The organism is Bradyrhizobium sp. (genome assembly GCF_030654605.1).
GTDB lineage: Bacteria > Pseudomonadota > Alphaproteobacteria > Rhizobiales > Xanthobacteraceae > Bradyrhizobium.
In genome coordinates this window covers 1-55143 of the sequence record NZ_JAURXB010000258.1, presented here as the reverse complement: position 1 = coordinate 55143, position 55143 = coordinate 1, and the positions used below count along the sequence as shown (strand labels likewise).

Below are 55143 nucleotides of genomic sequence, written 5' to 3'. Positions count from 1 at the left end.
CGTGGACGCGGCCGACCTTCATCACCCGGCACAGCGCGCGAAACCGCCGCAGCGCGGTCAGCGCCCTGGCGACGGCATCCGGCGCCAGCAGCCCGGTGCTCTGGACCTCGCGGCCGAGGCCGCACAGCGCCTTCTCGTTGAATATGGTGATCAGGCTGCGCGCCATCTTTTGATAGACGACGAGGCGCACCGAATTCGAGCCGATGTCGATGACCGCGACGCTGGATGCGCGTTTGCGCGGCCGCTTCACCACGTCGCCCCCTCAGGGCGACTGATGACGCTCGGAACGGCGCGTGAGGCGGCGCGGCGAAGATTCCTTGAGAGACTTTCCACGGCCAGACAGACTCGGATTCGTCATGAAGTAATCGTGCAGATTGAAGGGCTCCTCGCCCTTCGCGGCCTTCATACGCGTTGACGATCCATCCGGCAACAACTGCCAGCTCTGCTCGGTATCCTTCAGGTTCGCGACCATGATTTGTTCGAGAACCTGCTGATGCACCGTGGGATTTTGCAGCGGACAGAGGATCTCGACACGGCGATCGAGGTTGCGCGGCATCATGTCGGCGGAGGAGATATACACAGTAGCTTTTGCGCTGGGCAGGCCCTGTCCCATCCCGAAGCAGTAGATTCGGCCATGCTCGAGGAAGCGGCCGATGATCGACTTGACGCGGATGTTCTCCGAAAACCCGGGAATGCCGGGCCGCAGGCAGCAAATTCCGCGCACGATCAGCTCGATCGAGACGCCGGCCTGCGACGCTTCATAAAGCGCGTCGATGATGTCGGGGTCGACCAGCGAATTCATCTTCAGCCAGATGGCTCCCGGCTTGCCGTGACGGGCGAAGTTGGTCTCGCCGCGGATATGTTCGAGCATGCGCTCGCGCAAGGTCAGCGGCGACACCGCCATCTTTTCGATGTCGATCGGCTCCGCATAGCCGGTGATGTAGTTGAACACCCGCGCGGCGTCACGCCCGATGATCGGGTCGGACGTGAAGTAGGAGAGATCCGTATAGATGCGGGCGGTGACCGGATGATAGTTGCCGGTGCCGGTGTGGACATAGGTGGTGAGGCTGCCGCCCTCGCGTCGCACGACCAGCGACAGCTTGGCGTGGGTTTTCAGCTCGATGAATCCGTACACCACCTGTACGCCGGCGCGCTCGAGATCGCGCGCCCAGCGGATATTGGCTTCCTCGTCGAACCGCGCCTTGAGTTCCACCAGCGCGGTCACCGTTTTTCCGGCCTCTGCAGCCTCCACCAGCGCCCGCACGATCGGCGAGTTGTTCGAGGTGCGATAGAGCGTCTGCTTGATCGCGACGACGTCGGGGTCGCGGGCCGCCTGCTGCAGGAACTGGACGACGACGTCGAAGGATTCGTAAGGGTGGTGAACGATGAGGTCCTTCTTCCGGATCGCCGCGAAAATGTCGCCGCCGTGATCGCGCACGCGTTCGGGATGGCGCGGGACGTAGGGTGCGAATTCGAGATCGGGCCGGTCGAGCCTTGTCAGTTGCGACAGCTCGTTCATCGCCAGCACGCCGTCGACCAGCAAGACCTCGTCATCGGCGGTGGAGAGTGCGCGCTGCACGAAGGCGCGCAGCTCTTCCGGCATCTTGGCTTCGATCTCGAGCCGGATCACCGATCCTCGGCGCCGGCGTTTCAGCGCGGTTTCGAACAGCCGAACCAGATCTTCCGCCTCTTCCTCGATTTCGAGTTCGGAATCGCGGATGATTCGGAAGGCGCCCTGGCCCTTGACGGTGTAGCCGGGAAACAGCCGGCCGATGAACAGGCCGGTGGCTTGCTCCAGCGTGATCAGCCGCATCGCGCCATCCTTGCCCGCGGGCATCCGGATGAAGCGATCGATCTTGCCGGGCATGCGGATCAGCGCATTCATCGGCTTGCCGTCGGAGACCCGCGCCAGTTGCAGCGCAACGGTAAATCCGAGACTCGGGATGAACGGGAAGGGATGCGCCGGGTCGATCGCGAGCGGCGTCAGCAGCGGGAAAATGTTGTGGAGGAAATGATCCTCGATCCAGGCCCGCTCTGTTTTGGTGACGTCGCGACCGTCGACCAGAACGATGCCGACCTCGGCCAGAATGCCGCGCAAGTCGCGCCAGATCGCCTGCTGATCGCCCGCCAGCCGGGAAACCGTCTCGTTGATCTGGACCAGCTGCTCGGACGGGGTCAGGCCGTCGGGACTGCGCTCGGTGATGCCCTCGCGCACCTGGGCCTTGATGCCGGCGACGCGGACCATGAAGAATTCATCAAGGTTATTGGCTGAAATCGACAGGAATCGCACCCGCTCCAGCGCGGGATGGCCGGGATTGACCGATTCCTCCAGGACCCGGCGGTTGAAGTTCAGCCAGGAGAGCTCGCGATTGATGAAGCGTTCGGGGCTGGAAGCCATTGCCGGCCCGGCTTCGGGCTCAGCCTCTTTCTCTTTAATAACAACGGCTTGTGCGGATTCAATCAAGGTTCGGTCCTATCCTGCGCAATGCTTGCGCCATTCCCGGCAAATGCGCGGCAAAGCATGTGTTATCGCGATGACGTTTCAATGACATTGATGTTCCCAGCCTCGGCGCCGTCAAGGTGGCGCAGGGTCTCAGGAGTCGTCCAGAGGATCAGGCAAGGGATCAGGCAAGGGATCAGGCGTTGCGGAACAATTCCGCCGCCAGCGCCCGCGTCACCGGGCGGCCCAGCCGCAGGGCTTCGGTGTCCAGCAGTTCGACAGTCTGACGCACGGCCGCATAGGACCGCTCGATCCGGGAGGCGAGATAGCTCACCACGGTCTCGTCGATCGTGAGCTGCCGGTCCGCGCAGGATTTGACGATCAAGGCGCGAAACAGCTGGTCGTCGGGTGGCAGCAACGTCACCGCCGGAACCGCGCGCAGACGCGAGCGCAGATCGCGCAATTCGACCTCGAATGCCGACGGTGGGTCGCGCGCGGTGATCAGCACGAACGCCTCTTCCTCGCGCGCCAGATTCATCAGGTGGAACAAGGCCCGTTCGTCGACATCCCCGGGCCTCAGATCTTCGACCACCAGCGCCCCCGTCGCCAGCGCGCCGGGGACGGCGGCCGCGGTCAGCGCATGCGCCGAAATCGAGCGTGCGCCGGCTTGCTCTGCCCAGATCGCGGCGAGGTGGCTCTTGCCGCAGCCCTCCGGGCCCACCAGCAGCATCACGCGGTTGGGCCATTCCGGCCAGCTGTCGATCAGCGCCAGGCCCGCTTCATTGGCCGGACCTTCGAGAAAATTGTCGCGCGTCAGGCTCTCGGCGTGCGGCAGCGCGAATGCAAGCTGGCGGGGAACGCGGGCGGCCACGCAAATCTCTCTAGGTTATTTCGACGGTACTCATGTGTCGCACCCACTCCACGAGATAGAGCGATACGGAAACCAGTGTAAAGACCGTGACGAAACCCATCAGGATCAGATCGTAGGGGGTCGGATTGAAGCCGAAACCCAGCGAGCCAAGCACCAGTGCCGCGAACGCCACCTGCATCACCGTATTGAGCTTCGACACCATCAACGGTTTCATCGGGATCGGCTTGCCGACCAACCATGACACGATCACGGCGGCGACGATCATGATATCGCGCGAGACCACGAGGATGACGATCCAGCCCGGTACCGCGCCCCAGGTTCCAAGCGCGATGTAGATCGAGACCAGCAGGGCCTTGTCGGCCAGCGGATCGAGCAGGGCGCCGAGTTCGCTCGCCATGTTGAAGCGCTTGGCCAGGAAACCATCGATGGCGTCGCTGACGCCCGCAACGATGAAGATCGCAAAGGCGATCGCCATCTGGTTCGACGCAATCGCCCAGACGATGACCGGCACCAGGAGGATGCGGCCCAGCGTAATGATGTTCGGAATACTCAACTCGGTCGCTTCCCGGCTACCGGCCTGATTTCGCAAATGATCCAGCCCTTGGCAGCCCAGACCGGTTGCTGTCTACATAGTACACCCGGAGGCCGCTTGCGAGCCATTGCACGATGACGGAATCCGACGTAACCAGCCGCCTTCATCTGGATTAGGCCATGATCGACCGCAAAAACGGGCTCACTTACGCGGATTCGGGCGTCGACATCGATGCGGGCAATCGCCTGGTCGATCTGATCAAGCCGATGGTTCGCGCCACCGCCAGGGCGGGCGCCGACGCCGAAATCGGCGGGTTCGGCGGCTTGTTCGATCTCAAGGCCGCGGGCTTCAAGGATCCGGTCCTGGTGGCCGCCACTGACGGCGTCGGCACCAAGGTCAAAATCGCCATCGAGACCGGCCTGCATGGCGGTATCGGCGTCGATCTGGTGGCGATGTCGGTCAACGACCTCGTGGTCCAGGGCGCCGAACCGCTGTTCTTTCTCGACTATTTCGCCTGCGGCAAGCTCGACCCCGAGGCCACCGCTTCGATCGTGGCCGGCATCGCCGAAGGTTGCCGGGAGTCCGGCTGCGCCCTGATCGGCGGCGAGACCGCGGAAATGCCGGGGCTCTACAAGGATGGCGACTACGATCTGGCCGGTTTTGCAGTCGGTGCCGCCGAACGGGGCACGCTGCTGCCGCGGGGCGATATCGCGGCCGGCGACGCCGTGATCGGGCTCGCCTCGTCGGGGGTGCATTCCAACGGGTTTTCCCTGGTCCGCAAGATCGTCGAGCTGTCGGGCCTCGGATTCGAGGCGCAGGCGCCGTTTTCGCCGGTCATGACGCTGGGCGGCGCGCTGCTGACGCCGACCCGGCTCTATGTCCGGTCCTGCCTGCGCGCGATTCGCGAAACCGGCGCGGTCAAGGGCCTCGCCCACATCACCGGCGGCGGCTTCACCGACAATATTCCCCGCGTGCTGCCGAAACATCTCGGTGTCGGCATCGATCTGGCGCGCCTGCCGGTGCTGCCGGTGTTCAAGTGGCTGGCGCAGCAGGGCGGCATCGCCGAACTCGAACTGCTGCGCACCTTCAACTGCGGCATCGGCATGATCGCCATCGTCAGGCCCGACGCGACAGAGGAAGTCACCGCCATTCTCACCGAAGCCGGCGAGGGCGTGGCGCTGCTCGGCGAGGTGATCCCGGCCGAGGGCGAACATCGCGTGGTCTATAATGGTCACCTCGATCTCTCATGGTAAGATCTTGCATGGTAAGGTCATGAAGCGCCGGGTCGCCATCCTGATTTCCGGGCGCGGGTCGAACATGGCCGCCTTGATCGAAGCTGCCCGGGCAGAGGATTTTCCTGCCGAGATCGCGGTGGTGATTTCCAACCGCGCCGACGCCGGCGGGCTCGAACGGGCGAAGGCCGGCGGCATTCCGACCGTTACGATCGTAAGCAAGCCGTTCGGCAAGGACCGCGCGGCGTTCGAGGCGGTGCTGCAGGCGGCGCTGGACCAGCACCGCGTCGAACTGATTTGCCTTGGCGGTTTCATGCGGCTGTTCACGGCCGAATTCGTGCAGCGCTGGCATGGCCGGATGCTCAATATCCATCCTTCGCTGCTGCCGTCGTTCCCGGGCCTCGATCCGCACGGCCAGGCGCTGCGCGCCGGCGTGAAGATTTCCGGCGCCACCGTGCATTTCGTCATTCCGGAAACCGATGCCGGCCCGATCGTGATGCAGGGGGCGGTTGCGGTGGCGGACGACGACACCGCGGAGACGCTGGCGGCGCGAATTCTCGCAATCGAACACCGCATCTATCCCGATGCGCTGCGGCTGCTCGCCAGCGGCCGGGCGCGCCTCGAAGGCGACATCTGCAAGACGTCGGCAAACGCGGACCCCGACGGTACGCTGATTTCGCCCACGGCTGGATAATTCAGCACCTCCGGTGCTACGAGTTCATTGCTTTGTGCCGCCGATATCGGGAGCTCCCATGATTACCTTGTTCGGTTCCGGTCCCAATTTCGGACTTCCCGACGCCAGCCCTTTCGTCACCAAAGCCGAAACCCTGTTGCGGATTTCGAAGCTGCCGTTTCAGAAAGCGCCGATGAGTTTCTCAAAGGCACCCAAGGGCAAGATTCCCTATATCGACGATGACGGCGAATTGCTCGGCGATTCCACCCTGATCCGCTGGCACCTCGAAAAGAAGTACAAGGTCGATTTCGACCAGGGCCTGACGAGCGAGCAACGCGCGATCGCCTGGGCATTCGAGAAGATGACCGAAGACAACCTGTACTGGGCCATGGTCCATGCCCGCTGGATGGATGACGCCAACTTCCAGAGGGGGCCGCGGGAGTTCTTCAAGGCCGCGCCCGCGATCATCCGTCCGCTGGTCGTCGCGATCGTCCGGCGCAAGGTCAAGAAATCCCTGCACGGCCACGGCATGGGACGGCACAGCGCGACGGAGATCGCCGAACTGGGATCGCGTTCGCTGCAGGCCATCGCCGACTACCTCGGAAGCAAGCCGTTCTTCATGGGCAATGAGCCGACCGGAGCGGACGCCACCATTTTTGCGTTCGTCATCAGTTCGATGTGCCCGTTATTCGAGTCGCCGCTGCAGCAGGCGGCCGCGAGCCACGACAATCTGAGGCGTTATGTCGGTCGGATGGCCGCGCGATTCTATCCGGAGCTCGGCGACATCGCCGGCTGCAAGGCTTCAGTTTGAAAGGCCTCAGCTTGAAAGGCTTCAGCTTGAAAGGCTTGGGCTTGAAGGGAAAGCAGAGATGGCAAAGATCGCGATAGTCGGCTGTGGCGCCATGGGATCGGTCTATGCCGCGCTGATGGTCGATGCAGGCCATGAGGTCCACGCCGTCACGCTGTGGCCCGATCACGCCGAGGCGATGGCCTCCAAAGGCCTGCGCTGTGAGGGCGCCAGCGGCGACCGCACAGTGCCGATTCATGCCTCGACAACGACCGACGGTATCGGGCCGTGCGACCTCGTCATCATCGCCACCAAGGCCTTCGACGTGGAGGCGGCGGCGCGGTCCTGTCTTCCGTTGCTGGGTCCAGAGACGATCGTGCAAACCATACAGAACGGTCTGGGTTCGCCGGAGATCGCCGCGCCTATCCTCGGCGCCGATCGTATCGCCGTCGGCGTGGTCGGGGGATTCGGGGCGTCGATACGGGCACCCGGCCATGCCCACCACAACGGCATGGAGATGATCCGCTTCGGCGCCTTTGCCGGCTTGCCGAAACAGCTGCTGCAAGCCTCGGGAAAAATCTGGGAGTCGGCCGGCTTCAAGGTCGCGCTGTTCGACGACATCAAGCAGATGGTCTGGGAAAAGCTGATCATGAATGTCGCGTTTTCCGGTAGCTCCTGCATCACCGGACTGACCATCGGGCAAATCCTCGACGACGCCGACGCCTGGAGCGTGGCGCGTGGCTGCGCCGAGGAGGCGGTCGCCGTAGCAAAAGCTTCCAGTGTCCGGCTCGACGTCGGCGATCCCATCGAGCACATCAAGAAGCTCGGCGGCAAGATTCCCGACGCGCGGCCGTCGATGCTGCTGGACTACAATGCGGGCCGCCGCTGCGAGGTGGATGCCATCAATGGCGCGATCCCGCGGCTCGGCAAGCCGCTCGGGGTGGCAACGCCGGTCAACGACACGGTGGTCGGCCTGATCCGGGCGCGCGAGCGCCGGATGCTCGCAGGCTGAAACGTCTTCGAGCGGCAAATAAAATCCCCCGGCGCGAGCCGGGGGTGCATCATGATTGCTTGCGCAGATCGTGACGAAGTCTATGAGACCTTCAGGTTTTCCGCGGAGCTCTTGCCGCGATTTTCCACGAGGTCATATTCGACAACCTGATTTTCGTTGAGGGTTGAGAGCCCGGCGCGCTCGACCGCCGAGATATGGACGAACACGTCCTTATCGCCGGCATTCGGCTTGATGAACCCATAACCCTTGGTCGGGTTGAACCACTTGACGGTGCCTTTCTGCATCGCCTGTCTCCTGCTCTAGACATAAAAAAGACGCGGCCACGCTTTTCGCGTGCCACGCCACAAACGGGCTTCCGGAAGTCTGCTGAATTTCCGAGTCTTGAACTTCATCGTCGCGAAACGCACAGTCGAACGGCCTAGATCCGATTGTGCCTGATATTGCAACACGAAATTGTCGCGTTAGCAAGCCTCTGGCACGGCTCAGGAAATCTGGTCGGAGTAAGGGATTGCCGCTGGCCAGCTGTGGCAGCGGAACAACAACGCCCGGCAATCGGCGGCTGCCGGGCAGCCTGACCGATTGACGCTCCCGGTGAACTCAGCGCAAATCGGCTTGGGCCAATGGGGATTTAGGGATTTTTCTCGAACTGGCGCTCTTATTCTGGATTGGACTTCATGCGCTGCCCATCGCCCTGGCGAGCAAATAAGACGGGGCCCGGCCGCCATCGTGTGCGGCTAGTGGCGATGGCCTTGCTCCTTGCCGTTGCCGCTGTGTCCCCGGCGCAGGCCCAGTCACCCAGCCCAACGCCAACCCCGACACCGACCCCGACACCTTCACCGACCCCCAGCCCGACCCCGACGGTGATCAATTCGAATTTCTCGGCCGGCTCGACCGTCACCAACCTCGGCAGCAATTTTCTGGAACGCCTCGGCAACCGGGCGACGTCCGGTTTCGGCAAGGCGATGCGCAGCAATCCCGGCGGCGGCGGCGCTTCCGAGAGCACGGAAGCGCCCCGGTTTCGCAGCTGGGCAGAGGGTTACGGATTGACCGCCACGACCGGTCCGCTGGGTTACTTTGTCGGCGATCGCCGCCGCACCTATGGCGGCGTCGTCGGAGTAGGGGCGCGCGTCGCGTCCGGCGTCAATGTCGGATTCTCCGTCGATCAGAGTCACACCGCCATCGACATTCCCCTGGCATTGCAGTCGGCAACGCTCGATCTCACCCAGTTCGGGTTCAATGCCTCGGTCGACAAGGGGCCGTGGACCTGGGCCATCGCGCTGGTCCACGGTTTCGGCAAGGTCAATTCAAGCCGCGACACCGGGGTCGGCTTCGCAACCGCCGGCTATAACGCCCGCCTCGGTGGCGCCCTGACCGAACTCAGCTATTACTGGAGTTCCGACCAGAGCCGCATCGTGCCGAAGGCCGCGTTCGAATATGTCCGCGCCTCCACCGGATCGCTGCAGGAGACCGGCGGCCTCGATCCGGTGATGGCGACAGGCGCCACGGCGGAGCGCGCGCGGCTGCTGATCGGGGCGGAAGTCGGACGCTACTGGATTTTCGATCAGAAGATTTTCGACGTCTCGGCCTATGGCAAGTTCGTCGACAATGTCGCGCAGAATTTCAACTCGGTCACGGTCAGCCTCGGCGCCCAGAGCGTCGTCGTGCAGGGGATCGGCGAGAGCCGCTATGGTGCCGACGCCGGCGCCTCCGCTTCGCTCAGCCTGAGCAACACCGCGCGCCTCTACCTCAATTATGACGCCAAGTATCGCGCGGCGATGCGGTCGCACCAGGGCACGCTCGGCCTCGAGCTCAAATGGTAGCGGCGCAGTTTACAGCGCGCGTCCCCCGCGCCTGATTGCCCGGTCAGGCGGGCCCCGCAGCGACGTATCCCTGAAGCCCGAAATTCGCGCGCGATGCCGCCATCAGCGGCACGAGGTCATCAGGGTGAATGAAGTCGTCCTTGAAGCAGGGATAGGTTTTCGGGTCGAATATCTTCTTCAGCCAGTCGATGACGATCTTGTGGCGGTCGGAGTTGCGAAACTCCTTGTGGTAGGTGAGCCAGAGATCGGCGTGGTGGCGGACGCCGAGATCGACGGGGACCAGGTCCGCTCCCAGTGCTACGGACGATGTCGGCAGGAAACCCATTCCTGCGCCTCGCTCCACGGCATAGAGAACGCCGATGCTCGAATTGGTCTTGATCCCGACAATGCCTTCCAGCGACGTCAGTCCCAGCACCCTTGCATAGGCGGAATCGTCGACCTGCGGCGCATGCTGGATCACCAGCCGGTGGTTCCTGATGTCGGCAAGCGTGGGAACGCCGTGCAGCTTGCGGTATCCTTCCGAAACGAAACCATAGATGTGAAGCCGGCCGAGCTTGGTGACGATCAGATCGGGGTTGGTCGGCCGCTCGAGCTGGATGGCGATGTCGGCCTCCAGCCGGGCGACGTCCGCCTGCTCCATCGCGCAGCGAAGGTCGACGGTGATCTTGCGGTAGGTTTTCTGGAAGTCGATCAGCCTCGGAAGGATCCAGAAATTGCCGGGGCCCTCGGTGACGGCGACGCGGACCGTGCCGGCGGTATCGTCCGTCTGCGCCGCGCGCCGGAAAATGTTGAAGGCGTGACGTTCCATTTCCATCACGTCGCCGATCATCGCCGCGCCCTCGGAGCTCAGCGTCAGGCCGCTCTGGTCGCGCAGGAATAATTTGCAGCCGATCGACTCTTCGAGCCGGTCGATCCGGCGCATCAGCGTGGTGCTGGTGAGGCCAAGTCCCTCTGCCGCATTGCGAAAGCTCTTGTATCTCGCGCAGGCCAGAAACGATCGAAGATCATCCCAGGACGCATCCAGAACTTGGTCATTCCGGTGCTGCGTCACCGCAGCACCCCGGTGCAATAGTTGCTGCATACCCCAAATCCCTGCCCGGTATGGTGCTCACCCAGAGGCAGGAGCGACGATAGATGCGCGACCCGATTATGGAAAGGGCCACTTTGGCCGCAAAGCGCGATTTCGATCTGCTGCCCAGGAGCGCGGAGATCGCGGTGCAAACCGCGCTGCGTTCCGAGCTTGGGGCGCTTGCCCACATGGCAAATCGGCTGGTCCCGGGAGTTCAGATTACGGAACCTGACCTCGAGCGATATTACACCTTCGATCCCGGCAGCATTCTTACATTTAGTCGAAAAGGCAAACTGCTTGGAGCGGTGGCATTTCTCTATCTCAACAGCCGCGGCCACGATGCGCTCATTCTCAACGACATGAGTCTGACGCACCCGGACATTGGACTGCTCGCCGGCTCCTCCGAGCCGGTGTCCGCGATCTATGTCTGGGCGATCGCCGGGCAGGGCAGGGCGATGGCCGGACTGGGCAACGTATCGACGCATCTTTCCCAGCCGCGGCTGGCGCCGGCCGATCTTTACGCCCAACCCTCGAGTGCGGACGGGCGCAATCTGATGATCGCGATCGGCTTCGAACCGATCCCGAGCCACCAGCACGAACTCTGGCGCTACCAGCGCCCCTGGAACCGTGTCCCGTTGAACGCGCCAACAACCCAACCGGTGAGGAGCTTTGCAGATGCACGGCACTAACATTCCAGCTGCCATCAAGACGCCATCGCGCTCGATCACGGTTCGCATCGCGCGCGACCCCAACGACCTGATGCTGGTGACCGCGATCCGCTCCGCAGTTTACCTCGCCGAACAGGATTGCCCGATCGAGGAGGAATTCGACGGCAACGATCTGGTAGCAGCGCACTTCCTCGGATTTGTCGGAACCGAGCCGGCCGGCTGCCTGCGGGTGCGGTTTTTCGGCGAGTTCGCCAAGGTCGAGCGTCTTGCCGTACGCCACCAGTTCCGGCGCTCGCGCGTGTCATTCAAGCTGGTGCAGGCCAGCGTCGACTACGTCAAGCGCAAGGGATTCAAGAAGATCTACGGCCAGGCGCAGGACCGGCTGGTCGACTTCTGGGCACATTTCGGCGCCAAGCCGCTCGGCCACAACCGCAAGATCACCTTTTCCGATTTTTCCTATACCGAGATGGTGCTCGACATCGAGCCCGGCGCCGACGCCATCACGCTCGACAGCGATCCCTACGTGATCATCCGGCCGGAGGGCGACTGGGACAGGCCCGGCGTTCTCGACATTTCAGCGGGGCGCGCCGTGACCTCGCCGCTGCGCACGGTGTGAGTTTCGATGATGAGCCATCCCAAACTGGCGGTCTCGATCCACGACGATCCACCGATCCTGGTCTGCGCGGATCTGCAGACCGAGTATCTCACCGAAGGCCGCCGTCACGTCATCGCCGATGCCGAGGCGATCACGGCGCGTTGCCGCGAATTGATGACGCTGTGGCGCGGCAACCTCTGGCCGATCATCCACCTGAAGCGAATTGCCCAGGCCGCGTGGTTCAATCCGGCATCGAACCTGACGGACTGGATCGCCGAGTTGAAGCCGAGGCCCGGAGAGCTTGCGTTCGAGCATCCGCTGCCGTCGGCCTACAGCTCGTCGCGGTTCGCCGAATACATGGCGAACATGAAATGCATGCGCTGCGTGGTGTCGGGTTTCTCCCTCGATGAAACCATTCTGTCGACCGTGGTCGACGGGTTTCACCGCAGCCACCGCTATCAGGTGGTCAGCGACGCCGTGGCCTGCCGGCGCCAGGGGATCGGCGACGCGGCTTCCTACAAGCTGGCGGTCGTCAATGTGGTCGGCAATTTCGCCGGCATCGTCGACAGCGCCGAGCTGATCGAAGCCAATGCGGTGATTTCGGTGTGACGGTTGCGATGGGACTGCGGCCGAAAGAAGGCTCGATAGGGCAGGTGGCGCTTGAGCGGAAAGCGGACTGGAATACTGGCTCGGAATTGATCTCCTCAGGGTGATGAGAACTCGTCACGATCTTGATGACCCGATGCGGCGCGCCCGCACGCCTCGCCACTGCCGTAGCAGGCATGAAGTTCAAATTCTTCCGCCATTTCGAATGCAGGCATCGATCCTTCCGAAATTGGCACCCGACCTGTCTCGTCCGGCGCCACCGTGGCCCGCCGCCATGGCCTGTGCTCTGCATTTCGAATAAATTGCCCCCACGCTCTGTGACGTGTTCGGCTTCGTCTGAGCCGGCGCCGGCTGCGTGGTGAGAGCAGGCGGCCTTGCCCGGGCTGGACCGGATTCGACGCCGGGCGATTCTTTTTTTCGTTTCTTGACAATCACGCGTTCGCAGGAATTGTTGGTCGACAGTTCGTAACCTTCCTTACAGGTAATCTTCACGCAGAAGTCACCGTCGATCTTGAATCCCCGTTCGCAAATCAATGGACATATTCGCGTCGTCTGATCGCGCAGTGATTGCAGCGCGTCGAGGCTGGCGACCCTGGTATCGAATCTGGTGTTGGCGTTCTTGTTATAGAGGGCAAGCGCCCGTTGATCCGGGGCGCTCCATTCGCCCGTTGCGGAGGCTGTGCTGCAACCCACCTTTCGCAGCTGGGCTTGCAGGGACTTGACCAAGTCCGGATTCAAACTCGGCGCTCCGGCCCCATCGGCGGCCTGACCGGGCAGTGCAAGCGCGGCCAATTCCGTCGGTTTTTCATCGAGCCGCCGCGCGGCCTTTGCTTCCTCGGCAGCAGCCAGTTTTGCCGCCGCGGCTCTGGCCTGTTCCGCAGCTTTCGCTGCAGCCTCGGCCCGAATACGGGCATCCTCGGCGGCCTTGGCTTCGGCGAGGAGCCTTTCTCTCTCCGACGCCAGTTTTTGCCTCATGGTCTTGGCCTCGGCCGCGACGCGGGCATTCTCGGCGGCGATCCTGGCATCCTCGGCGGTCCTGGCCGCTTTTTCCAACCTGGCCCGTTCGGCTTCGGCGGCTTTCTCGTTCTCCAGCTTGCTTCTCCTTTCGGCTGTGAGCCGCCCTTCTTCCACGGACTTTTCCTTTGCTCGCTGCGCTTCGGCGAGCTTTGCCTGTTCCAGCGCTTTTCTTTTCTCCGCTGCAATTCGCGTTTCCTCTGCAGCCCTGGCGTCGGAAGCCGCTTTTGCCTCGGCGCTCGCCCTGGCGCTCTCCGCCTCAAGCCGCGCCTGCTCCTCCTGCAACCGGCGCGCCTTCTCGACGGCGGCAAGGCGTGACTGTTCAGCAACAAGCTTGTTGCGCTGCGCGCCCGCGAGTTTTGCATACAGGCCGTCCGGATAAGTGGCGATGAAAGAGTCCCAGGCTTCCCGCGTACCCACGCGCTCAGCCAGTTCATAGTCGCCGCGGACCGCCTGAGCTGGGTCTCGCTGAACAGCGGGGGGCGGGACGAGTGCAAAATCCTCGCCGCCGAGCGAGCCATAGATGAACGGCTCCTGCTTGTTGTTCGTGACCTTCAACACTTCGTCGCGGGTAAAGCCGAACGCCTTGCGCAAGTCCAAGCCCGGCTTCGGAAGGTGTTTGACCAGCGCCGCGGTGAAGGGGCTGTTCCTGCCGTCGCCATCGAGCGCAGTCGAGCCAGCCTTCGCGGCATACGCAATCAGGGTGTTGGGGCTTCCGGGTTCGACCTTGGCCAACCCGCGCCCAATGTTGCGTGAAGCGACGGTCCGCCGCATGCTCTTGGCAAAAGGGTTGTCGCGGCAAGCGTCGAGAATGATGAGCCGAAGTTTTTTGGCAGGCTCGATGACGGACAGAAGACGCTCGAGCGGAATGGCCTCATCGAACGCGTCGATGTCGCGCTCGAGCACCGCGTCGCTGGGAACCAGGTAGTTCGTCCCGTCGATTTCGATTCCGTGGCCGGCAAAATAGATGATGGCGACGTCGGCATCCCGCACCGTATCCGAAAAATCGCGAAGCGCGCGGCGCATCTCGCTGGCTTTGAGGTCGCGTTTAAACTCCACCACGTCGAAGCCGGCCGCCTTGAACGTCCCGGACATCGCCTCTGAGTCGTTGGCTGGATTGGAAAGCTTCGGAGCGCTTTGATAGGCCGAATTCCCGATCACCAGCGCAACCCGCTTGTCGGCGAGGGCGGGAAACGCGGTCGCAAACAAGCTGGCGAGCATGATTACCAGCCACGTTCCGCGACGGATCAACTTCGCGGAGCTCTTTTCGCGGTACGCGATATGGGTGATGACGGGCATCAGCATGTCGGCTTTCGATTGCACCAGATCTGAGCCGCATCGGGTGTCATTCTTCTTATTGCACGCTGATAGCATCCGGGTAGCGCACCCATACATTTCCGATAGCCGCCTGCACCAGCCGCGATATCGGCGCGCCTTAGCGCGCCCTGAGGAGCAGGCATCGGCGAATCGGAAGGTCTTTGCTTCGGCGCAATGGATGCCGGCACCGGCGCGTCCTTGCGTTTCGCCCTCTGGCGGGTCGTTCGCTCGCACGAATTGTCGTCAGCGAGTTCGTAACCTTCCTTGCAAACGATTTTCACACATGCATCGCCGTCGCGACGGTATCCGTAATCACAAACGACTGGACACACTCTGCCGGTCCTCTTGCGAACCAGCTCCAGTGCATCAACGCTTGCTACCTCGACGTCAACCATCCCGCCGACGCTCGCGTTGAACGATCGCAGCGACTTTTTCGCCGAGGCATTCCAATCGTCACTGATCGGACCGCTCCCGCAGCCGACCCGGCGCAGCTCCGTCTGCAGGAGCCTTACGACATTTTCGCCCGTACGCATACTTGCGTCCGAATCGCCGGCAGGGTTCAAGGCAGCCAGCGGCCCGATCGGTTTTCCGTCCGGCAATCCTTGCCTGAGCGCCTCGGCTGAATTTGCCTTTGTCCGGGCTTCCTCGACCCGAACCTCGGCGTCGACCCGGGACCGTTCCGCAACGGCCACTCTCGTCTCCTGCAGTGCTTTTTGTCGCTCGGCGGCCAGCGCTTCGCGCGCCGCCGTTGCTTCTGCAATTGCCTTCTCATTGGCCTGGGCATCGGCCCTTATGCGAGCAATTTCGGCGGCCTTTGCCTCGACCAGCGCCTTTGCCTTTTCCAGGGCAAGCCGCTCTTGCGCGGCTTCGGCTTCGGCCGCGGCGCGGGCTTTCTCTGCCGCGATTCGGGCATCGACCGCAGCCCTGGCTTCTCTTTCCATCCTGTGTCGCTCGAGCTCGGCCGCCTTTTCGCGATCGAGTTGCTTTTTCTTTTCGGCAGCGACCCGCGCCTCCTCGAGCGTTTGCTCCTTCGCTCGCTCGGCTTCTGCGAGCTTGGTGTCCTCCAGCGCTTTTCTCTTCTCGGCGGCGATGCGCGCTTCCTCCGCCGCTCTGGCGTCGGCTGTCGCTTTAGCCTGGGCGCTTGCCCTGGCGCCTTCGGCCCTGAGCCTGGCCCGCTCCGCTTCCAGAAAGCGCGCCTTCTCTACCGCGGCGAGCCGCGTCTTCTCTGCAAACAATTTGTTGCGCTGCGCTTGCGCGAGCTTCGCATAGAATCCATCGGGGTACGTTGAAATGAAGGAATCCCAGGCCTCTTCCGTGCCGATCCGCTCGGCCAGTTCGTAGTCACCCTTGATCGACGCCGATGCGTCCGGCGCAGGCCTGTCACGGCTCGGTGAAGCGGGCACGAGTGCAAAGTCATCGCCGCCCAGCGAGCCGTAGATGAACGGCTCCTGCTTGTTGTTTGTTACCTTCAATACGTCGTCGCGAATAAAGCCAAACGCCTTGCGCAGGTCGAGCCCGGGACTCGGAAGATGTTTGACCAGCGATGAGGTGAATGGGCTGTTCCTGCTGTCGCCGTCAAGCGCGGTCGAGCCGCCTTTCGCCGCGAATGCAATCAGGGTATTGGGGCTGTCAGGTTCAACCTTGGCCAGCCCGCGACCGATACCGCGCGAAGCCACGGTGCGCCGCATGACCTTGGCGAAGGGGTTGTCGCGGCAGGCGTCGAGAATGACGAGCCGAAGTTTTTTCGCCGGCTGGATGACGGACAGCAGGCGCTCGAGCGGGACAGCCTCGTCGAAGGCGTCGATGTCACGCTCGAGCATCGCATCCGTGGGCACCAGATAATTTGTTCCGTCGATTTCGATTCCGTGGCCGGCAAAATAGATGATGGCGACATCGGCATTCCGTGCCGTATCCGAGAAATCGCGCAGCGCACGGCGCATCTCGTTGGCCTTGAGATCCCGCTTGTGTTCGACCACGTCGAACCCGGCCCCCTTCAACATCCCCGAGATCGCCTCGGAATCGTTGGCGGGATTGGAAAGCCTGGGAGCGCTTTGATAGGCTGAATTCCCGATCACCAGCGCCACCCGCTTCTCGGCGAGGGCCGGGGAGCCGAAGGCCAGACTGGCCCAAAAAAGAAATAGAAATACCCCCAATTGGCGCATAGGTGTCCACCGTGAGCCTGAGCACAAAGCGTATCATCAAACGGCACTTTTTCAAAAATTTCAGGTCTCGTTCGTGACCGGCATCACAGTAGCGAGCGGAAGCACCAAATCGAGGTCGCCTGGGCAGCGAAGGCGCCTTGGTCCCGGCATCAAGCGCGGGTCAGGCCACTACACATCGAAAGTCCGACTAGGCGCGATCGACCCGAATAACGCGCCCCTTTTCGATCGCCAGCGCCAGTCGGCCCTGCTTCAGCGACAACGCCGCTTCGCCGAACAATTCGCGGCGCCAGCCGTGCAGGGCGGGTACGTCGGCGTTATCGTCCGCGGCGATGTCTTCGAGATCGCCGACCGTGGCAATGATCTTGCTGGCAACGGCGTGGCGTTCCGAGGTCATGCGCAGCAGCACCTTCAACAGCTCGACGATCGCCGCACCATTTGAATTGCCGCGCGGCTTTTCGATCTTCGGCAGCGAAGCCGGATCGCGCGCCAGGCCGCGCTGCACGGCGGCCACGATGTCGGCGCCCCATTTCGAGCGGTCGAAGCCCTTCGGCAGCGAGCGCAGATTGGCCAGGCGTTCGAGACTGGTCGGCGCATGGGTGGCGATATCGCCGACTGCGTCGTCCTTCAGCACGCGGCTGCGCGGCACGTCGCGGCTCTGCGCTTCCTGTTCGCGCCAGGCTGCGACCTCCATCAGCACCGCCAGCTCCTTCGGCTTGCGCACCCGCGTCTTCAGCCGCTCCCAGGCACGTTCGGGGTGGAAGTCGTAGGTCTTCGGCGAGGTCAGGACCTCCATTTCCTCGCTCACCCATTCGCTGCGGCCGCGCTTCTTGAGGTCGGCGTCGAGGGCCGCGAACACCTCGCGCAAATGGGTGACGTCGGAGACCGCGTAGTGCATCTGCTCGGCGGAGAGCGGCCGGCGCGACCAGTCGGTGAAACGGTGGGTCTTGTCCGGCCGATGCCCGCAGATGCGCTCGACCAATTGGTCGTAGGCGATGGAATCGCCATAGCCGAGCACCATGGCCGCCACCTGGGTGTCGAAGATCGGGTGCGGAATGGTGCCGGACTGGTGCCAGACGATCTCGATATCCTGCCGGGCGGCATGGAAGACCTTCAGGACCTTCTCGTCAGCCATAAGATCGAAGAACGGCTTGAGGTCGAGCCCCTGGGCCAGCGTATCGATCACCACCGCTTCCTCGGCGCTCGCCATCTGGACCACGCAGAGCAGGGGATAGTAGGTGGTCTCCCGCAGGAACTCGGTATCGACGGTGATGACCGGGTGTTTCGCGAGCCGGGCGCATACCGCGGCAAGGTCGGAGGTGGTGGCAATCAGATCCATGAACGGTCCATAACGCTTTTGAGACGCGTTCGGCCGAAAGCGCTGATATGTCAAGGGTCTTGCGGCGAATTCATGCCTTGCATTTTGGCCCGGCCGGGATTTTTCGGCAGGGACTCAGGGCCGCCGGGACACGCCTGCGGGCGGCCGCCAAGGTCAAATGCAACCGTCCGGGAATGGATCCGTCAGTAGTCGCTGACACGTCGCGGGCGCCGCCGCTGCGAGGGAGTGGCCAGCACGATGATGCAGAGCGCCAGCATCGCTAGTCCCATGAACTCGAATACCAATACGTCAAACACGATAGTTCCCCCAGCCAGGCCGTTAGACTTGTAGGGAACCCGTTGACTGATTGTTAATTTGTGGAACCGCAGGCCCAGTTGCGCGATCGGATGGTGCATGCGCTTTTAAAAAACTGGGTTAACGGCGAAGGCTTTCATGTCCCGCAAAACGTCTGCAGCACGCATTGGTGCGGCTCCGGCGGATCGGCGTAGCCCGCAAACGCCGGCTGGTCCTGATACGGCCTTGCCAACACCGTCAGCATTTCCTCGAACGGCGCGAAATCGTCGCGGTTCACTGCGGCTTCGATCATCGCTTCTATCAGGTGATTCCTTGGAATGAAGGCGGGATTGACCAACCGCATCGCAGCCTGCCGCTCGGCGGGGGTCTGCGGCTCCCCGGAAATCCGTTGCCGCCAGCGTCCGGCCCATTCGTCATAGGCTGATGGATCGGCGAACAATTGCCGGACTTCGGTATCGCCGTCCGGATCGAGCGCGGCGTCGCTCAGGCGCCGGAAGGTCAGGGTGAAGTCGGCCTGGTTCTTCGCCATCCCGTCCAGCAGGTCCTGCACCAGCGCCTCGTCGCCGTCGCGGGCCGTGAACAGGCCGATCTTCTGGCGCAGGCCGGTCTGATAGGCCGACGTGAACCGCTCCGCGAACTCGCCGAGGATAGCCTGGGCGTCTTCGATGGCCTTGTCCTTGTCGTCCGACAACAGCGGCAGCAGGCATTCCGCCAGCCGGGTCAGGTTCCAGAGCGCGATCCGCGGCTGGTTGGCATAGGCGTAGCGGCCTTGTTCGTCGATCGAGCTGAACACTTTTGCGGGGTCGTAGTGATCCATGAAGGCGCAGGGGCCGTAGTCGATGGTCTCGCCCGCAACAGAGGAATTGTCGGTGTTCATGACGCCGTGGATGAATCCGACCAGCAGCCAGCGCGCCACCAGATCGGCCTGCCGCGCGATCACGGCTTCGAGCAGCGCGCGGTAGGGCCGCTCGGCCTCTGCGGCCTGCGGGTAGTGCCTGGCGATGACGTGATCGGCCAGCCGCCGCACGCCCTCGGTGTCGCTGCGCGCCGCGAAATACTGGAAGGTGCCGACGCGAATGTGGCTGGAGGCTATGCGGGTCAGCACGGCGCCGGGCAACGGCATCTCGCGCATCACGTTCTCTCCCGTGATCACGGCGGCGAGCGATCGCGTGGTGGGAATGCCGAGTGCCGCCATCGCCTCGCTGACGATGTATTCGCGCAGCACTGGGCCGAGCGCGGCGCGGCCGTCGCCCCGGCGCGAAAACGGCGTCGGGCCGCTTCCCTTGAGCTGGATGTCGCGGCGCACACCTTCGGCATCGATGACTTCACCGAGCAAAATCGCGCGGCCGTCGCCGAGCTGAGGCACGAAATGGCCGAACTGGTGGCCGGCATAGGCCATCGCGATCGGGTCGGCGCCTTCGGGCACCCGCTTGCCGGCCAGGATCTCGGCTCCCTCGGGGCTGTCGAGCAGGTCAGGATCGAGGCCGAGATGCACCGCCAGCGGCCGGTTCAGCTTGATCAGGCGCGGGGCGGCGACCGGGGTCGGCACCACCCGGGCAAAGAAGCTCGCCGGCAGCGCCGTATAGGTGTTCTGGAAGGGGAAATGGACCGTCATGGGCTTCAAGATAGGCGCGCGAGGGGAATAGACAATCGTCCTCGCGCCATTGCCCGCGGATGGTTCGGTTTTTTGTCTGCTTTTCCGCTCCCGACGCCGGTTTCGGCGGCCAAAATCGACCCCGCATTCGGTTGCCGCGCCTGACCGCGTCGGGTAAACCCTGACCCTCCTCGGACGGGGCTTTTGGCCTCGATTCGACCTCTCCGACATCTGTTTTTGGGAATACCATGCATCGCTACCGGTCACATACATGCGGCGCGCTCCGTGAGGGCGAAATCGACCAGACGGTTCGGCTGTCGGGCTGGTGCCATCGTATCCGCGACCATGGCGGCTTGCTGTTCATCGATCTGCGCGACCATTACGGGCTCACCCAATGCGTGGTCGATCCGGATTCCGCGGCCTTCAAGGACGCCGAAAGGCTGCGCGCGGAGTGGGTGGTGCGGATCGACGGCAAGGTCCGCCGCCGGCCCGCAGGCACCGACAACCCGGATTTGCCGACCGGCATGGTCGAGCTTTATGTCAGCGAGATCGAGGTGCTGGGTCCGGCCGCCGAATTGCCGCTGCCCGTGTTCGGCGAGCAGGAATATCCTGAGGACATAAGGCTTAAGTACCGTTTCCTCGACCTTCGCCGCGACAAGCTGCACCAGAACATCATGACCCGCGGCGCGATCGTCGATTCCATGCGCAAGCGGATGAAGGAGCAGGGCTTCTTCGAATTCCAGACCCCGATCCTGACCGCTTCGTCGCCGGAAGGCGCGCGCGACTTCCTCGTGCCGTCGCGGATTCATCCGGGCAAGTTCTACGCGCTGCCGCAGGCGCCGCAGCAGTACAAGCAGCTGCTGATGATGTCGGGCTTCGACCGCTACTTCCAGATCGCGCCGTGTTTTCGCGATGAGGACCCGCGCGCCGACCGCTTGCCGGGCGAGTTCTATCAGCTCGACGTCGAAATGAGCTTTGTGACGCAGGACGACGTGTTTGCTGCAATGGAGCCGGTTGTTACGGGCGTGTTCGAGGAGTTCGCCAAGGGCAAGCCGGTGACAAAGGCATGGCCGCGGATCCCGTTCGCGGAGGCCTTGCGCAAATACGGCAGCGACAAGCCGGATCTGCGCAATCCGATTGTGATGCAGGACGTCTCCCAACACTTCCGCGGCTCCGGCTTCAAGGTGTTCGCGCGGATGCTGGAAGACCCCAAGAACCAGGTCTGGGGCATTCCCGGCACCGGCGGCGGCTCACGCGCGTTCTGCGACCGGATGAACTCCTGGGCGCAGGGCGAGGGCCAGCCCGGTCTCGGCTACATCATGTGGCGCGAGGGCGGCGAGGGCGCCGGTCCACTCGCCAACAACATCGGCCCGGAACGGACCGCCGCGATCCGCGATGCCCTGGGCCTGAAGGAAGGCGATGCCGCCTTCTTCGTCGCCGGCGACCCGGAAAAATTCTGGAAGTTTTCGGGGCTCGCGCGAACAAGACTCGGCGAGGAATTGAACCTGATCGACAAGGATCGGTTCGAACTCGCCTGGATCGTCGACTTCCCGATGTACGAATACGACGAGACAGAGAAAAAAATCGACTTCTCGCACAACCCGTTCTCGATGCCGCAGGGCGGCCTCGAGGCGCTGCAGACCCAGGATCCGCTGACCATCAAGGCGTTCCAGTACGACATCACCTGCAACGGCTACGAGATCGCCTCCGGCGGCATCCGCAACCACCGGCCCGAGGCGATGGTGAAGGCGTTCGAGATCGCCGGCTACGGCGAGAGCGACGTGGTCGAGCGTTTCGGCGGCATGTACCGCGCGTTCCAGTATGGCGCGCCGCCGCATGGCGGCATGGCGGCCGGCGTCGACCGCATCGTCATGCTGCTCTGCGGCACCACCAATTTGCGCGAAATCTCGCTGTTCCCGATGAATCAGCGGGCCGAAGACCTGCTGATGGGAGCGCCGTCGGACGTGGCGCCGAAGCAATTGCGCGAATTGCACATCCGGCTCAATCTGCCGGACAAAAACTAGCTCACCTCCGATCACCGAAGTCTGAATTCGGGGTCAAGGAAAGCCGCCGGGGGAAACCAATGTCGTCCCATTCTGAAGATCTGCAATCCGCGGCGCTGGCTTACCACCGGCTGCCGCGGCCGGGCAAACTCGAGATCCAGGCGATCAAGCCGCTCGCCAACCAGCGCGACCTCGCGCTGGCCTATTCGCCGGGCGTGGCGGCGGCCTGCATGGCCATTGCAGCCGATCCGGCAGAAGCCGCATCCCTGACCATCCGCGCCAATCTGGTCGCCGTCGTGTCCAACGGCACTGCGGTGCTAGGCCTCGGCAATATCGGTCCGCTGGCGTCGAAGCCCGTCATGGAAGGCAAGGCGGTGCTGTTCAAGAAATTTGCCGGCATCGACGTGTTCGACATCGAAATCGCCGCCGACACCGTCGAGCGTGTGGTCGAGACCGTGGCCGCGCTCGAGCCGACCTTCGGCGGCATCAATCTGGAGGACATCAAGGGGCCGGAGTGCTTCGAGATCGAGGCGCAGCTCAAGGCGCGCATGAAGATCCCGGTATTCCACGACGACCAGCACGGTACCGCCATCATCGTCGCCGCTGCGATCACCAATGCATTGCTGCTCAACGGCAAGAAGCTGGCTGACGTCAAGATCGTCGCCTCCGGCGCCGGCGCAGCTGCCATCGCTTGCCTCAATCTGCTGGTCTCGATGGGCGCGCAGCGCAAGAATATCTGGGTCTGCGACATCGACGGCGTGGTGCATGAAGGCCGCAACACGCTGATGGACCGCTGGAAGTCGGTCTATGCGCAGAAGACCGACAAGCGCGTGCTGGCGGAAGTGATCGGCGGCGCCGATATTTTTCTGGGGCTGTCGGCGCCCAACGTGCTGAAGCCTGACATGGTCAAGGCGATGGCGGACAAGCCGCTGGTGATGGCGCTGGCCAACCCAACCCCCGAAATCATGCCGGACGAGGCCCGCAAGGCGCGCCCCGATGCGATGATCTGCACCGGGCGCTCCGACTTTCCCAACCAGGTCAATAACGTCCTGTGCTTTCCCTTCATCTTCCGCGGCGCGCTCGACGTCGGCGCCACCGCGATCAACGAGGAGATGAAGAAGGCCGCGGTCGATGCCATCGCGCAGCTGGCACGCGATCCGCCGTCGGATGCAGTGGCCCCCGGTTTTGACAGCGGCGAAGCGCAGGGGTTCGGACCCGGCTCGCTGATCCCAAGTCCGTTCGACCCGCGGCTGATCCTGCGCATTGCGCCGGCGGTGGCGAAGGCGGCGATGGAGTCGGGCGTGGCCTCGCGACCGATCGCCGACTTCGACGACTACAGCGCACAGCTCGAGCGCTTCGCGTTCCGTTCCGGCCTCGTCATGAAGCCGATGTTCGCCAAGGCCAAGACCCAGCCGGTCCGCGTGATCTATGCCGAAGGCGAGGACGAGCGCGTGCTGCACGCGACCCAGGTCGTGCTGGAGGAGAAGCTGGCGCGGCCGATCCTGGTCGGACGTCCGTCGGTGGTCGAGGCGCGGATCAAGCGGTTCGGCCTGTCCATCAAGGCCGGTCAGGATTTCGACCTCGTCAATCCCGAGGACGATCCGCGTTACCGGTCCTATGTACAGTCCTATATCGATGCCGCCGGCCGGCACGGCGTGACTCCCGATGCGGCGCGCACGGTGGTGCGCACCAACGCGACCGTGATCGCCGCTCTCGCTGTGATGCGCGGCGAAGCCGACGCCATGATCTGCGGCGTCGAAGGCCGTTACATGAGCCATCTGCGCCATGTCCGCGAGATCGTCGGCTTCATGCCCGGTGTCAGCGACTTCGCCGCACTGGCGCTGATGATCACCAGCAAGGGCGCCTATTTCATCGCCGACACCCAGGTGAGGCCGAACCCGAGCGCCGAGGAGCTCGCGGAGGTGGCGGCGCTGGCGGCGATCCATGTGCAGCGCTTCAACATCAAGCCCAAGGTCGCCTTCGTCTCGCATTCCGATTTCGGCAGCTACGACACCGATTCCTCACGCAAGATGCGCCGCGCCACGGCGCTTCTGAAGCAGAACCATCCGGAAATCGAGGCCGACGGCGAAATGCAGGGCGACACCGCGCTATCCGAAACCGCGCGAAAACTGATCCTGCCGCATTCGAAGCTGGAAGGCGTCGCCAATATCCTGATCATGCCGAACCTCGATACCGCCAACGTCGCCTATCAGATGATCAAGGTGTTGGCCGACGCGCTTCCGGTGGGCCCGATCCTGATCGGTCCGTCGCGCCCGGCGCATATTCTCACCCCTTCGGTGACCGCGCGCGGCATTCTCAACATGACCGCGGTCGCCGCCGTCGAAGCCCAGGAACGTGCCGGCCGCCAGCAACCGAGCCTGTTCGGGTAGACCCTGCCGAAAACAAGCCGGCTCCGTTGGCGGTCGACGGGTTGCGGAATTGATTTGAGCGTTTGAAAAGCCACGGCGGAGCGCCCATAATCGCTCAGCCGGCGCGACTTCGGTATTTGCAGCATTCAACGAGGCCAATCATGCCAGCGTTTGTTACTTTCGGGCGAATCCTGTTCGCCGTGCTCTTTATCTATTCGGGAGTAGCCAAGCTTTTCGGCATCCAGGCCACATCGGATGCCATCGCTGCCAAGGTCGTGGCGACGTTGCCGGCGCTGATCGCGCCCTATGTGACGCAACTCGAAGGCATCACGGGGATGCCGATGCCGCAGATGCTCGCCATCGCGGTCGGAGCCTTCGAGGTGATCGCCGGCTTGATGATCGCGCTCAATTTCGGCGCGCGGTTCTTTGCCATTCTGCTGATCTTCTTTGTCGGCGCGGCGACCTTCTATTTTCATGACTTCTGGAATCAAGCGTCGCCATCGGATGGCAAGATGCTGGTCGAGGCGCTGAAAAACCTGTCGATCATCGGCGCGCTGTTCATCATCGCCGGCTACGGCCGCTCGTCGCAGACGCCGGAGCCGGCCTATGGCGATGTCTGAGCAACCCGCCGCCACGGCGTGACGCTGACGCCGTCGGCCGGGTCGAGCATTCGCGCTTCGCCGGCAGTCAGGCCATGTGCGGCCAGCACCTCTTGCGGTGAGCGTGCGGGCACGCCGGGGAAGCACGGCTCGCCGCCCGGCAGCTTCACCCGCGGCGCCAGCGACAGCCAGAACGTGTCGTAGCGGTCCATGAACATCTCGAAGACAACAGGCCCGCCGATCACGGCGATGGTGCCTGCGCGGACGCCAGCGTATTCGCAGGCGGCCTCGAACGAGGCTCCGGCGGGATTCCACAAGGTGGCCTTGGGATTGGAAGGATCGGGCGCGAGCGCGCCGGTCGACCGGGTCACGATGATCCGCTTTCGCTTCGGTGAGTTCGGCTGATCCTCGTAAGAATTACGACCGTGCACGATCAGATCGGCCCGATCGAGTGCGGCGTTGAAGAACCGCTTGTCGCCCTCGAATTTCAGTTCGTTCGGCATCACGCCGTCGGCGTTCGCCAGCATGCCGTCGGCGGACACGATGACGTAGCCATCGATGCGCAGTTCCGACATCCGCGTGGTCTCGCGCTGTCAGTGCTATTCCGAAATCGTCTGCACCACGCTGTTCAGCGGGCGGCTGCTGACGGTCGGGAGCTTCATGTCCTTGATGACGCTCTCGTCGAACTCCGCGATGGTCATCACCGGCGCCTTGGCCCTCATATGCACGACCTTGTAGCCGCCGGCCTTCAATTTGCGCAGCAGCTCGGGCAGGGCTTCCCCGGTGTGCTTCTGGAAGTCGTGCATCAGGACGATGCCCTTGCCCATTTTGTCGACCTTCCTCATCACGTTGTCGATGATGGTCTGGGCCTTGCTCGCCTTGAAGTCGAAGGAGTCGAGGTCGGTGGAGAAAATCCCGATGTTGCGCTCGCCGAGATAGGTGACCATTTCGGGCGGATGCTGCAGGGCCGGGAAGCGGAAGAACGGCGCGGGCGCGGCGCCGAGCGCCCATTTCACGGCGCTGAAACCCTTTTCGATTTCTTCCTTGCGCTGGGGCTCGGTCAGCTTCTTGTTGTTGAGGTTGGCGTGCGACCAGGTGTGCGAACCGACCGTGTGTCCGGCGGCGGCCACCTGCTTCAGGATCTCGGGATAATAGGACGCGTGTTTGCCGATCGGAAAAAAGACCGCCTTGGTGCATTCCTCCGCCAGGGTCTTCAGCACCGAAGGCGTATTGACCGGCCACGGGCCGTCGTCGAATGTCAGCACCACTTCCTTGTCGCGCAGGAAATCCAGCTGCTTGAAATGCTCGAAACCGAAACCGGGGCCGCCGGTGGTGTCGATTTCCACGATGCGGCCGATGCCCAGCGCGTCGGGATTGGCGCAAGCGGCCTTCGCCGGCGCCGGGGCAGGAGCGGGTGCTGCGGCGGGAGCAGGGGCTGGCGCTTGCGGAGCCGCACCCTTGGCGGCGGGGGCCTGCGACCATGCGGCGCCCGTTGCACACAGCGCAACCGCGCCCGCAAAGATCAAACCTGCCGCAATACGCATCTGATTTCCCTCAAAAACTGATCCCGTGCCCCGGGGCTCGTTGCACCAGCCCGGGCCATTTCCTGCCGTGATCATACTAGCCTAATTGGACCGGCGCCGCCACGGCAACGGCTTTTATCCAAAGCCTAAGATAGGTCGCCGATACGCCTCATTCGGCCGCGTCAGGAGTCCGCGAGCGCCCGGGCGATGGCGGTTTTGACGCGGGTATCCGATGGGGCGACGGACTCGGGAAAGACCTCCACGATATAGCCGTCGCGCCCGATCAGATACTTGTGGAAGTTCCAGCGTGGAACTTCCCTGGGGCGGGCTTCGGCGGCCCATTTGTAGAACGGATGCGCATTCGGGCCCTTCACGATGGCCTTGGCCGCGATCGGGAAGGTGGCGCCATGCTGCTGCGCGGTATTTGCGATCTCGGCCGCGCCGCCGGGCTCCTGCCCGCCGAAATCATTGGAGGGGACGCCCAGGATCATCAGGCCCCGGCTGTGAAACTCCGTCCAAAGCTCCTGCAACCCGGCATATTGCGGGGTGTAGCCGCACAACGACGCCGTGTTGACCACCAGAAGCGGCCGGCCGGCATGATCGGCGAGCCGGATATCGCCGCCCGCGAGCGCTGGAAACGAAAAGGCATAGGCCGTGATCCGGCTGACCGCGGCCTGCGCCAGGGCGCTTGATGTCGAGGCCGGGGCTGCGATCGCGGCGAGCGCGGCCGTGAGGATGGTCCTGCGGTCGATCATGGTCACACCTCCCGGGGCCGTTCTCCCGCAGATTTTGCCTCGGGCGACGATAGCGCAACCCACGAGCGGCCGCATTCAACACCCCGTTATGGCCGGGCCGGGCACCAGGGCAGCGGCAGCAGCGGCAGGTATTGCCGGTTCCATTCGCAGATCGATTGCGGGCCGCTGCGCTTGGTGGCGTATTTGACTGCCTCGGCCTGGCCGACGGCGATATGGAGTACGAACAGCGTCGCGCCGACGGGATAGGCCCATTTGTGAAAGCGCAAATCGCTCAGCGGCTCCAGCAGAACAGCGAAGGCGAGGATAATCAGCGGATCGGTGAAGATGAAATATTCGGATTTCAATCCACGGCGCACGGTCAGCGTGTCGATTCCGATCGCTGCCAGCAGCAGCATCAGGGCCTGGACCGCGGCCAGCTTTTCGTCGCGCCGCCACGCATAGATGATGAGCGGGACGATCAACCATGGCAGAAACATCGCCGGCCGCGGGGACGGATGCAGCACGAACGTATAGCGCGCCAGCACCGATCCGATGCCATCGAGCAGCGACAGGATTCCCCATGGGCCGGAGGCAATCGCGGCGCTGGTTGTGCTTGCATCGGCAAACGACAGCATTTTCTCCAGCGGATTGACGACGGCGATGACATTGCTGGTGTTGTATTCCAGGTTTAGCGCGAGCAGGGCAATCGATGCGCCGGCGGCCATGGTGAACATCGACGCCAGCGTTTCGGCGGCGCTGACGCGCCAGATCCTGGCATAAGCGACCATGCAGCCGCCGGTCAGGACCAGCAGCGCGGCCTGATAGATGCCGAAGCGGCCGAGCAGCAAGGGGCGGAACTGGGCGGCATCCAGCAAGGCGCGGTCAAACCCGGTGGCGATGATCGGCCACGCCGTCGCCACAGCGGCAATGGCGGCGCCGGCCGCGGCGGCCATTGCCAGCCAGCGCCATGGCGAATGGCGCCAGAACGCCACGCTGGTGCCGGTGGCGCTGCCGAACGGCAGGATCACGATGGGCAGCGCGCCGATCAGCAGGATCGCCTGCACCTTGTTCTCGAGGCCGAGCACGCATAGTGCGGCGGCTGCCGCCACCGCCAGCGGACGGGCGAGGCTGGCGCGGCGGCCGACCACGATCAGGATCAGAGCCGCGAAAATGACAGGGCAGGCCGCCACCATCTCGCTGCGCAAGATACGCGAATGCACGGCGACGCCGCCGGAAAATGCGAAGGCGAAGATCGCCATCATCGCGATCCGCCAGTCGCGCACCACGTGGCGGACCAGGCCGGCGAAAACCAGCACGCAGCCGGTCGCGGTCAACAGGACCAGCACGCGTCCGGCGCGGACCGCGCTGGTCATCGCCGCGTCGAAGCCGGCTGCATCCGATGCCGCTGGAATGGCGGACAGCGTCCAGGCGTCGAGCAGGCCGAGCCCGTGCAGCAGCCTGAACCAGTATTGCACCGACAGAATGCTGATATAGGCGGTGTGATCGAAGAACCGCTGCGGCTTGCCGTCGTTGAGGACAAGCGCGTTGTAGACCACCATGAAATCCATGTCGGCATTGCGCCAGTAGACCAGCGCATAGCCGAGCAGAAAAAACGACGCCGCCATACCGGCGACGACGGCCGCCAATCCCCATCGCCAGCCGAGGAAATTGAGCCGGTCAAAGGCGTCAGCCGAAACGATCGGCGGCGCGGTTGTGCGGGCCGGGGTGGGAAGCTCGTTCATGCCTCCAGTCTCTTAGCTCAGCCGCGACCGCGAAGCGATGGCGCCGAACGGCGGGATCGCCCGAGATCGCCTTACCGCAGCGAAACGATGAAATCGGTGCCTTCGCCGGTTTCGCCGCCCTGGTTGATGCCCTGGTCGGACACCACGATCGAGCCACCGGTGCTGAGCGCCTCGGCGATGCGCGCCGTGGCTTCCGGCGGAATCGTGATGCGGTCCAGCGCCTCGGCCGGGCTGTTCGGCGCCGGCAACGGCTGCTTCACTTCGGCCGGCACGACGCCTGCGATCCTGCGCCGCCGCGACGCACGTTCTTCGTCCTCATTCTTCTGCGCGTTGCGCGCCGCGACCGGCAGCGAAACCACCGACCAGCGCAGCGCATTGGCGTCGTCCTTGTCGACCTCCGCCGTGAACACATGCGTGCCAAGCAGGCGGTCGCTCGGGGCGATGGTCACGGGTACATCGAACAGCGGTTTGAAATTCTCGCGCACGTAGAGCTTGCCGTCCTTGCGGCTGATCAGCACCGCGATCCGGCCGGCCGGCTTCGGCGGTTCGGGTTTGGCGACCACGGGCTTCTCGGCGTTCGGCAGGCGGGTTTGGTCTTTCTTCACATCCGAAGCGGCATCGGTTGTCGCGGTGACACTGTCGTCGGGCCTGGTGTCGGGCTTTTCGGTCGTCTTGATTGCGTCTGGCGTGGCCGCCTCTGGCGCGGCTTCATCGGCTTTCGCCTCGACCTTCGTAACCTCGGGCTTTGCGCTTTCGGTTGCCTCGGACTTTACAGTTTCGCCGGTGGCCTGCGCTGATGCAGAGGGGGCATCCGACTTCGCTTCAGTGTCGGCAGCTTTGGTTTCAGCGCTCGCTGTTTCCGTCGGTTTGGTCTCGGTGGGCTGGGCGTCGGATGAAGCGATCTGATCCGGCCTGGACGCGGCCGGCTCAGCATCGGTCGCTGCGGCTTCGGATTTTGCTTCAGCTCTCTCGGGCTGTGGCGGGTTGGCCGCGGATGGCGAAGCATCGGACATCGTGACCGAAGCGTTGGTGGCGCCGCTGGCGTCCGCGGTGCGGGTACCGGCGCCGTGGCCGACTGACGACCGGAGTTCGAGGCTCGCCTCTGCAACCGTGGCCTTGACCGTGGTACCGGCATCCGCCGCCTTGTCGGCCTTTGGGGCCGGCGGCGCATCCGGATTCGGCTCGAGCGCAGCAGACGGCGGCTGCGGGACGATCTTCTGGGCGGCGAGCAGGGGATGCGCAAACCTGGCCGGGGTGATTTCGCCTGGCGTGACGACGACCCGCGCGCCCATCTTGGTCCAGTTCCATATCCGGGCGGCGAACGCCATCGGCATGCGGATGCAGCCGTGCGATGCCGGGTAGCCCGGCAGCACGCCGGCATGCATCGCGATGCCCGACCAGGTGATCCGCTGCATGAACGGCATCGGCGCGCCGCTATAGATGTTGGAATGGTGCAGCTTGTGCTTTTGAATGATGCTGAAGACGCCCATCGGCGTCGGATGGCCCTTCATGCCCGTGGAGATCGGCGTTTCCGCGAAAAATCCGTTGGCGTCGTAGACCTTCAGGGTTTGCCGCTCGATCGAGATCGCGATGATCACAGCACCTTGCGGTTTGACGGAATCCTTTGGCGCCTCGACCTTCTTGGCCTGTCGAGGACGAGCCCGTTGCGGCCGCGGTTGCGGCGGCGCCTGCCGGCTTTGGAAAAAGCCCGACTCGTAATCCGAGTAATACCGGGCAGCCTCGACAGGGGAAGCCAGGCAGATGGCTCCAGCCGCCGTCAAAACCCCAATCTGCCAAAACCGTTTGGTCGCAAAATCAGCCAAAAAAATCCGGTTCCCGTCCACGCGTAATATCCTCGAATCCAGCCTTTGAATGCTTAGTTGTCGCAGAGGCGCAACACGTTCACCAGCACAGGCCCGGTGAAGCCCGCGAGTTTGCCGGCAAGCGTAGCAAAAAAGCCTCACATTCGGTTAAACGCGCCGCGGTCGTCAGTTACCGCCAAACCTTACCGAGCAGCGTCAGCACACCTACATGGGTGAAAACCGCCACGGAGATATCCATGACATTCCAAGCCTTCAGGCCGTACGACGTCAAATGGGGGCTTTGGGCCTTGCTGGCACTTCTATGCGTGTCGTTGTGGCCCGCCGTGCCGGCCCACGCTGCCGACGAACCGGACCTGATCTTCCGCCGCTCGACCGTGTTCAAGTGGCTCAGCCCCAACGACAAGTTGGCGACCTATGGCCTCGACGACCCCGAAGTCGAGGGCGTGGCCTGCCATTTCACCGTACCGGAGAGGGGCGGCTACAAGGGCTGGCTCGGGCTGGCCGAGGAAGTCTCTGATATTTCATTGGCATGCCGCCAGATTGGCCCAATTCGCTTCAAGGCCAAATCGGAGCAGGGCGAGGATATGTTCCGGCAGCGGCGCTCGCTGTTCTTCAAGAAGATGCAGATCGTCCGCGGTTGCGACGCCAAGCGCAACGTGCTGGTCTATATGGTGTATTCGGACAGGCTGATCGAAGGCTCGCCGAAGAACTCAACCTCATCGGTGCCGATCATGCCGTGGGGAGCCGCCGACGCGGTGGTTCAGAGGTGCGGCGAGTTCATTCACTGAGCGGAGCCGGATCCGCTTCTACGGCTTGGCAGGGCCAGGGCGCGCACCAGGCCGCACCCATGGCGCGGAGCCGGCCTTGGGGTCGCGGCATCCTATCAGCTGGACGAGTTTCTGTGGCGTCGAGATGTTGCCGCTGTCGCCGCATTGCTGTGACATCGCGCCGCAATTTACCGAACGTTTCAGACTGGCGGTATTGGGAGCTTGGATCCGCCGTTCGGAGGTACCGTCAGTCCGGGCCAGGCGTTCGATCATCGGCCGGCCGGGGTTGCGCGTCGGGGTTTTGTTGCCAACATCGATGTTGCCCACGACTCTATCCTTTGCCTAATGTCAGGTCACAACGCGCAACCACTGCGAAAGGTTGCATGTCGCTGCCGTGAGTCGGCCGCCGCGAGACTTCGGTTCAAGGGTGCCGCGCCGCCCAAGGCCTTCTCCACCAGAGAAAGATTAAAATCCCGCCCGGGGATTCGAACCCCATCGTTTTTGTCGACGTCTGACGTTGAGAGATCCCTGGTGGAGAAAGTCCGATGCGAGCCCTCAGCTATATGATCGTCCTCGTGCTGGTCCTGACCGGGCCCTCGCTGGCGGGCTCGGCCGATCGCGACGTGCCGGGGGTCGGCACCTTCGTTTATTGCGGAGCGCCGATCATGACCCCGGCGCCCGAACTGATGGCCGAACTCAGCCAGTGAACGAGTGACCCAGCGGACAACGGGGCAGGGGAGCCATCAGGGCTCTCGCGTAGGCCTGCTCTGCCAACCCCATCGACTGAATTAATTGAAGTTTTCCGACAATTGTTTCGTCGCATGACCGGCGACGAAACAATTCTCCCGGGTGACGAAACCATTTCCCGCTTTTGGCGCAGACATCCGGAAACAACGAAAAGTTATCTGTTTCCCAACGACGACGGCGCAGCGCCGGCAGGCCAAAAGCGGAGACAGCCAAATGCGGACCCTCAGTTTCATCCTTGCCTTCGCCTTCGTGCTCGCGGGCCCCTCGATGGCCGGTTCGTCTGAAAATGCCATTCCGGGTGTCGGCACTTTCGCCTATAACGGCCCGCCGATCGCTTCTCCTGCCCAGGCCATCGTCATTGCAGCCCGCTGAGGCGCTGCCGAGCCAGACAAAGAAAGTTGCCGGTAAGGCCATCATGCTTCTTCGTATCAGTTCAGTCGCGATCGTCGCTTCCGCCCTTCTCGCCGGTGCGGCGCAGGCCCAGGTACAAGCACCTCAGGTAGCGCAGCTCCAGGCGCCGCAGCTTCAAGCACCGCAGCCTCACGTTTCGCAGCCTCAATTTCAGCGGGTCCGCTCGCTGTTGAAGATGCCCGATCCGCGCGGTGAGTTCGTGCGGCTGTGTGCTCCCCATATGGTGGGCCGCTGGGCGCATCCGGAATCGGTATGCAGCTGCCTGCACGACTACGCCGCCGCGACCGTCGAAGACATTGACCTTCGCGAAGCGCTGCTGCGCGGTATCAGCGAGACCGGCGTGCCGACCATCGAGACCGAATGGGTGCCACCGTCGAAACAATCCCAGATCGGCGCAACCTTCACCAAGATTGCGAAGCCGACACTGCAATGCATGTTCGAGCCCGTGGAACTGGCAGCCGCAAGCCCCCAGAAATAGCAAGCGTTCCGAAATAGCGTGTCAACGCCCGCCGATTGTTCGGCCGCCGCGCGCTCGACACCGCGGCAACTCCTGATCTAACCGTTGCGGATGGCGATTGCAGCTACGGCGCATCCTGATGCGTTGCCTGGCGCTGGTGGCGATCACACGGAGGAATTCCCATGCGAGTCCTGGTCGTCGTTCTCTTGAGCATGTTGACGTTGGCAGTATCCCCGGCCGCCGCTGACGATGCGGCGAAGCTGGCGGCCAACGAGAAAACGGTGCTGGAATTCTACGAGGCGGGGCTCAACCGCAAGGATTTCGACGCCGCCGCTAAATTCTTCGGATCGCGCTACGTCCAGCACAATCCGACGGCGCCCGACGGGATCGAGGGTTTCAAGGCATTCCTGAATTTCCTGCGTGAAAAATTTCCCGACTCCCGCAGCGAGATCAAGCGGAGCTTCGCCGAGGGAGATTATGTCATCCTGCACGTCCATAGCGTGCGCGAGAAGGGAACCCGTGGCCGCGCCATCGTCGATATCTTCAAGCTCGAGGACGGCAAGATCGTCGAGCACTGGGACGTCGTGCAGGATGTTCCGGAAAAGGCCGCCAACAGCAACGGCATGTTCTAGCGAGGCGTTTCCGAAGTTGGAATCTCATAGGCATCCCGTTCGGACCTCATCCTGAGGAGCATCGCGCAAGCGATGCGTCTCGAAGGATGGCCGCAGGCGATGGCCGTGCAAGCCGCCATCCTTCGAGACGCCCGGCTTCGCCGTGCTCCTCAGGATGAGGTCCGGAGTGGTTGAACCGATAAGAAATAACGGCGCCAACTATCGCTTCTTCGTGCCCAGCCGCGGAATGCATTTTCGCACCGCGACGATTCCGGTTGCCGTCATCTGGGAGCCGGATACTTCCTTGATCTGGCCGGCGGGGCAGGAGCCGTCATCGACCAGGATGCGCTGGCCCAGCCGCAGATTGACGATGTCCCGCTCGCGCGCCACTTGCTCCGCCATCGCTGTCGGCGTGAGCGCGCACAGCGCCAAACAAGCGGCCAATCCAGTCCAGCAACACCTGACGTGCGAGAGTTTCATGCCGCGCTAATTCCGTCTCACTTGGTCTGGATCTTCAGTCCGCCCGGGCCGACATTGATCTGCACGCCCTCCGGCTCCTTCTTGGCCTGGTAGAGGCTGTAACCGAGCACACCTACCGCGACGATCAGCGCGCCGATGATCAGGAACATGAGGTTGCGGTTGCCGGACATCCGGGATCTCCATGGGAGCGCATATCAGTGCACTCTATTGATGCAGTTACGATTCTGAAAGCGATCAAAAACGTCAGCACATCGGGACAAAGTATGGTTTGATCGCCCCGGTTCCACCGAAGCGCTCCTCCAGGGAATGGCAATGCAATCCAATACAAGCGATACCAAGCAACGAATCCTCGACGCCGTCGATGCCGGTTTTGACGCGCAGCTGGCGACCACCAGGGACTTTGTCGCGATTCCCTCCACCCGCGGCGCGGAAGGGCCGTGCCAGGACATGATCGGCGATCTGCTGCGCCAGCGCGGCTATGAGGTCGACGACTGGCATATCGACGTCGACGACCTGAAGGATTTGCGCGGCTTCGGTCCGATCGAGCATGATTTTTCCAGGGCGCGCACCGTGGTCGGAACTTACCGTCCCCAGAGCAACGCCGGAAAGTCACTGATCCTGCAGGGGCATTGCGACGTGGTGCCGACCGGCCCGCTCGACATGTGGGACACGCCGCCGTTTTCGCCTGTCGTGAGGGACGGCAGGATGTATGGCCGCGGCGCCTGCGACATGAAGTCCGGCACCATCGGCGCGCTCTACGCGCTCGACGCCATCAAGGCCGCCGGGCTGAAGCCGACCGCGCGGATTCACTTTCAGTCCGTGATCGAGGAAGAGAGCACCGGCGTTGGCGCGCTCTCCACCTTGCAGCGTGGCTATCGCGCCGATGCCTGTTTCATTCCCGAGCCGACCTCAGGCCGGATGGTGCGCTCGCAGGTCGGCGTGATCTGGTTTCGCCTGCGGGTGCGCGGCGTTCCGGTGCATGTCGCCGAGGCGGGCTCCGGCTCCAACGCCATCACCGCAGCCTATCATCTGATCCACGCGCTGGAAAAGCTCGAGGTCGAATGGAACGAGCGCGCCAAGGCCGATCATCATTTCAAGGCGGTGACGCATCCGATCAACTTCAACCCCGGCATCATCAAGGGCGGCGACTGGGCCTCCAGCGTGCCCGCTTGGTGCGACGTCGATTGCCGGATCGCGATCCTGCCGGGCTGGTCGGTGGCCGATTGCCAGAACGAGATTCTGGCCTGCGTCTCGGCGGCGGCGCGCGATCATCGCTTCCTCTCCAACAACCCGCCCAGTGTGGAATGGTCCGGCTTCCTGTCGGAAGGCTATGAGCTGAAGGAATCCGCCGAAGCGGAAGCCGCCTTCGGCAAGGCGTTCACGGCGGTCTATGGCGGCGCGGTGCAGGATCTCGTGTTCACCGCGCTCACCGACACGCGGTTCTACGGGCTGAACTACAACATCCCGAGCCTGTGCTTCGGAGCGAGTGGCGCTGCGATGCACGGCTTCAACGAATATGTCGACCTCGACTCCTTGAGGAAATCAACCAAGGCCACCGCGCTGTTCATCGCGGAATGGTGCGGGGTGGAGAAGGTCTGACATTCGTGTCCCGGTCGCGCTGTTCCGCAGAACCGGCACCCGGTGGCCCACGAGGATGGACCCTGGATCAGCAGCGCACCGGACGATGCTTCGCATCGCCGGGAGAGCGCTGCGCAGCGTCCGGGGAACGGCCGGTGCGCAGGATGGCTGGAATGAAGCGGTACCCCTCATGTTTCGCGCGAGCGGGGCGGGTCATCATACGATCAGGTCGACGATGAGAAGCAGCACACTGGAAACGAAGCCTGCAAACGGTACCCAACGCGGACAAATGAAGATTCCCGGCGGCGGGGCTTCATTCCTGCTTTTGATCCGGATCAGCGCGAGGTTCACGATCGAGAAAATCACGAGCGTGAACCCCGCCGTCAGGTCGGCGAGGCCTGCGAGCGGAACGGCCAGCGCAAGCATGAGAATGGCTGCAACGCCGATCGCCGTCGCCAGAAGAGGTGTGTGCGTCACCGGGTTCAGCCGTGTAAGGGCCTTCGGAAGGTTGCCCTGATCGGCCAGGCCATAGATCACCCGGGCAATCATGATCATATGGACGATGATGCCGTTCAGCGTCGCCACGATGGCGATGGCGCCCATGGTGACGAGCGGCAGGCCCGTGAGGCGCTCGAAGACCAGCGCAAGCGGCGCCGGGGAGCGGGCGAGCTCTTGCGGAGGCACCGCCGTCACCGCGATCCACACAACCACTCCGTAAATGAACGCGGTGATGCCCAGCGTCAGGAACAGTGCGCGCGGCAGGGTGCGGCTCGGTTCCTTCATTTCTTCCGCAACGTTGACGAGATGCTCGAAACCGAGGAAGGCAAACACCGCTATGAGCGACGTTCCGGCTATTCCGATCCAGGCCGTGGTATCGCCAGCGGAAGGCCAAATCTCCGGAAGGCGGCTGAAGACATCGGTCCCGTGACCCAGGCCGGCAACGATGATCAGCGCGAGGCCGCCCACTTCGATGAGCGTCATGATCCCGGCGAATGTGACCGATTGAACCGTAGCGAGACATGCCACGATCCCCATGGCAAGAACGACCCCGGAAATGATCCACGGCGCGGGGATGGGCAGAAAAACCGCAACATAACCCGCGCTGCCGACGCTGATCGTCGCGGCAGAGATGATTGCCGTCGTGACCACGAGAAGTCCGACGCCGAGGCTGAGCCAATCGAGCCGGAACGCGGCATGCACATAAGCCGCCTCGCTGGCGCTCACGGGCATGCGCGTTCCCAACTCGGCAAACGATGCCGCGCTGAAGGCCATGACGAGCGCCGCACCCACGAAGGCAAGCGGCGCGTGCATGCCGCTGCGGCCCGCGGCGAGGCCGACAAGGACGTAGATGCCGGCCCCGATGGTGACGCCGAGACCATAGAGCACCGCGTGCGTCAGCGTGAGCGAGCGAACGAGGCGCGCCGACGCATTCGGCGTAGCTACAGGCTGGACAGACATCTACGTTCTCCTCGGTCGGTCCAGCCGGGCAGCTGATGGAAGATGGCAGCTGCGACGCTCGTCTTTCCACTACATTCTCAAGCGCGAGCGTATTTGATTCGCGTCAGGGAACTCATCCTCATGAGCCAACTCACGGAAGGGCCAAAGGCACGCGGGACGCTGCTGGCAACCATCGTCGAGGCTGCTACGGCACGGATGCCCAGCCTCATGCGACCCGTGCTCGGCTTCCGCCGCACCTACCTGCCGCTGCTGATGGTCTATTTTGCCTACGGCGCCCTCGGCATCATCGACGTGAGCCGCGACATGTGGATCAAGGAGCGTCTGGTTCTCACCCCGGCCGAGCTTGCCGGAATAGGAGTCTGGCTCAGTCTGCCGTGGACGGTGAAAATGGTGTTCGGCCAGCTGGTCGACAGCGTTCCGATCTTCGGCTCGCAGCGTCGCTCCTACATCCTGATCGGGGCCGCCTTTACCGCCTGCGGATTGTTCACGCTGGCCGGCGCGGCCGGCGGATGGATCGTGTTCGCCCGGACCGACAGCCTTTACATCCTCGGTGCGATGCTGATCGTGGTCGGTACCGTGATCCAGGACGTCGTTGCGGACGCGATGTCCACCGAGGTCGTCTCCCGCGTGGACCTGGCCGGGAACGCCCGTCCGGAGGACGAGATCCGAACCGAATTGGGCATGGTGCAGGTCCTGGGTCGCCTTGCGCTCGGTATCGGAATTCTTGCGGTGGCGGGACTCTCCGGATGGCTCGCCCAGTTCTTCGCCCGGGAAACGGTGTTCCTCTTCGGCCTCGTCATTCCCGGCATCTCGGCTTTGGGCGTTCTGCTGATCCGGCAGGAATCGAGCGAGCGACGGCCGCTCGACTGGCGCATCCTCGGCGGCGGCATCGCCTTTGGGCTCATCGTCCTTGCTGTCGCGCTCGGTGGTGTGCCATTCGGGCAGGAACTGGTCTTCGTGCTCTCGATGCTGGTCATTTGCACGATGTTGTTCTTCGTGACCCGCGAACTCGACGCGAAGACCAGGCGCGCCATTCTGTTCGCGAGCATCATCATCTTCGCGTTCCGCGCCACGCCATCCGTTGGAGACGGCTATTTCTGGTGGACGCTCGACGTGCTCAAGTTCGACGAGGCCTTCTATGGAAGCCTTCGCCAAACCTCGGCCGTCATCGCCATTGTCGCGATGTGGACGTTCAGCAAGCAATTGACGGAATATTCCGTGACCAAGGTGCTATTCTGGCTTGCCGTCGCCGGAGCAGTCCTGTCGCTGCCCAATATCAGCCTGTTCTACGGTCTTCATCACTGGACGGAGGAGACATTCGGGTTCGGCGCCCGGACGATCGCGGTCATTGACGCCGCCGCGGCCTCGCCCTTCGCGCAACTCAGCATGATCCCACTGCTCACGCTGATCGCGTTCTACGCGCCGGCGGGCCATCGTGCGACCTGGTTCGCTCTCATGGCCTCGTTGATGAATCTGGCGCTCGTCGCAGGTCAACTGCAGACGAAGTATCTGAACGAAGTTTTCGTCGTCCAGCGTGGGGAGTATTCGGATCTGGGTCCGTTGTTGATTATCGCGACCGTGCTTGGCTTCATCCTCCCGATTGGCGCGATCCTCTTGTTTGGCCGGCGCGCGTGATCAATCCGCCACGGAGCGGCGTGTTCACGAGCCTGGCAGCGCCGGCCACAGCGCCTTGACGATCGCATCAAGTCCATCGGTCAGCGCCGCCGGTCCCGGCTGCAAGATCAGCGGCGATTTTATTTCGACGATGCGGTCGTTACGCACGGCCGGAATTTCGCTCCAGCCCGGCCGCTGCCTGATCCTGTCGATAACGACCTTCTTTCCGCACCACGACGCCAGGATGACGTCCGGCGCCGCCGCGCGCACGACGTCCGGCAGGATGATGCGATCCTTCGCCGCCTGTTGAAACCGCAATTTCGGCAGCGCGTCTTCGCCGCCCGCGATCTCGATCAGTTCAGAGACCCAGCCGATGCCGCTGATCAGCGGATCGTCCCATTCCTCGAAATAGACGTTTGGTTTTTTCCCGGGCCGGGGAGTGGCTGCGATCGCGGCGAGACGTTGCTCGTAGCCTGCGGCGAGTTGATCGGCGCGCCCGGCCGCACCCACCAGCGCGCCGAGGGTGCGGATCATCGCGAGGATGCCGGCGATGTCGCGCTGGTTGAAGACGTGGATGGCGACGCCGGCGCGGACCAGGTCGGCGACGATGTCGGCCTGCAAATCCGAGAAAGCCAATACGAGGTCGGGCTCGAGCGCGAGGATTTTGGGAATGTCCGCCGAGATGAAGGCCGACACCCGCGGCTTCTCGCGCCGGACCCGCGGCGGCCGCACGGCGTAGCCGGAGACGCCGACGATGCGGTCCTGTTCGCCGAGCAGATACAGCGTCTCGACGGTCTCTTCGGTGAGGCAGACGATCCGGCGGGGAGGGAACTGTTGCATGGAGGGCGATATGCCGAATTGCCGGCGCGTTGTCACGGCCATTACCTTGGAGGTCATTGCCTGACTTACCTGGCTCATCCATGCTCGCAGGCAATGCTTGAAGAAAAATCGGGAGCACCCATGACGCCGCTTGAAAAACTGAACTCGATGAAGATGCCGTTCGCGGAATTGAAGGGCGTGGTCTTCACCGAAGCCGAAAAAGACCGCGTGGTGGCGCGGATGCTGGTGCGTCCCGATCTGTGCACGCTGCGTCACACCATTCACGGCGGCGCGGTGATGGCGTTGGCGGATTCGGTCGGGGCGGCGGCGACCGTGCTCAACCTGCCCGAGGATGCCAAAGGCACCACCACGATCGAGAGCAAGACCAATTTCATCGGCGGCGCCAAAGAAGGAATGGTTGTCGTTGCGACCGCGACGCCGGTCCATCGGGGCCGCCGCACCCAGGTCTGGCAGACCCGGCTGGAAACCGAGGACGGCAAGCTGGTCGCGGTGGTGACTCAGACGCAGCTGGTTCTATGAAACCTATTGAACAGCAGTTCATTCGTTAACGAATTACCACGTTTGTTAACGCCCCATTCGCGACATTCTGCCGATATTTCAGGCTGATAGCAGGCTTGAATTCCATGCTGCGATGCACAATATTGAGGGTCTAGGGATTCGACGCCTCCTCGAGGGCTATCCAAGAGGAGTTATGAAGTGAGACACGAAGACATTACGCGTTCGACCCCTGCCAGGGGCAGCGTCCGGACGTTGCGTCAGCAGGAAGAACTGCCGCTGCTGCGCGACCACCTGCTGCGGCTTGATCCGACAAGCCGCCATGACCGTTTCCACGGCTTCATGGATGACAGCTTCATCGAGCGCTATGCCGCCAAATGCGCCGAAGACGGTACCGTCATCATCGCCTACATCGAGGATGGCGTGGTGCGGGGCGCGGCGGAACTGCATCCGCCGGATCAATCGCCGGATTCGCTGCCCGAGATCGCCTTCAGCGTTGAAGCGCGGGTGCGCCGGCAGGGCGTCGGCAGCATCCTGTTCAAGAAGCTGATCGCGGAGGCGCGATCGCAGGGCTACCGCGCCTTGCGGATCACCACGGGCGCGCAGAATCAGGCGATGCGGGCGCTGGCCCACAAGTTCGGCGCGAATCTGACGTTCCGCCACGGCGAATCCACCGGGACGATCGACCTAAAGCCGCAAGCGCAGCCGCAATCCGCGAGGGCCGCAATGGCGACGCCGGTCGACGCCGCACGCGCCATGGCCAGCGTCAACCGCGCCTACTGGAAGATGCTGCTGCGGGTGTATGGCTGGGGCCGGGCGGCCTGATCGACCATCGAGCGCAAAAAACCCTTCGCCGATCTCCGATCTGCGAAGGGTTAATACTGGGTAATGATGTTCAGAGTAACGTCAGGTGCCGGTGCGCTTGTCGTTGCCGAATTTCCGGACGACGCGGCGCTCCACCACGATCGAGCGCTGCGCACCCTGTTCGCCGGCGATGACGCGAGTGATCGAACGTCCCAGCACCGGACGCGCCGCCTTCTTCACCTCGGCCTGAACGGCTTCGATCGGCAGCCCCATCAGCGATGCCGCGATCTCCGCCTGCGCGTCCAGATCGTCGGTGATGCCGACAGCGGCGAAAATCGCCTCTTCCAGCGTCGGCGGGTCGCGCCGCACGCGCCTCGTGCCGTATTTGGTGTTCCAGTCTTCACTCATGGGGGCCTCGCATATCGGTGCCAGATACCTAGGTGCCCTTATGTTGCATTGCAATATGAAATTGGCATGGCAAACCAGCCATGCGTTTACAATTTCTCCAGCCTGGCCTGCAGGTAACCACGATCATCGGTTGCCTCCCGCCGTTACGGGACTGAATCGGCCGCGCCGGAAAAATCCACCGGCTGCTGCGGCCAGCGTTTCAGCGCAGCGTGGCCGGCATCGGTCAGCACATAGATGCCGCGCTCGGCGCGATCGAACCAGCCATAGACGTTGTTCAGCAGGATTTTCGGCGCATCCGGGATGTCAGGCTTGAGGTCGCGCACCCGCCGCGGCCCCTTCGACAGCGCCGAGGCGCAGGCCAGCGCCTGCTGGCGATAGGCTGTCATGATCGGTGAGCGCGTACTGCCGCCGAGCGCCGGATCGCCCTTGCGTCGGCGGTGCTCGGCGACAAGCCGGGAGCGCTTCTTCGGATTGCGGCGCGGGCTGGTCTCGGGCGGCTTGACCAGGACCTCGACGTCGCCGGTAGCGGTGACCGCGAGCATGCCGAAGCCGAGCCGGCGGCACAGATTGCGGTAACGCGCGTCGCTCTCGCGGCCCTTGCCGCGCGCCGACATCCGGGCCGCAAGCCAGACCTCGTCGGCGGCGGCGGCGCGGTCGACCGCCTGCAGGACCAGCTCGAGATTGAAGGTAAGTTTCAATTCGCCGATCACCACGATCGGCGGTTCGTCGCCGTTCAGCGCCACCAGGTCGCAGCCGGCGATCTCGCCTTTCACCGTGAAGCCGAGGTTCTCGAGGAAGCGTTTGACGGGCAGATAGAGCGCGGTTTCCAAGGGGACTCCAGTGTGGGCAAGGGGACTCCAGCGTGGGCTTGCGGTGTCGCCCGCGCGACTCAATGGCGCCAGTTTAGCCTGAATTGCGTTCCGGGGATTTGATCAAAGGGCCGGGGAGCGGCTAGCATGGCGCCGGGACAAGGCAGTCAACGTCGGATGGCTGGCCCGCGAATCCAGGGGAGGCGCGGGTTGCGCTGCGTTTCGCCGAGGCCGGAGCGGCTATGCTGCAGGGACTCTACAAGGTCGAGATGAAGACCGTGCACGGCGCGCGCCGCGGCGTGCTCTATTGCTTTGACGGCAAGATGCTGGGCGGCAATTCAGCCTTCATTCGTCGGCACCTATCAGGAATCCGGCGGCGAGGTGACGGTCGAAATCTCGGCGATGCGCCACTACGACGATCCGAATTTCCAGCCGCTGTTCAAGACCGACACGATCACGCTCGCGCTGAAGGGCAGGCAGCAGGGCGAGCGGCATTTGTCGCGCGGGCGGGTGCAACTCTTGATCACGCCGCAGCGCTGGTTCGCGCGGTTGTTCGAAGCGCGGGGCGTGCAGCTTGCCGAAATGTCGCCGGATGTCTTGATCGCTTCGTCGTTCTTGCCGGGCAAGCCGCCGCGCGATCCGGCCGACCGGATTATTGCAGCTACCGCGCGCGACCTTGGCGCAACGCTGATCACCCGCGATCGAGTGTTACTCGACTATGGCCGGCAGGGCCATCTCAGCGTCGTGGAATGCTAAACCCGCCCGCTTACCGGGAGCAACGCGCCGGTGACGGCGCTGGCGGCGTCGCTGACGAGAAACAGGATCACGTCGGCGAGTTCCTGCGGCGTCACCCATTTGGTGAAATCCGCTTTCGGCATGCTGGCGCGATTGGCCGATGTGTCGATGATTGACGGCAGCACGGCGTTGACCGTGATCTTGCCTTTCCACTCGGCGGCGAGCGCCTCGGTGAGGCGATGCACGCCGGCCTTGGACGCGGCATAGGCGCCCATGCCGGCGCCGGCCTGCAGCGCGCCGATCGCGCCGATATTGACGATCCGCGCCGAAGCCGAGGCAACCAAATGCGGGATCGCGGCGCGCGACGCATTCAGCGCGGTAAGTACGTTGAGCGCATACATGTGTTGCCAGGTCCGGGGATCGCCCTCGGCGACCGCCTCGAACGCAAATCCGCCGGCGATATTGATCAGCGCATCGAGCTTGCCGAAATGCGCCACGACGGCGTCGATAGCCTTGCCGGTCTCGGTGGCATCGGACAGATCGACGCCGCCGAGTTCGATCCGGTTGGCCGTCGCCGAAAGCTGCGATGCCGCGTGGTCGAGGCCCGCCACCCGCGCGCCACGCGCAAGGGCTGCTTCCGCAACCACGCTGCCGAGCGCACCCGAGGCGCCGGTCACGATAACGACTTTTCCGTCCATGGAGGGTCTCCGGTGAGGGGCAGGCTGGATTCACACTATATTCGGGCGAACTCGCTTGACAGTACTCTCGTGATTTCGAGCTGGCGCCCAGGCGCAGTCTGCGTGCCACGGTCTTGCCCCGTAGTGTTACGGTGGCCGATCGGTAAAATTTGTCGGAGTTCTGTAAGCGGACCGCAGAAATATCGCGCTAGCTTTCGCTGGTCCAATCACTGGGCAGGGGCCTTCACGATGGGAAATCTACCCGACCACGGTTTACCGCTTGTTCAGCTTAAGGAGCAACGGCGGGATCTGATTGTCGCGCTGCAAAATCGCAACGGCCCGATCAACAGCTGGGAGTTGATGCAGATCGCAGCGGTTCAGCAAGCTATCTCGGCCTTCGAGGACGTTATCGCCGACCTCGACGCCGAAGCGGAAATGGAAGCCGCCGCCTAGCTGAAAAGCCCGTGAAGATGCCGGACCGGCATTCGACGGCCATATCGCGCGTCATGATTCGAGGTAGCGCGCCTTGAGTTCAGCGCGCTCCGCCGCGCCGAGGCGCAATCCCTCGCTGAAATAATTTTCGAGCGTGCCGTAGTCGGCGCCGATCGCCTCGAAGGCGGCGGCAAGGAAGGAAGCTTCCACCGAGGCCAGCACCTGCTTGACCTCCTCGGGGAGGTCGTTGCTGCTGGCGGAGGGGTCGCGCCGGTAGAAGCGGTTGGTGAGCAGGTAATCCTCCGATATCAGGTCGTCAGGCACATCAAGCGCATGCAGGATCAGCGCGCAGGCGAACCCGGTGCGATCCTTGCCGGCGGTGCAGTGAATCACCAGCGGCGCGTGGTCCCCGACCAGATGGGTGAACAGCGCGCGAAAGGCCGGTGTGTTCTGACGCACATAGTTGCGATAGGAATCGCGCATCACCTCCAGGGCGTCGGTCGTTGACAACGGCACGCCGGTAGCGAGCCGCGCGCGCAGTGCTGCGACGACGGTCGGCTCGACCGGCAGCGAATGGACAGCGATCTCCTCAACCCCGCAGATCGCGGCAGCGCGCTCCTCGGTGCCGCGGAAATCGAAGGCGCGCCTGACGCCGAGGCCGCGCAGCACCTCGATATCGGCTTCGGTGAGGTGGCCGAGATGGTTGGAGCGGAAAATCTGCCGCCAGCGGACGGCGCGGCCGTCGCGGGCGGTATAGCCGCCGAGGTCGCGGAAATTGCTGGCGCCGGCGAGGTTGAGGTGACGGGCGGGGGAATCTGACATCAGTTCAGCTTAGGCCATCCGGTGCGTCGGGGAAAAGGCGGAACAGGCGTATCGCCTGACGGAATGGGTCCGGTCTATACTTGGGGCTTACGGGGGGCAGGATGAATCGACGCAAGAGCATTGTTATCGGTGCGGCACTGTGGGTTGTCGGGGCCGGCGCATCGCCCACGTTCGCACAGACGACCTGGCGGAACTATAGCTGCGGCGACGGCTCCCAGTTCATCGTTGGATTTTTCCAGTACGACAAGCGCGCGCATATGCAGATCGACGGCAAGGCAGTGACGCTGGACAAGCGCCTGTGGCTGTCGGGCTCGCGCTATTCCGGCCGTGGCGTGACATTGACGATCAACAAGGCCGGGACCAGGCTCAAGCACGGCAAACGGCCGGTGACGGCGTGCGAGACCAATTGAAAAAGGGCCGAAACGTTTTCGTTTCGACCCTTGTTCCGCTCCTTGGATCGCACCAGCCATCGCCGGTACGTCAGCATCGTGTCTGCACCGGGCATCAGCGCTCACGCACCGGCTTGGTGTCCTGGATCGCTGCGTCATGGTACCAGGCGCCGCCGACGGCAACCTCGCTGGCGCGCGACGAAGCAAGGTCGGTGACGGCGTCGGCATTTTCATAACGACGTCCCCCGAGTGCCGAGCGGCCCCCGGCAGGGAACTGGTAGATCTTGGCGGACCCGTGATTTAAACTCGTATTCATCTCAGTCTCTCCTGATGCGCGGCGCGCGGGGGATAATGCTGCGCCCGACTCGTTCTCGGATGGTTACTGATCCCGATATCGTTGGTGCCCTCGGCAAGTGCAACATGATCAAAACAAAATCACTTCCTGTATAGATTCTGGGCATTCCGGATTTTGCTTGCAGGGAAGCAGGCTCTGGCTGACCAACGCTTAAGCCCTCGGCATGGTTGCGGGACGCCGCAGGTGTGGAGAGAAAATGCTCCGGACGGCTGGCGCGGATTTAATCCGAGCAAGGGGCGGACGGCCGAATGCTGAGTTTTCAGGCGTTTTGCAGGCCGCAGTCGGTCCCTCCTGGCCTTGGCCGGCGCCTCAAACCGCGCGGCTTTGCCGCACCCGATTTCCCAAATTTTTTGCCGGTGAGGGGGCGGATTCCTTCACTCCGATCCCTGCCGCATTGCAGCGACTGGCACTTTAATTGCTTGGTAAGGAGTGGCCGATGGGGGCCGGGTACGTGTGTGGTGGCCAATAGGGTCTCGGTTTCCGCACGCATCATCAACATGAGAGAGCTCAATGACAAAGTACAAGCTCGAGTATATCTGGCTCGACGGATATGCGCCGACGCCAAATCTGCGCGGCAAAACCCAAATCAAGGAATTCGATTCGTTCCCGACGCTGGAGCAATTGCCGCTGTGGGGTTTCGATGGAAGCTCGACCATGCAGGCCGAGGGCCATAGTTCGGATTGCGTGCTCAAGCCGGTCGCCATCTATCCGGACGCTGCGCGTACCAACGGCGCGCTGGTGATGTGCGAAGTCATGATGCCCGACGGCAAGACCCCCCATGCCACCAACAAGCGCGCCACCATTCTCGACGACGAGGGCGCCTGGTTCGGTTTCGAGCAGGAGTATTTCTTCTACAAGAACGGCCGCCCGCTCGGTTTTCCCAATGACGGCTATCCCGCGCCGCAGGGACCGTACTACACCGGCGTCGGCTACTCGAATGTCGGTTCGGTCGCCCGCGAGATCGTCGAGAAGCATCTCGATCTCTGCCTCGCCGCCGGCATCAATCACGAAGGCATCAACGCCGAAGTCGCGAAGGGCCAGTGGGAATTCCAGATCTTCGGCAAGGGCTCCCGGAAGGCCGCCGACGAAATGTGGATCGCCCGCTATCTGATGCAGCGGCTGACCGAGAGCTACGGCATCGACATTGAATACCACTGCAAGCCGCTCGGCGACACCGACTGGAATGGTTCCGGCATGCACGCCAACTTCTCCACCACCTATCTGCGCGAAGTCGGCGGCAAGGACTATTTCGAGAAACTGATGGAAGCCTTCAAGTCCAACCGCGCCGATCACATCGCGGTCTACGGCCCGGACAACCACCTGCGCCTGACCGGAAAGCACGAGACGGCCTCGATCGACACCTTCAGCTGGGGCATCGCCGACCGCGGCGCCTCGATCCGCGTGCCGCATTCTTTCGCCAATAACGGCTGGAAGGGTTACCTGGAAGATCGCCGCCCGAACTCGCAAGGCGACCCCTACCAGATCGCTTCGCAGATCCTGAAGACGATCGCTTCGGTTCCCACCGCCAAGGCGGCCGCCGCCTGAGCTTTGCTTTTTCGGCCCGGACCCGGGGGGCGTCCGGGCCGCAATCTGATCCGCCAAGGCGCAAACGCTTTGGCGGATCTTTGCGTTTGAGCACCTGCCGTTCAAACCCGTTTCCTCGCCGCGCGAACCGCGTTAGATAGCTGGATTGCATCGCAGTGGTTGGGGGACGCGGGTTTTTGCTGGAGGGGTTTTACAAGGTCAGGTTCCAGGTCGATGACGCGGTCGGCCGCAGCGTGATGTACGCCCGCGGCGGCAGCATGCTCGGCGGCAATTCGGCGTTCGCACATTATGGCAGCTATCGCGAGGCCGACGGCGTCGTCATCTCCGAGATCACCAGCCACCGCCACAACGACGATCCCAACTACCAGTCGCTGCTGGGCTCCGACATCGCCACGATCGACGTTCGCGGCAGGGCGATCGGCGATATCTATCATTTCGAGGGCGGCTCGCCGCAAATGCCTGGTGCGGTGTTCCGTTCGGTGATGACTCCGATCGCCGATGAGATCGCGTCGCCCATCGATGCGGTCGGCGAGGGCGGCATCGTCAACGGGCTCTATTCCGTTCACATCAGGATGCTCGACGGCGTCGATGGCGGCCTCACCGGGGTGATGCTGCTGCATGATGGCCGCATCCTCGGCGGCGATGCGTTCTTCTACTATCTCGGCACCTATACGTCGGCGAACGGCCGCTGGAGAGGCGAGATCCTCAATCAGGAGCACACGCCGGCCAAAAGCGAGCATCCGATCTTCGGCGGCCATGAGGTCGGCATCGGCTTTGCCGGCACCTGTGACATCAGCGGTGCTCTGCTGGAAGCGACCGCGCTGGCGGGCAAGCGCAGCCTTCGCCTGACCGCGGTGCTCAAGCTGATGCGGCCGGCATAGGCCGATGACAAAACCGGTTCGGATTCTTTCGACGCTGGCCCTGAAGGGCGCGGTGGGCAACCTTGCCGCCCGGTTCGAAGCGGAAAGCGGCGTGCGCATCGATCCCGATTTCGCGCCGACGCTGGCGCTGCTGGAACGCCTGCGCGGCGGCGAGGGGGCCGACGTCGTGATCCTGACCAAGGAAGCGCTCGACGATCTCGCCGTCTGCGGAACGGTGGTCGCGGCGAGCTGCGCCGATCTGGCGCGCTCCTATGTCGGCATCGCGGTAAAGGCCGGCGCCGGGCATCCCGATATCGCGACGGAAGCCGCACTTCGGGCGACGTTGCTCGGCGCGCGGTCGGTAGCCTATTCGCGCCTCGGCGCCAGCGGCATCTTGTTCACGCAACTGATCGATCGACTGGGGATCGCCGCCGAAATCAACGCTCGCGCGAAAATCATTCCGCAAGGTTTTACCGCCGAATTGCTGGTGTCCGGCCAGGCGGACCTCGCGGTGCAGCAGATCAGCGAATTGAAGCTGGTCGGTGGTGTCGAGGTCGTCGGGCCGATCCCGCGCGAGCTGCAGAGCCCGGCGGTATTTTCCGCCGGTCGCCTTGCGGCGTCGAACAATGTGGCGTCATCCGACCGGCTCCTCACGTTTCTGGCCTCGCCCGAGGCGGTACCGGCGCTGCGGGAGTCCGGGCTGGAGCCTTTCAGTCCTTGATCAGGACGACGCCGGCGATCAGCAACGCCGCGCCGGCGAGGCGCGACAGGCTGACCGGATGCGACGCCAATCCGAACCCGCCGAAATGGTCCAGCATGATCGCGGCCGCCATCTGGCCCGCAACCACCAGCGCGATCAGGGTGGCCGCGCCGAGCGAGGGCAGCAACAGGATCATCAGCAGGATGAACACGCCGCCGAGCACGCCGCCCGACCATGTCCACCACGGCGTATCGGCCACCGCCTTCCAGGATGGCAGGCGTTCGCCGAGCGCGAACAGCACGACGATCATCGTCAGCAGGCCGACGAGATAGCTGACGAAGCCCGCCCAGGCGGGTGAGCCGAGCGCGGTCCGCAAGGCGCCGTTCAGCACCTGTTGCACGGCCACGCTGACGCCGGCGCCAAGCGCGAGGGCATACAGGAAAAAGGCTTGCACGACGTCCTCCAGTTGATTCGGCAGTCTGGCCCGACCCGTGCCCGACCCTGGCCAGCCGCGGAGACGCCTTGATGGATATCAATAGAGCGCAACAAGCGCGACAGTATAAGATTCTGTCGAAAGGGACGGTTGGAGGATCGAATGAAACTTCGCGGATTGATTGGGATTCTCCTGGTTGGCGCCTTCCCGCTGACCGCCAGCGCTCAATCGGTGACCAAATCGCCGGTGAATGAGCAATTTCTGCCGCGGCTCGGCGACATCATGAACGATATCCAGTTGCGGCACATCAAGCTGTCGTTCGCCGGCAAGGCCCAGAATTGGGAATTGGCGGCGTACGAGCTTCGCCAGCTCAGGGCCGGCCTGGTGGAAGCCGCCGTGATGTATGACGGCATCCCCGTAAACAACGTGGCGACGATGACGGCGCCGATCGACGCGATCGGCGAAGCCATTGCCGCAAAGGACGGCAAGCGGTTTGCGAAGTTGTTCAGTGAGCTGACCGTGGGCTGCAACGGCTGCCATCAATCGATGGACCGCGGCTATATCCAGATGCGGGTGCCCACCGAGCAGCCCTTCAGCAATCAGGTGTTTCCGCCGCGCGGCAAGCCGTGAGTTCCTGAACGCGCAGCGTTCCGCGCTTTTCCCCGATTTACGCGGCGCGGACCTCGGAGAGGAAGCGGTTGAACTGTCCGGCCAGATCGCGCGATTGCGACGACAATTGCTCGGCGGCGCCGAGCACCTGATTGGCGGCCGAGCCGGTGTCGTCGGCGGCACGCTGCACACCGGAAATGTTTGCGTTCACTTCCTGGGTGCCGCGCGCGGCTTCCTGGACGCTGCGCGAGATTTCCCGCGTCGCCGAGCCCTGCTCCTCGATGGCGGACGCAATCGCGATGCCGATCTGGTCGATCTCCGTGATGACGTCGACCACGTTCTTGATCGCCTGCACGGTTTCGTCGCTCGCGGCCTGAATGGCCGCGATCTGTTCGGAGATTTAGGTGGTGGCCTTGGCGGTCTGGCCGGCCAGCGATTTGACCTCGGAGGCCACCACGGCAAACCCGCGCCCGGCGTCGCCGGCGCGTGCCGCCTCGATGGTGGCGTTCAGCGCCAGCAGGTTGGTCTGGGCGGCGATGCTCTGGATCAGCGTCACGACGTCGCCGATCTTCTGCGCGCCCTCGGCCAGCGAACGCGCGGTATCGCCGCTGCGGCGGGCATTGTCGACCGCGCGCGCCGCGATCTCGGTGGATTGCGTGACCTGGCGCGCGATTTCCGAGATCGACGAGGTCAGCTCTTCGGTGGCGCTGGCGACCGTCTGCACGTTGGTCGAGGTTTGTTCGGAGGCGGCGGCCACTACTCCGGCCTGACGGTTGGTGGCCGACGCGGTCGACGACATCGACTGCGCGGTGGTTTCCATCGTGGCGGAGGCCGTGGACAGCCCGCCGACCAGTTCGGTCACCTTGGCCTCAAAGGCGCGGGTGAGATCGTCGAGCACGCGGGCGCGCCGCATCTTGACCTCGTTCTCGGCTTCCTGCTCCGCGGTGAGACGATCGGCCTCGATCTTGTTGTGCTTGAAGACGCCGACGGCAGCCGCCATCGCGCCGATCTCGTCGCTGCGGTCAACGCCGGGAATTTCGCCGGAGACGTCGCCGCTGGCGAGTTGCGACATCGTTGCGGTGAGGTCCACGATAGGCTGGCAGACGCGGCGACGGACCATGATCACGAGGCCGACGCTCGCAACCGCGACCGCGATGAGCCCCGCGAGCGCAATCAGGAAACTCAAGCGTGCGGAAGACCCGGCCGCTTCGAGGATATGTTCGGCGTTGCCGTAGAAGGCATCGCGCACTCCGATGACCGAGCCGAGACCCTTTTGCGATTCCGCGAAAAAGGCATTCTCGTCGTGCTCGTATTTGCCGCTGACGGCGCCGTCCTTGACCAGCTTCAATTCCTGGCCGAAGCGCCCGACATAGGCCTCGTTCATCTTCTCGAGCGCCGCCGCGACGTTGGCGGGGGTCGCCGGATTGCCGCGCAACTGCTGCAGCGACATCAGGATCTGATCGGCCCGGCCCTGGGCGCGGCTCAGTTCCATCTTCTCAGGCTCAGTCGCCACGCGCCTGGAGCCCACGAGGTTCTTGTGGACGCTGGCGTTGTAACCGCCGACGTCGCGCAGCGTCCAGGCGATGTTGGCGTAGCTTGCCTGCCGGTACGCGTCGCCGTCGAGCTGGGCCATCTTGCGGACCTGCTCGTCGAGCAGCGCGGTGACGGCGGTATTGAAGACGGCGTTATCGGCGACGATCTTCCGGGCGGCGTCCTTGCGGGCCTCGGCCGGACCGTCGATCGCCTTGTCGATCGACTCGCGAAGTGCGGAAAATTTCTTGTTCAGCTCATCTATCGCGCTGCCCACGGCGGCGCCATCGTCGAGCGCACCGGACAGGTTCTTGCGGATTGCGTTCATCCCGTCGCGCGCGCCGTCGGTCTGTTTGCGGTATTTGTCGTTGAGCTGCGCCCGCATCTTCGGGTCCACGGCCGGCGGCCCGTACAGGATGTTGGTCGAGTAGCCGCGCTCGGGGTTGAGATAGCGCGGAATTTCGCCGACCGCCCGAACCACTTCGAGCCGGCTTTGCGCGACTGAAACCTTGTCCATCGTCTGGTATTTCGAAACGGCCACGTAAACGGCGAGCCCGCCGCCGACGGCGGACAGGGAGACGATGGCGGCGGTCAGCAGGGTACCGATTTTCATGGGATTTGGGCCGATCACGAGGGATGAAGACGCTGGACGCTTTACGGTAAGGCGCTTTAATCAGGTGTGAATTAAGGTGAGGTTTACGGGAATCCTGATCCGGGATGCGGTTTCAGCATCGCCGGCTCCGCCCTGGCGCGATGGGATTCCTGGCGTGGCAGGATGGTGCCAAGAGCCATCGCATTCTCGTGTCTGCGGTTCGTATCGCTCCGACCGGATGGGCATCCGGCTGGCGCGGTTCGTCGTCGATGGCCTGCGCGGGCGCGGCATCGACGTTGCACCCGTAGTTCACCGGGGACGCCGGGAACCGGAATTCTTTACCATTCGGCGTTAACTGGACACCCAACTGGAGATCCTCATGCTGAATCGTCTGACCATTTCTGCGTTGCTCAAGTCCGTCATCGCCGTAATGGCGGCCTGCGTCGTGGCTTTTCTCATCATGACCGCGTGGGACTCCTGGGGCCGGCTGCAAACCGCCTCCCGCATCTCCGTCATCGCGGAGGGTTCGGCCCATGCCTTCAAGGCGATGAGCAATCTGCGCACCGACCGTGCAACCACCAGTACGAATTTGGGCAGCGCCGACGTCATCACGGCCGACGCGCTGAAGACGCAGCAAGGCTATCGCGACGTCATCAACCCGGCGCTGCAATCCCTGTCGGATCTCGTCGCAACGGTCGAGTTTCCGGAGCGAGCCACGCTGCTTCCCTTGCTGACCCGGCAGTTCGACACGTTGAAGGCCTTGCAGACCGAATCCATCGCGGCGATCGCCCAGCCGAAGGCGTCGCGCCGGGCAGCGCTCGGCAAGGAATATGCCGATGCCGCGACCACGTTGTTGCAGACGCTGGAAAAGCTGGTCACCCAGCTCTCCGCCGCCGTGAGCCATGTCGACCCCGTGGTCGATCAATTGCTGGCGATCAAGCAGATCGCCTGGCTGGTCCGCGATACCGGTGGCCAGGCCGCCGTGCTGTTGTCCCAAGGCTTCAATGCCGGCCGCCTGCCGCCGGAAGCGCGCCAGACCTACACCAAGTTCACCATCGGGACGGAGTACGCCTGGAAGGCTCTGGAAACCATGGTGGCGGGAACCCAGTTGCCGGCCAGCCTGGTCGAGGCCATGGCCGCAACCAAGAAGGCCTATTTCGAACCGCAATACATGGCATTCTCCGATCGAGTGCTGACAGCGCTGATTGCCGGCGAGAAGCCGGAAGTGACGTCGGCGCAATGGAGCCCCGACGCGATCGGGCGACTCGGCGTTGCGGTCGCGCTTGCCGAGCGCGCGCTCGACGAGGCCAAGCGCCACGCCGCGGGGCAGTGGTCTTCGGCGCGGCAATCCCTGATCCTCGATATGTTGTTGCTGACCGCGGCGCTCGCGCTGGCGATCGGCAGCATGATGCTGGTCGGCCGCCGCGTCATCACGCCGCTGCACGCCATTCGCGATGGCATGCTGAAGGTTGCCGCGGGCGACCTGTCGGTGGATGCCGGCTATGCCGAGCGCCAGGACGAAATCGGATCGCTGGCCGGCGCGCTCGCCACATTCAAGCAGCAGGCCGTCGAGAAGATGCGGATCGAACAGCAGGAGCGCGAGCGCAATGCCGGTGCCGCCTCGCGGCAGCAGGCCGTCGAAAGCTACATCGGCGAATTCGAGAGCCATGTGCGCGGGGCGCTTCAGCAACTCGGCGACGCCTCCAACCAGATGCGGACAACCTCGGACGGCATGGCGGCGGTTTCCACCCAGACCAACGCCAGCGTGCAGGTCGCCGCCAGGGCCTCGGGCGAAGCCTCGATGAACGTGCAGAGCGTGGCTTCCGCCGCCGAAGAGCTCAGTGCCTCGATCAATGATATCTCGCGGCAGGCCGCGCATGCCGCCGGGATTGCCGGCCGCGCCGTCAGCCAGGCGAGGGCGACCGACAGTACGGTACAGGGCCTCGCCAAGACCGCCAGCCGGATCGGCGAAGTGGTCGGCCTGATCAACGACATCGCGTCGCAGACCAACCTGCTGGCGCTCAACGCCACCATCGAAGCCGCCCGCGCCGGCGAGGCCGGGCGCGGCTTCGCGGTGGTGGCGTCCGAAGTGAAATCGCTGGCCAGCCAGACCGCCAAGGCGACCGAGGATATTTCGGAGCAGATCGCCGACATGCAGAAGGTCGCCAGCGAGGCGATCGAAGCGATCAAGGGGATCGGCGGCATCATCGGCGAAGTCAACGAGGTCGCCACCGCGATCGCCGCGGCCGTCGAAGAGCAGGGCGCCGCCACCCAGGAGATCACCCGCAGCACCCAGCAGGCGGCGCAGGGCACCAAGAACGTGTCCGAGAACATCAGCGGCGTCAGCGCCGGCGCCGATGCCGCCGGCGCGGCAGCGCAGAACGTCAAGACCGCCTCGGAGATGCTGGGCGACCAGACCCAGCAGTTGCGCGGCCAGGTCGACGACTTCCTCGGCAAGATCCGCGCGGCGTAACGGGGCGCGTAGACCATCCACCGTCGTCGTCCTCCGCGAAGGCGGAGGACCCCGTACGCCGCGGCTCCTCGATTCAATCGCTGACGTCTCTGGAATACTGGGTCGTCCGGTCAAGCCGGACGATGACAGCGGTGGTGGTGCGCGCAGTGTGCGCCAAACCCACCAATGTCATTGCGAGGAACCCTTGCGACGAAGAAATCCATTTCACCGCGGTACCGGTTGATGATGGATTGCTTCGTCGCGTTCGCCTTCGCTCGAAGGCGGGCTTCGGCGGGCACGCTTCGCAATGACGCTGTGAGAGCTTCGGTCCGATTCAAGCACCCGCATGTTCGTAGCCGCAATTTTGCATTCTCGCGGCGCGACGCACCCGAGGTTTGCCATCAAATTTCCTTGCCCTCCAGTCAGAGGGCGCGGGGAGGCCGGGCGCCCGATGCGCCCGATCGCCGCGTGTGCAATGGGTATTGGTAGAGCGCACACGCGTTAGTCAGGTCACACCGGAATCACCCGGCACTCCCCGCGCAATGGTTTACGGCTTATAACGCGCTCTCCCCGGTGAGCTCTGCACTTTTGCCACCGTCGCCCGCGCTGCCTTGAGCTGCGAACTTGACACCAGCCTTAGGGTGTCAGGACCACACGTCTTTGCCATCCGCCTCGAGCGCCCTGGTCAGGGGCGCCGTCCGCGTCCATCGCATCCCCG

Annotated in this window: 54 protein-coding genes and 1 pseudogene (1 of these 55 only partly in view); 28 read left to right on the top strand and 27 right to left on the bottom strand. The window is 63.6% G+C overall.

Annotated elements, in window-relative coordinates; translation table 11 throughout:
- The 4 genes from ppx to Q7U29_RS23315 form a co-directional block, all read right to left on the bottom strand.
- Window positions 1-250, bottom strand: the start of a protein-coding gene (gene ppx, locus Q7U29_RS23330; RefSeq protein WP_304745236.1) for an exopolyphosphatase. The gene continues 1253 nt to the left of window position 1, outside the view; only the first 250 of its 1503 coding nucleotides appear in the window; it begins with the start codon at window positions 248-250; its stop codon lies off the left edge, out of view.
- Between the two features lie 12 nt (window positions 251-262).
- Window positions 263-2461: an RNA degradosome polyphosphate kinase gene (locus tag Q7U29_RS23325; protein WP_304745336.1), complete on the bottom strand. Its 2199-nt coding sequence runs from the start codon at window positions 2459-2461 to the stop codon at window positions 263-265.
- A gap of 175 nt (window positions 2462-2636) precedes the next feature.
- The gene (locus Q7U29_RS23320) at window positions 2637-3311 is read right to left on the bottom strand and encodes a DnaA ATPase domain-containing protein (RefSeq protein WP_304745234.1); all 675 of its coding nucleotides are present in this window, start codon (window positions 3309-3311) and stop codon (window positions 2637-2639) included.
- A 10-nt stretch (window positions 3312-3321) separates the two neighbouring features.
- Entirely contained in the window at window positions 3322-3864 is a 543-nt protein-coding gene (locus Q7U29_RS23315; RefSeq protein WP_304745232.1) for a CDP-alcohol phosphatidyltransferase family protein, read from the bottom strand.
- Between the two features lie 158 nt (window positions 3865-4022).
- Here Q7U29_RS23315 and purM point away from each other — a divergent pair, with 158 nt between their 5' ends.
- From purM to Q7U29_RS23295, 4 genes are read left to right on the top strand one after another with little or no spacing between them, the layout of a single operon-like run.
- Complete coding sequence (gene purM, locus Q7U29_RS23310; RefSeq protein WP_304745230.1) at window positions 4023-5096, top strand: phosphoribosylformylglycinamidine cyclo-ligase; 1074 nt, start codon at window positions 4023-4025, stop codon at window positions 5094-5096.
- A gap of 19 nt (window positions 5097-5115) precedes the next feature.
- On the top strand, window positions 5116-5769 hold the full coding sequence (purN, locus tag Q7U29_RS23305; RefSeq protein WP_304745228.1) for a phosphoribosylglycinamide formyltransferase: 654 nt from the start codon (window positions 5116-5118) through the stop codon (window positions 5767-5769).
- Window positions 5770-5827: 58 nt separating this feature from the next.
- Window positions 5828-6559, top strand: a complete 732-nt coding sequence (locus Q7U29_RS23300; protein WP_304745226.1) for a glutathione S-transferase family protein — start codon at window positions 5828-5830, stop codon at window positions 6557-6559.
- Between the two features lie 58 nt (window positions 6560-6617).
- Window positions 6618-7547, top strand: a complete 930-nt coding sequence (locus tag Q7U29_RS23295; protein WP_304745224.1) for a ketopantoate reductase family protein — start codon at window positions 6618-6620, stop codon at window positions 7545-7547.
- 80 nt (window positions 7548-7627) lie between these two features.
- Here the strand turns inward: Q7U29_RS23295 and Q7U29_RS23290 are convergent, their stop codons facing one another.
- The gene (locus Q7U29_RS23290; RefSeq protein ID WP_265078814.1) at window positions 7628-7831 is read right to left on the bottom strand and encodes a cold-shock protein; all 204 of its coding nucleotides are present in this window, start codon (window positions 7829-7831) and stop codon (window positions 7628-7630) included.
- A 390-nt stretch (window positions 7832-8221) separates the two neighbouring features.
- Here Q7U29_RS23290 and Q7U29_RS23285 point away from each other — a divergent pair, with 390 nt between their 5' ends.
- Window positions 8222-9367 carry an autotransporter outer membrane beta-barrel domain-containing protein gene (locus tag Q7U29_RS23285; protein ID WP_370691815.1) on the top strand — a complete coding sequence of 382 codons (1146 nt, stop codon included), beginning with the start codon at window positions 8222-8224 and terminating at the stop codon, window positions 9365-9367.
- A 43-nt stretch (window positions 9368-9410) separates the two neighbouring features.
- Here Q7U29_RS23285 and Q7U29_RS23280 read toward each other — a convergent pair whose 3' ends face one another.
- The gene (locus tag Q7U29_RS23280; protein ID WP_304745221.1) at window positions 9411-10448 is read right to left on the bottom strand and encodes a LysR family transcriptional regulator; all 1038 of its coding nucleotides are present in this window, start codon (window positions 10446-10448) and stop codon (window positions 9411-9413) included.
- A gap of 53 nt (window positions 10449-10501) precedes the next feature.
- Between Q7U29_RS23280 and Q7U29_RS23275 the strand changes: the two genes are divergently transcribed.
- Genes Q7U29_RS23275 through Q7U29_RS23265 form a run of 3 tightly spaced genes read left to right on the top strand, consistent with a single transcriptional unit; the run spans window position 10502 to window position 12308 of the window.
- Window positions 10502-11125, top strand: a complete 624-nt coding sequence (locus Q7U29_RS23275; protein WP_304745219.1) for a hypothetical protein — start codon at window positions 10502-10504, stop codon at window positions 11123-11125.
- Window positions 11112-11720, top strand: a complete 609-nt coding sequence (locus Q7U29_RS23270) for a GNAT family N-acetyltransferase (RefSeq protein ID WP_304745217.1) — start codon at window positions 11112-11114, stop codon at window positions 11718-11720. Before Q7U29_RS23275 ends, Q7U29_RS23270 begins: the two co-directional genes overlap by 14 nt.
- A gap of 6 nt (window positions 11721-11726) precedes the next feature.
- Entirely contained in the window at window positions 11727-12308 is a 582-nt protein-coding gene (locus Q7U29_RS23265; RefSeq protein WP_370691814.1) for an isochorismatase family protein, read from the top strand.
- A 180-nt stretch (window positions 12309-12488) separates the two neighbouring features.
- On the opposite strand, the gene Q7U29_RS23260 is transcribed toward Q7U29_RS23265, so the two are convergent.
- From Q7U29_RS23260 to Q7U29_RS23245, 4 genes are all read right to left on the bottom strand, one after another.
- Window positions 12489-14540, bottom strand: coding sequence for a caspase family protein (locus Q7U29_RS23260; protein WP_304745334.1), 2052 nt, complete (start codon window positions 14538-14540; stop codon window positions 12489-12491).
- 77 nt (window positions 14541-14617) lie between these two features.
- A complete protein-coding gene (locus Q7U29_RS23255; protein ID WP_304745213.1) occupies window positions 14618-16798 on the bottom strand; it encodes a caspase family protein in 2181 nt (726 codons plus the stop codon).
- A gap of 187 nt (window positions 16799-16985) precedes the next feature.
- Window positions 16986-18134 (bottom strand): ribonuclease D, encoded by a 1149-nt coding sequence (gene rnd, locus Q7U29_RS23250; protein WP_304745211.1) that lies wholly within the window; start codon window positions 18132-18134, stop codon window positions 16986-16988.
- 430 nt (window positions 18135-18564) lie between these two features.
- A complete protein-coding gene (locus Q7U29_RS23245; protein WP_304745210.1) occupies window positions 18565-20043 on the bottom strand; it encodes a YdiU family protein in 1479 nt (492 codons plus the stop codon).
- A 227-nt stretch (window positions 20044-20270) separates the two neighbouring features.
- Between Q7U29_RS23245 and aspS the strand changes: the two genes are divergently transcribed.
- The 3 genes from aspS to Q7U29_RS23230 all read left to right on the top strand — a co-directional run bounded on the left by aspS (window position 20271) and on the right by Q7U29_RS23230 (window position 25014).
- Window positions 20271-22046, top strand: coding sequence for an aspartate--tRNA ligase (aspS, locus tag Q7U29_RS23240; protein ID WP_304745208.1), 1776 nt, complete (start codon window positions 20271-20273; stop codon window positions 22044-22046).
- A 59-nt stretch (window positions 22047-22105) separates the two neighbouring features.
- Window positions 22106-24415, top strand: coding sequence for an NADP-dependent malic enzyme (locus tag Q7U29_RS23235; RefSeq protein ID WP_304745206.1), 2310 nt, complete (start codon window positions 22106-22108; stop codon window positions 24413-24415).
- 140 nt (window positions 24416-24555) lie between these two features.
- Window positions 24556-25014: a DoxX family protein gene (locus Q7U29_RS23230; RefSeq protein WP_304745204.1), complete on the top strand. Its 459-nt coding sequence runs from the start codon at window positions 24556-24558 to the stop codon at window positions 25012-25014.
- Here Q7U29_RS23230 and Q7U29_RS23225 read toward each other — a convergent pair.
- The 5 genes from Q7U29_RS23225 to Q7U29_RS23205 form a co-directional block, all read right to left on the bottom strand.
- Entirely contained in the window at window positions 24999-25568 is a 570-nt protein-coding gene (locus tag Q7U29_RS23225; RefSeq protein WP_304745203.1) for a dihydrofolate reductase family protein, read from the bottom strand. The two genes, Q7U29_RS23230 and Q7U29_RS23225, sit on opposite strands and share 16 nt — an antisense overlap.
- Window positions 25569-25592: 24 nt before the next feature.
- Window positions 25593-26537, bottom strand: coding sequence for a polysaccharide deacetylase family protein (locus tag Q7U29_RS23220; RefSeq protein ID WP_304745201.1), 945 nt, complete (start codon window positions 26535-26537; stop codon window positions 25593-25595).
- 161 nt (window positions 26538-26698) lie between these two features.
- Window positions 26699-27271, bottom strand: coding sequence for a glutathione peroxidase (locus tag Q7U29_RS23215; protein ID WP_304745200.1), 573 nt, complete (start codon window positions 27269-27271; stop codon window positions 26699-26701).
- 86 nt (window positions 27272-27357) lie between these two features.
- Window positions 27358-28992, bottom strand: coding sequence for a hypothetical protein (locus Q7U29_RS23210; RefSeq protein ID WP_304745198.1), 1635 nt, complete (start codon window positions 28990-28992; stop codon window positions 27358-27360).
- A gap of 71 nt (window positions 28993-29063) precedes the next feature.
- Window positions 29064-30836 (bottom strand): L,D-transpeptidase, encoded by a 1773-nt coding sequence (locus Q7U29_RS23205; RefSeq protein ID WP_304745196.1) that lies wholly within the window; start codon window positions 30834-30836, stop codon window positions 29064-29066.
- Window positions 30837-31051: 215 nt separating this feature from the next.
- Here Q7U29_RS23205 and Q7U29_RS23200 point away from each other — a divergent pair, with 215 nt between their 5' ends.
- Window positions 31052-31603, top strand: a complete 552-nt coding sequence (locus Q7U29_RS23200) for a CreA family protein (protein WP_304745194.1) — start codon at window positions 31052-31054, stop codon at window positions 31601-31603.
- 18 nt (window positions 31604-31621) lie between these two features.
- On the opposite strand, the gene Q7U29_RS23195 is transcribed toward Q7U29_RS23200, so the two are convergent.
- Entirely contained in the window at window positions 31622-31909 is a 288-nt protein-coding gene (locus Q7U29_RS23195) for a hypothetical protein (RefSeq protein WP_304745192.1), read from the bottom strand.
- Between the two features lie 218 nt (window positions 31910-32127).
- Here Q7U29_RS23195 and Q7U29_RS23190 point away from each other — a divergent pair, with 218 nt between their 5' ends.
- From Q7U29_RS23190 to Q7U29_RS23175, 4 genes are all read left to right on the top strand, one after another.
- Complete coding sequence (locus Q7U29_RS23190) at window positions 32128-32289, top strand: hypothetical protein (RefSeq protein WP_304745190.1); 162 nt, start codon at window positions 32128-32130, stop codon at window positions 32287-32289.
- 253 nt (window positions 32290-32542) lie between these two features.
- A complete protein-coding gene (locus Q7U29_RS23185; RefSeq protein WP_304745188.1) occupies window positions 32543-32701 on the top strand; it encodes a hypothetical protein in 159 nt (52 codons plus the stop codon).
- A 43-nt stretch (window positions 32702-32744) separates the two neighbouring features.
- Window positions 32745-33218, top strand: coding sequence for a hypothetical protein (locus Q7U29_RS23180; protein ID WP_304745186.1), 474 nt, complete (start codon window positions 32745-32747; stop codon window positions 33216-33218).
- A 161-nt stretch (window positions 33219-33379) separates the two neighbouring features.
- Entirely contained in the window at window positions 33380-33829 is a 450-nt protein-coding gene (locus Q7U29_RS23175) for an ester cyclase (RefSeq protein WP_304745184.1), read from the top strand.
- Between the two features lie 198 nt (window positions 33830-34027).
- On the opposite strand, the gene Q7U29_RS23170 is transcribed toward Q7U29_RS23175, so the two are convergent.
- The gene (locus tag Q7U29_RS23170; protein WP_370691813.1) at window positions 34028-34288 is read right to left on the bottom strand and encodes a DUF6719 family protein; all 261 of its coding nucleotides are present in this window, start codon (window positions 34286-34288) and stop codon (window positions 34028-34030) included.
- A gap of 17 nt (window positions 34289-34305) precedes the next feature.
- Window positions 34306-34458, bottom strand: a complete 153-nt coding sequence (locus Q7U29_RS23165; protein ID WP_304745182.1) for a hypothetical protein — start codon at window positions 34456-34458, stop codon at window positions 34306-34308.
- A 142-nt stretch (window positions 34459-34600) separates the two neighbouring features.
- Between Q7U29_RS23165 and Q7U29_RS23160 the strand changes: the two genes are divergently transcribed.
- Window positions 34601-35887 (top strand): ArgE/DapE family deacylase, encoded by a 1287-nt coding sequence (locus Q7U29_RS23160; protein ID WP_304745180.1) that lies wholly within the window; start codon window positions 34601-34603, stop codon window positions 35885-35887.
- A 195-nt stretch (window positions 35888-36082) separates the two neighbouring features.
- On the opposite strand, the gene Q7U29_RS23155 is transcribed toward Q7U29_RS23160, so the two are convergent.
- Window positions 36083-37324 carry an APC family permease gene (locus tag Q7U29_RS23155; protein ID WP_304745178.1) on the bottom strand — a complete coding sequence of 414 codons (1242 nt, stop codon included), beginning with the start codon at window positions 37322-37324 and terminating at the stop codon, window positions 36083-36085.
- A 120-nt stretch (window positions 37325-37444) separates the two neighbouring features.
- Between Q7U29_RS23155 and Q7U29_RS23150 the strand changes: the two genes are divergently transcribed.
- Window positions 37445-38959 carry a hypothetical protein gene (locus tag Q7U29_RS23150; RefSeq protein WP_304745176.1) on the top strand — a complete coding sequence of 505 codons (1515 nt, stop codon included), beginning with the start codon at window positions 37445-37447 and terminating at the stop codon, window positions 38957-38959.
- 24 nt (window positions 38960-38983) lie between these two features.
- On the opposite strand, the gene Q7U29_RS23145 is transcribed toward Q7U29_RS23150, so the two are convergent.
- Window positions 38984-39778 carry a cobalamin-binding protein gene (locus Q7U29_RS23145; RefSeq protein ID WP_304745175.1) on the bottom strand — a complete coding sequence of 265 codons (795 nt, stop codon included), beginning with the start codon at window positions 39776-39778 and terminating at the stop codon, window positions 38984-38986.
- A 120-nt stretch (window positions 39779-39898) separates the two neighbouring features.
- On the opposite strand from Q7U29_RS23145, the gene Q7U29_RS23140 reads away from it, so the two are divergent.
- Window positions 39899-40297: a PaaI family thioesterase gene (locus tag Q7U29_RS23140; protein WP_304745174.1), complete on the top strand. Its 399-nt coding sequence runs from the start codon at window positions 39899-39901 to the stop codon at window positions 40295-40297.
- Between the two features lie 177 nt (window positions 40298-40474).
- A complete protein-coding gene (locus Q7U29_RS23135) occupies window positions 40475-41098 on the top strand; it encodes a GNAT family N-acetyltransferase (RefSeq protein ID WP_304745173.1) in 624 nt (207 codons plus the stop codon).
- 81 nt (window positions 41099-41179) lie between these two features.
- On the opposite strand, the gene Q7U29_RS23130 is transcribed toward Q7U29_RS23135, so the two are convergent.
- Both Q7U29_RS23130 and Q7U29_RS23125 read right to left on the bottom strand, forming a co-directional pair.
- Complete coding sequence (locus tag Q7U29_RS23130; protein ID WP_304745172.1) at window positions 41180-41485, bottom strand: hypothetical protein; 306 nt, start codon at window positions 41483-41485, stop codon at window positions 41180-41182.
- A gap of 143 nt (window positions 41486-41628) precedes the next feature.
- Window positions 41629-42315, bottom strand: coding sequence for a DUF2161 domain-containing phosphodiesterase (locus Q7U29_RS23125; RefSeq protein WP_304745170.1), 687 nt, complete (start codon window positions 42313-42315; stop codon window positions 41629-41631).
- A 291-nt stretch (window positions 42316-42606) separates the two neighbouring features.
- Between Q7U29_RS23125 and Q7U29_RS23120 the strand changes: the two genes are divergently transcribed.
- Complete coding sequence (locus tag Q7U29_RS23120; protein WP_304745169.1) at window positions 42607-43050, top strand: type II toxin-antitoxin system VapC family toxin; 444 nt, start codon at window positions 42607-42609, stop codon at window positions 43048-43050.
- Here the strand turns inward: Q7U29_RS23120 and fabG are convergent.
- Entirely contained in the window at window positions 43047-43727 is a 681-nt protein-coding gene (fabG, locus tag Q7U29_RS23115; RefSeq protein ID WP_304745167.1) for a 3-oxoacyl-ACP reductase FabG, read from the bottom strand. The two genes, Q7U29_RS23120 and fabG, sit on opposite strands and share 4 nt — an antisense overlap.
- A 228-nt stretch (window positions 43728-43955) precedes the next feature.
- On the opposite strand from fabG, the gene Q7U29_RS23110 reads away from it, so the two are divergent.
- On the top strand, window positions 43956-44159 hold the full coding sequence (locus Q7U29_RS23110) for a hypothetical protein (protein WP_304745165.1): 204 nt from the start codon (window positions 43956-43958) through the stop codon (window positions 44157-44159).
- A gap of 51 nt (window positions 44160-44210) precedes the next feature.
- Here Q7U29_RS23110 and Q7U29_RS23105 read toward each other — a convergent pair whose 3' ends face one another.
- Complete coding sequence (locus tag Q7U29_RS23105; protein ID WP_304745163.1) at window positions 44211-44960, bottom strand: tyrosine-protein phosphatase; 750 nt, start codon at window positions 44958-44960, stop codon at window positions 44211-44213.
- 101 nt (window positions 44961-45061) lie between these two features.
- Here Q7U29_RS23105 and Q7U29_RS23100 point away from each other — a divergent pair, with 101 nt between their 5' ends.
- A complete protein-coding gene (locus Q7U29_RS23100; protein ID WP_304745161.1) occupies window positions 45062-45370 on the top strand; it encodes an MliC family protein in 309 nt (102 codons plus the stop codon).
- A 94-nt stretch (window positions 45371-45464) separates the two neighbouring features.
- Here the strand turns inward: Q7U29_RS23100 and Q7U29_RS23095 are convergent, their stop codons facing one another.
- Window positions 45465-45665, bottom strand: coding sequence for a DUF2735 domain-containing protein (locus Q7U29_RS23095; RefSeq protein ID WP_304745160.1), 201 nt, complete (start codon window positions 45663-45665; stop codon window positions 45465-45467).
- A gap of 549 nt (window positions 45666-46214) precedes the next feature.
- On the opposite strand from Q7U29_RS23095, the gene Q7U29_RS23090 reads away from it, so the two are divergent.
- The 3 genes from Q7U29_RS23090 (at window position 46215) to Q7U29_RS23080 (ending at window position 48830) form a co-directional block, all read left to right on the top strand.
- Window positions 46215-47249: a glutamine synthetase beta-grasp domain-containing protein gene (locus Q7U29_RS23090; RefSeq protein ID WP_304745158.1), complete on the top strand. Its 1035-nt coding sequence runs from the start codon at window positions 46215-46217 to the stop codon at window positions 47247-47249.
- Window positions 47250-47425: 176 nt separating this feature from the next.
- The gene (locus Q7U29_RS23085) at window positions 47426-48130 is read left to right on the top strand and encodes a GrlR family regulatory protein (RefSeq protein WP_304745156.1); all 705 of its coding nucleotides are present in this window, start codon (window positions 47426-47428) and stop codon (window positions 48128-48130) included.
- Window positions 48131-48134: 4 nt separating this feature from the next.
- On the top strand, window positions 48135-48830 hold the full coding sequence (locus Q7U29_RS23080) for a substrate-binding domain-containing protein (protein WP_304745154.1): 696 nt from the start codon (window positions 48135-48137) through the stop codon (window positions 48828-48830).
- On the opposite strand, the gene Q7U29_RS23075 is transcribed toward Q7U29_RS23080, so the two are convergent.
- Entirely contained in the window at window positions 48820-49263 is a 444-nt protein-coding gene (locus Q7U29_RS23075; RefSeq protein ID WP_304745152.1) for a DMT family transporter, read from the bottom strand. The genes Q7U29_RS23080 and Q7U29_RS23075 overlap by 11 nt on opposite strands.
- A 141-nt stretch (window positions 49264-49404) precedes the next feature.
- Here Q7U29_RS23075 and Q7U29_RS23070 point away from each other — a divergent pair, with 141 nt between their 5' ends.
- The gene (locus Q7U29_RS23070) at window positions 49405-49872 is read left to right on the top strand and encodes a hypothetical protein (RefSeq protein WP_304745150.1); all 468 of its coding nucleotides are present in this window, start codon (window positions 49405-49407) and stop codon (window positions 49870-49872) included.
- Between the two features lie 37 nt (window positions 49873-49909).
- Here the strand turns inward: Q7U29_RS23070 and Q7U29_RS23060 are convergent.
- Window positions 49910-51994, bottom strand: a pseudogene (locus Q7U29_RS23060) (methyl-accepting chemotaxis protein).
- Window positions 51995-52352: 358 nt separating this feature from the next.
- On the opposite strand from Q7U29_RS23060, the gene Q7U29_RS23055 reads away from it, so the two are divergent.
- Window positions 52353-54446 carry a methyl-accepting chemotaxis protein gene (locus Q7U29_RS23055; protein ID WP_304745144.1) on the top strand — a complete coding sequence of 698 codons (2094 nt, stop codon included), beginning with the start codon at window positions 52353-52355 and terminating at the stop codon, window positions 54444-54446.
- Window positions 54447-55143 lie beyond the last annotated feature (697 nt).

What these genes read in the sequence shown, in the direction of transcription:
- purM (WP_304745230.1), top strand. Translation starts at nt 4,023, where the DNA reads ATGATCGACCGCAAAAACGGGCTCACTTACGCGGATTCGGGCGTCGAC.
- purN (WP_304745228.1), top strand. Translation starts at nt 5,116, where the DNA reads ATGAAGCGCCGGGTCGCCATCCTGATTTCCGGGCGCGGGTCGAACATG.
- Q7U29_RS23300 (WP_304745226.1), top strand. Translation starts at nt 5,828, where the DNA reads ATGATTACCTTGTTCGGTTCCGGTCCCAATTTCGGACTTCCCGACGCC.
- Q7U29_RS23295 (WP_304745224.1), top strand. Translation starts at nt 6,618, where the DNA reads ATGGCAAAGATCGCGATAGTCGGCTGTGGCGCCATGGGATCGGTCTAT.
- Q7U29_RS23290 (WP_265078814.1), bottom strand. Translation starts at nt 7,831, where the DNA reads ATGCAGAAAGGCACCGTCAAGTGGTTCAACCCGACCAAGGGTTATGGG.
- Q7U29_RS23285 (WP_370691815.1), top strand. Translation starts at nt 8,222, where the DNA reads ATGCGCTGCCCATCGCCCTGGCGAGCAAATAAGACGGGGCCCGGCCGC.
- Q7U29_RS23280 (WP_304745221.1), bottom strand. Translation starts at nt 10,448, where the DNA reads ATGCAGCAACTATTGCACCGGGGTGCTGCGGTGACGCAGCACCGGAAT.
- Q7U29_RS23275 (WP_304745219.1), top strand. Translation starts at nt 10,502, where the DNA reads ATGCGCGACCCGATTATGGAAAGGGCCACTTTGGCCGCAAAGCGCGAT.
- Q7U29_RS23270 (WP_304745217.1), top strand. Translation starts at nt 11,112, where the DNA reads ATGCACGGCACTAACATTCCAGCTGCCATCAAGACGCCATCGCGCTCG.
- Q7U29_RS23265 (WP_370691814.1), top strand. Translation starts at nt 11,727, where the DNA reads ATGATGAGCCATCCCAAACTGGCGGTCTCGATCCACGACGATCCACCG.
- Q7U29_RS23260 (WP_304745334.1), bottom strand. Translation starts at nt 14,540, where the DNA reads ATGCTCGCCAGCTTGTTTGCGACCGCGTTTCCCGCCCTCGCCGACAAG.
- Q7U29_RS23255 (WP_304745213.1), bottom strand. Translation starts at nt 16,798, where the DNA reads ATGCGCCAATTGGGGGTATTTCTATTTCTTTTTTGGGCCAGTCTGGCC.
- rnd (WP_304745211.1), bottom strand. Translation starts at nt 18,134, where the DNA reads ATGGATCTGATTGCCACCACCTCCGACCTTGCCGCGGTATGCGCCCGG.
- Q7U29_RS23245 (WP_304745210.1), bottom strand. Translation starts at nt 20,043, where the DNA reads ATGACGGTCCATTTCCCCTTCCAGAACACCTATACGGCGCTGCCGGCG.
- aspS (WP_304745208.1), top strand. Translation starts at nt 20,271, where the DNA reads ATGCATCGCTACCGGTCACATACATGCGGCGCGCTCCGTGAGGGCGAA.
- Q7U29_RS23235 (WP_304745206.1), top strand. Translation starts at nt 22,106, where the DNA reads ATGTCGTCCCATTCTGAAGATCTGCAATCCGCGGCGCTGGCTTACCAC.
- Q7U29_RS23230 (WP_304745204.1), top strand. Translation starts at nt 24,556, where the DNA reads ATGCCAGCGTTTGTTACTTTCGGGCGAATCCTGTTCGCCGTGCTCTTT.
- Q7U29_RS23225 (WP_304745203.1), bottom strand. Translation starts at nt 25,568, where the DNA reads ATGTCGGAACTGCGCATCGATGGCTACGTCATCGTGTCCGCCGACGGC.
- Q7U29_RS23220 (WP_304745201.1), bottom strand. Translation starts at nt 26,537, where the DNA reads ATGCGTATTGCGGCAGGTTTGATCTTTGCGGGCGCGGTTGCGCTGTGT.
- Q7U29_RS23215 (WP_304745200.1), bottom strand. Translation starts at nt 27,271, where the DNA reads ATGATCGACCGCAGGACCATCCTCACGGCCGCGCTCGCCGCGATCGCA.
- Q7U29_RS23210 (WP_304745198.1), bottom strand. Translation starts at nt 28,992, where the DNA reads ATGAACGAGCTTCCCACCCCGGCCCGCACAACCGCGCCGCCGATCGTT.
- Q7U29_RS23200 (WP_304745194.1), top strand. Translation starts at nt 31,052, where the DNA reads ATGACATTCCAAGCCTTCAGGCCGTACGACGTCAAATGGGGGCTTTGG.
- Q7U29_RS23190 (WP_304745190.1), top strand. Translation starts at nt 32,128, where the DNA reads ATGCGAGCCCTCAGCTATATGATCGTCCTCGTGCTGGTCCTGACCGGG.
- Q7U29_RS23185 (WP_304745188.1), top strand. Translation starts at nt 32,543, where the DNA reads ATGCGGACCCTCAGTTTCATCCTTGCCTTCGCCTTCGTGCTCGCGGGC.
- Q7U29_RS23180 (WP_304745186.1), top strand. Translation starts at nt 32,745, where the DNA reads ATGCTTCTTCGTATCAGTTCAGTCGCGATCGTCGCTTCCGCCCTTCTC.
- Q7U29_RS23175 (WP_304745184.1), top strand. Translation starts at nt 33,380, where the DNA reads ATGCGAGTCCTGGTCGTCGTTCTCTTGAGCATGTTGACGTTGGCAGTA.
- Q7U29_RS23170 (WP_370691813.1), bottom strand. Translation starts at nt 34,288, where the DNA reads ATGAAACTCTCGCACGTCAGGTGTTGCTGGACTGGATTGGCCGCTTGT.
- Q7U29_RS23165 (WP_304745182.1), bottom strand. Translation starts at nt 34,458, where the DNA reads ATGTCCGGCAACCGCAACCTCATGTTCCTGATCATCGGCGCGCTGATC.
- Q7U29_RS23160 (WP_304745180.1), top strand. Translation starts at nt 34,601, where the DNA reads ATGCAATCCAATACAAGCGATACCAAGCAACGAATCCTCGACGCCGTC.
- Q7U29_RS23155 (WP_304745178.1), bottom strand. Translation starts at nt 37,324, where the DNA reads ATGTCTGTCCAGCCTGTAGCTACGCCGAATGCGTCGGCGCGCCTCGTT.
- Q7U29_RS23150 (WP_304745176.1), top strand. Translation starts at nt 37,445, where the DNA reads ATGAGCCAACTCACGGAAGGGCCAAAGGCACGCGGGACGCTGCTGGCA.
- Q7U29_RS23145 (WP_304745175.1), bottom strand. Translation starts at nt 39,778, where the DNA reads ATGCAACAGTTCCCTCCCCGCCGGATCGTCTGCCTCACCGAAGAGACC.
- Q7U29_RS23140 (WP_304745174.1), top strand. Translation starts at nt 39,899, where the DNA reads ATGACGCCGCTTGAAAAACTGAACTCGATGAAGATGCCGTTCGCGGAA.
- Q7U29_RS23130 (WP_304745172.1), bottom strand. Translation starts at nt 41,485, where the DNA reads ATGAGTGAAGACTGGAACACCAAATACGGCACGAGGCGCGTGCGGCGC.
- fabG (WP_304745167.1), bottom strand. Translation starts at nt 43,727, where the DNA reads ATGGACGGAAAAGTCGTTATCGTGACCGGCGCCTCGGGTGCGCTCGGC.
- Q7U29_RS23110 (WP_304745165.1), top strand. Translation starts at nt 43,956, where the DNA reads ATGGGAAATCTACCCGACCACGGTTTACCGCTTGTTCAGCTTAAGGAG.
- Q7U29_RS23105 (WP_304745163.1), bottom strand. Translation starts at nt 44,960, where the DNA reads ATGTCAGATTCCCCCGCCCGTCACCTCAACCTCGCCGGCGCCAGCAAT.
- Q7U29_RS23100 (WP_304745161.1), top strand. Translation starts at nt 45,062, where the DNA reads ATGAATCGACGCAAGAGCATTGTTATCGGTGCGGCACTGTGGGTTGTC.
- Q7U29_RS23095 (WP_304745160.1), bottom strand. Translation starts at nt 45,665, where the DNA reads ATGAATACGAGTTTAAATCACGGGTCCGCCAAGATCTACCAGTTCCCT.
- Q7U29_RS23090 (WP_304745158.1), top strand. Translation starts at nt 46,215, where the DNA reads ATGACAAAGTACAAGCTCGAGTATATCTGGCTCGACGGATATGCGCCG.
- Q7U29_RS23080 (WP_304745154.1), top strand. Translation starts at nt 48,135, where the DNA reads ATGACAAAACCGGTTCGGATTCTTTCGACGCTGGCCCTGAAGGGCGCG.
- Q7U29_RS23070 (WP_304745150.1), top strand. Translation starts at nt 49,405, where the DNA reads ATGAAACTTCGCGGATTGATTGGGATTCTCCTGGTTGGCGCCTTCCCG.
- Q7U29_RS23055 (WP_304745144.1), top strand. Translation starts at nt 52,353, where the DNA reads ATGCTGAATCGTCTGACCATTTCTGCGTTGCTCAAGTCCGTCATCGCC.